A 57,671-nucleotide genomic window follows, 5' to 3' on the forward strand; every position below is an offset into this window, starting at 1 on the left:
CGGAAGATATATGTTAAGGTGTAAGGATGGTTATCTTATTTAAGATATTCCTTCAGATACCCGCTGCGGGTTAAAAAAGCTTTATAGTCTTTGATGTCAAGAATTTCCCTGACAGCCTCTTTTTTATCAGCTGCCTTCACAAAATATTGCTGTGTAATCTTATAGCCCATCCAATAACCGAGATCATTCGGGTGGTTGTCTTTCCCGGAAACTCCATATAGCCAGTCGATATAGTTGGTACTATCGATTCTTGTAACAAATTCCCTGCATAACTTTTCCTCGTTTTTATTCCCGTAGTCTATCGCAATTTTATTGGTGGTTGCCCCGGATATCAGTTCTCCTAAAAAATCGGCGCTGCCTTCGATAATACTTTGCTGCAATAAAGTGGGATTTTCCATCCAGTTCTTTTGCTGAAAATGAATCAGCTCATGCGCTACGATAAATGGAATGTTGCTGACATCAGTTTGCTTTTCAGCGCCGATGAACAAACCCTGCTCATTGAAGGTTCCTCCTGAATTATATGCACCGATCACAAAATAAACAGGTGGATACTGCGCGGGAGGATACCAGTATTTTAAAGCGTAGAACGCGCTGCGGCATTGTTTTTCTTTCTCCTTCATTTGCAAGGTGGTGGCCCTTACTTTTTCATAGTCGCTGCGGCGTTTCCTCACTACCAGGAATAAATTTTCGGCGCTTTTAATCCTGCCTGGTGTAAACCCCTTTACGCCGGCGCTGCCAATGTCGAGATAGGCGCTGCCAAACGGGTTAACGGTCGTGTCTTTTTTAAAGAGGTCAAAAGCTTTCCAGAAAACATCAATGTCTTTTGTGAGAAAAACAGCGCTGTCGGGGTTATTTGAAAAAGCTGTTTGTGAATAAGTAACCGTGCATGTAAATACAACTATTAATAATGTCAGGCAATATTTAAACATAGCAACATTGGTTGAAAATGGCTTCATAATGTTGCAAAGTAATTTTTTTGACGCAAAATTCTTTTTTTAACCCGCTTTTCGTATAATTATGCCATGTGCCGGTAACCCGGTTAACCCAAATTCGGAAACCATGTCAAAAGAACGGGCTTATGGAAATTCATGCTTTTGTACCGCCAGCGGATGGTAAAAACCACTTTCAGATAGGAGATTTTAATTTTGAGATAGATGAAGCACAATCGGGACAGGGTTTCGATTACTCAGGGGCTTTACTCATCACAGTGGTTGCCAGGACCGGTGATGTAGAAAGGGCTGTGGCGGCGGAATTACTGGACGACTACGAGCCTACGGGCGAGGTGAAAATTACGATTCCCGCATTGGGAATCTATAAAAGCGATGCACCGGAAGGCATGCTGCATTTTACGGAAGACAAACACGAGGCGCCTTATCTTTCTATTAACCGGGAAAGGTTTCATTATACGTTAAAATTTTCAGGGGATGTTATTTTTAAAGATGGTTGGGTAGCGCTGCTGGGGCAGTTGAAACCTTCGTGGAGTGATCAACCCGTGTTTGCGGTGACTGTTTACCGGAAGATAGATACCGCACAGTTAAACTGGGAAGAGTACTGTTTCACTTCCGTGGCAGAAGCAGCAGGCGCTCCCGTGGAACTGGTGAAAAAACTGGTGCTCACCAACCCTGCATTCGACCGGCTGCCGAATGAATTTTATCGCCTGAAAGCATTGCGGAATGTGGAAATCATGGCCAAATGGCCGGTGAAAAAAATCCCCCTGGAATGGCTGGATGATAAGTTGCTTCATCTCCGTGAACTGGAGCACCTGGTGATTGTTGATTCAAACCTGTGCCGTATCCCTGAGTATATGAACCAGCTTACGAAGTTGAAGCATTGTTCGTTTGCAGGTGGAAATTTATCGCGTGTACCCGCTCACCTGATGGATATGCCGCGGCTGGAATATCTTAACCTCAACGGCAACCAGCTCAGCGAAATAGCCGTATTCGAATTGCCGGAGCTGAAATACCTGCACCTGGCGAAGAACCAATTAAAAACCCTGCCCGAAAATCTATTGGCGTTGCCAAAAATTATAAAGATCAACGCTGCCAATAACCCGTTTTCATTCCTGCCGGCAGCTTTTTCAGATTTTGCCGGACTGGAACTGGATATAAAAAGTAAGCAGCAGTTGCTGGATAATACTTACAAAGATGCAGATGACAACGGACCGGTGAACTGGAACGATGAAAGTTTCTTTGCGCAGTATGATGAAGCATTAATTAAACCGGTGGATGAGATCCTGCAGAAAGAGGGGTTATTACAACAGCGCGAAGCGTTACGTGCGCTGGTAAAAAAGACCATCAGTTTTAAATATTCCGGCGAAGAAGATTACGCTGCCATTGGCAACCACCGGTTTGGCGGCATGCCTGATTTGCCCGCGGATGTTGATTACCCTGTGTACTACGATGATTACCGCAAGGAGCATTATAAGTATGAATTCATCGCCCAGGTTAATTGTGAAGCGCTGGCGCTGTTGCAGGAATATTTACCGGAAAAGGGAATGCTTTTCTTTTTCCTGGAAACCATGCACAACCTCGGCGCCCGGGACGGGCACCTGCCTTGTAAGGTATTGTATGTGGCCGATAATTCCACCCTGCAATCCGGTAAGCGGTTTTCCTTCGGGGAGCAGGATTTTTATGAATTAACAGATGGGCAATACGCCCCATATAAAGCCGATGCTACGGTTAAAAATTCGGTACCGGGTTTTTATTCCTGGCATGTTAATCAGTATCTTTTCCGGGGTGTATCGAAGTCGTTGTTGCAGGATGAGGCGCTGCTCAGCAATTTGTATGATATCTTTGAAGAGCTGGTTAATCGCCTGCTGGAAAGCGATCATGAAATGAATAACTATGGTTTTACGCAGCATCATTCCCCTGAGTTGCAGGCGGCGCTGGCCTGCAAAGGAAACCCCGAGGACTGGACCATTCTGCTTACCGTAAAATCGCGCGGGGATTTTAGTTGGGGAGATGCCGGCGACCTGTTTTTTGTTATACATAAAAGCGACCTGGCGCGGAAAGATTTCCGCAGGGTGTATGTAACTATGGAGAGCAGCTAAAGAAAGAATTGGCATGTTTGACATTCGGCATATCTAACAAAAGTATATTGTTATGAAAAGAAAACTGGTTTTGTTCTGGCAGCGTTACGGCCCTCCTATAGAAGTTGCGGGGCTTATACTTTTAATTATCGGGAGTACGTATATGAAAAACTCCGTTACCTTTAAAAGCTTCGCGATCGCTTTCTGGATTGTGTGCCTGGTGCTTTATGTAATAGGGGAACCAACGTACCGGACAACCCGGTTCTGGCTGTTTCTTATACTTGGCTTAATTTTGGCCACCAGCCAGGTATTGCAGTTGATCGGCACATTTAATTAATTATTGGGGGAGATTTATAAATTATGAATGCAGGAATGTTTATCGCCAGCACATCGCTTTTGGAGGATACCTTTTTTGAAAAGGCCGTCCTGTTCATTACGGAATATAATGAGAACGGGGCGATGGGATTTGTGGTGAACCAGGAGTATCCCCGTAAGTTTAACGAGTTGGAGGAGTTCAGGTATAGTCCCCCGTTTCCGTTGTATGATGGCGGTCCGGTAGACCGGGAGCATCTTTACTTTATACACCGTTGTCCTGAGCTGATAGAAGAAGGTATACAGGTAGTGGATAACATCTATATGGGCGGGGATTTTAAGGCAGCGGTGATGCATATGAATAATGGAACGATATCTGAGCAGGACATCCGGATATTCATCGGGTATTGCGGCTGGAATGCGCAGGAACTCGAAGGAGAGATAGCAGAAGGCAGTTGGGAGATACTGAAAGAAGGGAAGATGTTTTAGTGGTGGACAGGGGGATTTTTAAAAAAGAAGTTATTTTGCACGTTGATTTTGCAAAGTAAATTGATAAATAGTATTAATATGTCTACAGGTGAAAATGTAAATGCCAGCTTAGGCGGAGATCCGTATGAAAATTTTCGTTCATTGTTGCAGCAATCAATTGTATTCCCCAGTGAGTATACTTTTAAGTTTATCATTAAGGCGGACGAGGACAAGATAGCGGAGCTGAAGTCGATGTTTGCGGATGTAAGTGCAAAAATTACAGAGACCAATTCTTCCGGCGGGAAGTATAAATCCTTTACCGTGCAGGTGCCTGTTCAGAATGAGGAAGAAGTGATTTCGTATTATAAGGAGGTGTCAAAGATTGATTCGGTGATTATGCTGTAGGAGCTTTATCATGCAAAAAGTTATACAGGGATTGTTATAATATTGACATTTTTCGATATGTTGCATCATGATTAAGGCCGATTGCCTATATTCGGGAACTTATATATAATTCTAATTTAAATTTATGAAGCAAACAGTACCTGCCTTTGCCCTGCTGCTTACACTTGCAGCATGTGGTGGTGCTTCGACTGATCAGGCGAAGACCGAAGAAAAGAAAGAAGCAGCTGTGACCGGTGGCGCAGCTTATACCATTGACACTGCCACTACCACTGTACAGTGGCGTGCTACTCACAAAGGTGGCTTTGCGCCCCGCTTTGGTACCATCAAAGTAGCGGATGGCAGTCTTAACGTTGAAAACGGCGCTGTTACCGGCGGTAGTTTTGATGTAAACCTGACTACATTGGTTGCAGACCCGGCTTCTGTTACTGAACCGGACAAAAAAGCATCCGACCTGGAAGGGCACCTGAAAAGCCCCGACTTCTTCGATGTGGCGAAGTATCCTTCCGCCAAATTCGTTATCACGTCTGTAGCTCCTTTCGACAGCACCAAGCAGAAAAGTCTGCTTCCTGGCGCTACCAATCTTATCAGCGGTAACCTGACCCTGAAAGACAGCACCCTGAACATCACTTTCCCTGCGCAAATCGTTGTTGCTGAAAGCGGCGTTACTGCTAATGCAAAGTTCGTGATCGACAGGTCTTCATGGGGTATTAACTACAAAACAGAAGGTAGCCCGGAAAACTGGATGATCAGCAAAGATGTTGAAATTGGTTTCAGCCTGAAGGCAGCAAAGAAATAATTTCTTTACCGGCTAAGGTCCTGATAACTTAATATCAAATGAAGCAGCCTGGCACATGATCGTGCCAGGCTGTTTTATTTCAGGTAGTCGCTACCAAAAATTCTTCTCCGCTTGACGGGTGGAAATTATCTGTTCTGCCGGTAAAGTAACGTTTGTCAAGATCGTCTACCGATATTATCTCCAACGTTTTAAAACCGGCTTCACGTGCCAGCGTTCGCATTTCCTCCGGTGTAAAAAAACTGATGAAAGGAGTACCGGCCGCCTGGGCGCCTTTCTCTGCTATTTGTTGCAGGGGTTTATCTTCTTCCTTAAGAAGGTCAAATGGCAGGTAAAACGTCATGGCAATCCGGGAGCCGGGTGCAAGGGTGGCAAGCTGGCGCAGGGTAGCAACGATCGCGTCCCTGGTAAGATAAAGGCTAACACCGGTGCAAGCCACCACTGCGGGTTGGCTGGTATCAAAGCCTGCATTTATCAATTGCTCCCACCAGGAGGAGGTTTCAAAATCAACTCCAACAAAATGCAGCCACTCCGGCATACCAAAGCCAAGTTCAGTTAACCGTTGTTGTTTCCAGGATTGGGTATCAGGCTGGTCAATTTCAAATACCTGTAATTGGGATGCAATGTCCGGCCTGCGTTGTGCAAAAGTATCGAGTCCCGCACCCAGTATCACATACTGCTGAATACCCTGTTCCTGCTGTGCTATCACCAGGTCTTCAATGAAGCGGGCGCGGGCCACCATGGATGCCCGGAGGCGTTTGGTAAAATCCGGGCTCATGTCCGGCCGTTGCTGCCATCCATTATCGGGCGCTATTAGTTGAAGCCCGGTTTCATCTTCAATAATATGAGGCATCGGATCGATCTGAACGTGCAGGGCTCTCCATAAAGCTGTGCGTACCGCTGTATTGTCTGGTGCTGCCTTTCTTTTATCCTGTTCCATGTGTGATGGTTTGGGTGATTAATGTGACAAAATTAGCTGCTATGCCCCGGGTAAAATTGTAAAAAACCGACAGGCCCTTTTATGATTCCCATTCGGGAAATCCAGGCATCCGCTCAATGGATTTGCGCAGGTAAATGCCCGGACTCACGCCGGCGAAAAGTTTGAAATCGCGGATAAAATGGGATTGGTCGAAGTAGCCAAGCGAATGTGCAATGCCTGTGAGTGAACAAAGATTGCCTTTCCGCAAAAGCGCTACCGAAGCCTGGAAGCGGCAGATACGGGCATAAAAAATTGGTGTAATGCCGATGTGGGTAAGAAAGAGACGTTCCAGCGAACGTTCTGATAAACTGAGGTCATGTAATACATGCGACAGCCTTTTCCCCTGTTGCAGTGCTGTTACGGCATAATCTACTTTTTTATTGCTGTTTTCGTAAAGGTGTGCCTGTTTTTCCAGGAAGTTAAAAAGACAAGCAGCCTGTTGTTGTGCAGAACTGCAATTAAGCAGTTGTTCGCTTAAAGCTGTTTTTGTAAGGTGACTGATGCAGGTATTTTGGTCGGTCAGTTCATTAGCATTCAAACCAAACACCGATTTAAGTGCTGCGGGGTGAAAGTTTATACCAACCGTGCGAAAACTACCACCGCCATGCAATTGGCCATATTTCCTTGCCTGCCCGAAAACAAACAATTGTGGCAGCCGTTCACCTTCGAAACCGGTAAACACTGCGGGGTTCTCCTGGAAAATAAGCCCCGGAGCACCATTGCACATGGCCGTGAAAGTTTTTTGTGATACATCGTCAGTTTGGTGCTCCAGGGTCCAGAAACATTGAACATAATTTTTCAGCGACGGAGGGGGAGCAATTACCTGGTAATTCATTTTTTATTTTCTAACACGCAGATACCGAAGATAACCCATTTCCCGGTTTCGGGAAGTCGGTGGGCTATTGTTAAATTTATATTTAAATGGCTGAGCATGATATATATGCAACAACAGACCTCTGATACATATACTTAAACAACATATTTATCTGTTATGGAAAATAAGCCTAATTTATATGAGGTTCAGGTATCTAAAGCTGTCAGATGATTATCAGATCAAGTAAACCAGCTCTTTGGAAAGGAGCTTTAATTCCGTTGGCATATTTTATATTGACTTTCTTTATTGCGCAACATCATACTTTGTTCGAGGAGTGGGATGGCGCCATGCAATACCTGGCTGGTGTGGACTTATTTGAGGGAAAAGGATATCGGGGCGTGAGCTCACATTTCTGGCCTCCTCTTTTTACGCTATTAACAGGCTTGTTCACCTGGATTTTTCAGGATGGTTTTGCGGCGGCGAAATTTATATCTGTGCTTTCCTCGTCTGTGCTGCTCCTGGTTATTTACCGTTTTGTGATGAAGTTTACCGGCAGCCAGGTGCCTGCCTTTTTAGCGCAATTACTTGTTGCCGCTAATCCCACCTATTTTCTTTACAGTATCCAGGCGCAAAACGTCATGCTGGATACCATGTTTTATGTAAGCGCTATTTGCTTTTTTTTCCAAGCACTGCAGTCAGCTTCTTATAAATATCTTTTTATAACAGGAATTATGGCCGGATTAGCGGGGCTGACACGGTATACCAGTTACGCCTTGCTGCCCTCCTTTATAATACTGCTATTTTTCTATTACCGGCCACGGGCCGCCTCTTCAAATGTGTTCACCTTGTTCGTGGGGTTTGCAATAGTTTCCCTGCCCTGGTGGATCATTAATACGCTTAACAGCGGCGGTCCTTTTAATAGCTGGCATTATCTGAACGTTGGTTATGGCTTGTCGTACCAGTCAGCTCCGGTTAATCCGAAATGGTGGTGGCATGACCAGGCATCCTACAATTCTGTCTGGCAAATTATGCGGCAATCACCATTAGATTATGGGAAACATTTTTTATATAATGTAATGGAGGTTTTCTCCACGCTCACTATAAAAACACTGTTATCGTTTATTGGGTGTATTATTTTATTTTTTGTACAGTTTTTATCTACCCGGAAATGCAGGTCCTTTTTGGCGGATAATAAATTTTTCCTGGTGATTGCAACCTGCTTAATAATGTATACAGGTTTGATTTCACAGGCGTTTATCATAGACCGTTTGCTTTTAAGCTGGTTTGCCATAACCGGTATGGCTATAGCTGTGTTGTTGTATACAATAGGCATGTCTGATCCGGGGTGGATAAAATTAAAACCGCTTGTTGCCGGCGCACTGCTCTTCTTTTTATTGATAAACGTAATAGTGACTATCAGGAAAATGGATATTTACCTGGATGACAAAAACGATAGCGGACAGCTGGCGGATATGGAAAAAATAACACAGCTTTTAAAAGCGCAGGATCCTGATTTATCCCAAAAAACGATCATGGCCATACATCCGGCCAGCGCATATTACCTCGGATGCCGGTTTGTGATGATACCACTCTATTACGACAGCAATAATATCAATGATTGGATCGCATACGGCCATCTTGCTCCCAAGGTCATTAACTATGTTCCCCGCTTTCCGGGAGACCTGGATATCACAAAATCCCCTGTGAATTACCTTATTTTTAACCGGCTTAGCAGCACATATCTTCCCCAGTTTTCCTTTTTGCTGGATGAACATACAGATAAGATTCCTGCTAATTTCGAACGCCTGTTACTGACAAAGGACGTGGCGCTTTACAGGATCACGGGGATCAGGTAATCATCTTCAAATCAATGATTCGTTAAGACAGCCAACCGCCGGTGAAAAATAAATTTGTGTAGTTAAATAACTACATGTACATTTGTAGTCAAATAGCTACATAATGAATTTACGACGAGATGTATTTCAAGCCATAGCGGACCCGACGAGACGGGCTATATTGCTGTTGGTAGCTTCACAGGGCATGACAGCAGGGGCAATAGCCGCTAACTTTGACACCGCCAGACCAACAGTTTCCAAACACCTGCAAATACTTACGGAGTGCGAACTACTGGAACAGAAACAAAACGGCAGGGAAATTTATTACCACATCAACGCAAAAAAAATGAAAGCAGTAGCAGACTTTATTGAACCATTCCGCCAAATGTGGGATGACAGATTTAATAAATTAGAATCCATCATGAAAAAGTACAAACCAAAAAAATAGCAGCCTTATGGAACGAAAAACAAAAATCAATGCCGAAGACGGCAAACAGGAATTAGTGATAACGAGGGAATTTGATTTGCCGGTGGAATTACTTTTTACGGCATACACAGAACCCGAAATTGTGGAGCAATGGATGGGAACCAAAGTGCTGAAACTTGAAAACAGGAAGCACGGCGGCTGGCAGTTTGAAACCAGCGATGCTAAAGGCAACGTGGTATTTAAAGCCAATGGAACCGTTCATGAGTTTATTCCGAACCAGAAAATTACCCGGACTTTTGAAATGGAGAATGCACCTTTTGCCGCCCAGCTCGAGTTCCTGGAATTTGAACCACTTACAGCCGATACCAGCAAACTCAATATGCATATTGTATATAAATCAGTTGAACTCAGGGACCAGATGATGCAAATGGGTTTTGCTCCCGGCCTGAATATGGCACATAACCGGTTACAAAGCATCGTAGGCAAATTAAAATAACACATCATGTCAAAGAGAAATAAAATTATTTATTGGATTGCTACGCTCTGGCTTGCATTAGGAATGGTATCAACCGGATTAGTACAGTTATTCAAAGAACCGGATGAAACAGATTTTACGGCGCATCTGGGCTATCCCACTTATTTTCTGACCATACTGGGCATTTGGAAATTGTTGGGAGCCATAGCAGTACTGATTCCTAAATTTCCTTTGGTAAAGGAATGGGCGTATGCGGGCTTTTTCTTTGTCATGTCGGGAGCCGCACTTTCACATATGGCAACTGGTACCATGAACAATATTTTTCCTTCGTTGTTATTGCTGGCGTTGACAATTACATCCTGGTACTTCAGGCCTGCAGACAGGAAAACTATTTCAGTTAATCAATAAAACAAGAAAACATGAATCCCAAGGTTGATTTCTATTTTAGTAAAGCTGACAAGTGGAAGAAAGAAATAGAGAAATTGAGAACGATTGTTCTCGACTGTCACCTGAATGAAGAATTGAAATGGGGGTGTCCCTGTTACATGTTTGAAAAGAGTAACATCGTTTTAATACATGTTTTTAAAGAGTACTGTGCGCTTTTGTTTTTTAAAGGAGCCCTGTTAAAGGACCCTAAAGGAATCCTGATCCAGCAAACTGAAAATGTGCAGGCGGCGCGCCAGGTCCGCTTTACCAGTCTCCAGGAAATAGTGAAGCTGGCGCCTACCCTGAAAGCATATATTTATGAGGCGGTTGAACTGGAAGAAGCAGGTGCGAAAGTGGAGCTTAAAAAGACGAAAGAATACGCCATCCCCGAAGAATTTCAGCAGCAGTTAGATAAAAAGCCGGCCTTGAAAAAAGCTTTTTATGAATTAACACCGGGGCGGCAAAGAGGCTACCTGCTTTATTTTTCTGCTCCCAAACAATCTAAAACCCGGGAATCGAGAGTGGAGAAATATATGTCGCAGATTCTCGACGGGAAGGGATTGGATGATTAAGGGATTTCATCTGATGTTATTGCATTATTCTGAAGAAGCATGTATCTTTAGCTGGTATGAAAACACTATTTGCATCTGTTATATAATCCCAATAACATGACCAGCTTAAAACCCTTATGGTCGGGTGTTACTATCTGTATGATGGCGCTGCTGAGTCAATTTCCGGCAAATGCGCAATTCCGTCAGTTTTCGGTATCCGGTGGCGGTGCATTTAATACGAATGATTTCGACTGGTCGATTGCAGGTAATCCGCAGGGACAATCTCCCAACGTTTTATCAGAATTGCACTTTAATGGTATCACGTCCCTGGGCTTTTACCTGGATGGCGCCTATCGCCCGTTGAAATGCCTCCGGTTCAACACATACTATCAAAGAAATGGTGTAGTCAGCGGCAGTGGTGTGGATACCGACTATAAGGGTGATAACCGCACAGATCCTACCTTTCAGCAGTCTTTTTCCAGCAACAGGGGCTACCTGGAGATATTCAGGGCAGGCGCCATGGCTACATTTCTGCAACGTGCCAATTTCAGTTTGGGAGCTGGGGTATCCTATAAAAATACCCGGCAAAACTTTGTTATACTTAGTCCTGAATTAACGGACCTGCAGAGTACTTATACAGCAAAGTGGCGTGGACCCGAGTGTTCTCTGGAAGGTAATTACAAGATCAACCGCTCTTTATCAGTGGGCGCTGATATCGCTTATACCTGGATCAGTTACCGGGGAGAGGCGAACTGGAACCTGATCGATCTGTTCATGCATCCGTTAAGCTTTGCGCAAACGTCGAAGGGACATGGTATGGACTATGGTTTGAATATCAGATATGCCGTTAACAGCTTTCTCGCCTTTTCACTTAACGGCATGCTGGGGAATGCGAGGATTTCGGAAGGAACTGATATCTCTTATTTGAGTAACGGCACGCAGATTTCCACACAGTTTAATGGCTCCGCGAATAATTATTACGGCGCCAGGTTGGGCGCTATCATTCAGTTCTGATGGATTGCCTGTTTGATGAACCAGGCACAAATAAATAAGGCCAGTTTTAATAACCGGCATTTATAAATATCCTGAACAATACAGGGAACGTCCTATTTTTCCAACCGGTATTTTATTGTAATCGCTGGTGACACAGCTGTGTTGATTACGACTAATGAAGTATCCGGTGAATAGGTAACTTTTCCTTTCAGATCTGTTCTTTGCCGGCCATCTCCATCCAGGAAATAGATGCTGTCTGCAGTCAGCTTGAGTGCAAATACCGAATCTTTCTGGATAGTATATACAAAATCCGCTTTGATATTTGTCCGGAGACCATAGGCCGCGAAACTGGTGCTTTGCAATGTGTTTTCTTTTGCCAGCCAGGAAAATATGTTGCCGTTCCCGATCTTTGTCCAGCTTCCTTCCTGCTGCGTCTTGATAGAGTCTTCCCGCCAATCGAATTTAGCGCCATAGGTAAAAGGATCTATCTGTAAATCACCATCGTTATCATCCTTCCCGCAGGATTGTAATAACAGCAGCGCTACAATTGGGCACAAAAAAATGAAAAAGGATTTCATCTGTGGATATTTTATCTATTTTGAAAAGTAAATTACATTTTTATCTTTTAAAACCAGGAAGAAGCCTGTCATTTTTTAACAGGCTTCTTCCTGGTGCGCTTACATTAAGGGCAGGTAAATTTTCCTAAATCATTGTTCAGTGTACAACAATTAGGAGGGTATGGATTGCCGTTGTTCAAAGCCGCCTGCAGGTCAAGTCTTTCACTCGGCGTCATGATGGTGTTATCTGACTTATACACTGTTGGCGCCAATTCAGCATACACATCTGATCTTGCTATATACGGAATGTAGAAATAATTTATCCAGGATCTGTCGCTGTTGGAAAGAAAACTGCCCTGGTAAATATAACTGCCATCTGTTTTAGTGTACATTGGTAAACTGGTGTTATGCACAATGGATGTACTGCTTGTCAGCGAGCTGTATCCCATTACAGAAGTGTAATCGTATGTACCTGTCTGATAGTAATTGGTGGAGGGGATATTAAATTGCGCCAGCCCGGAAGAGGTAAGGTTAGACGTATTAACGGTAACAAACGAATTCCTGTCGAGGCGCGTATGCTCATGTCTTAAACCCAGCGCATGGCAGATTTCATGGATGATCACACTGTTGTCCCATGAATCAAAGGCGAAATCAGCGAGGTTGATGCGTTGTACTCCGCCTGTTCTTCCGAGATTTGATTCGCTGACATCAGCACCATCTGTGGACCAGAATTCGATGTTGGGGTAAGTAAATCCATAAGTGGGGTCAACCAGCGGCTCACAGGTAGCGTTGTAGAACCTTACATTGGTATTGGATTCCATTTCAAGCAGTGCTGAACGGACTTTCTGTTTCTCCGCCAGGGTTAAATTTGACCCGTATATAATCCTCACCATGGCCCATAAATTATAGGCAGTAGGGTATATACTGAATGCTCTGGGGATGGTGCGGCCCTGGGCGGTGTTTTGAAAGGGCACATTATACACCGGGTGCGCATTTTTTTCGGCGCCTACATAGTCTGGTTTCTTGGGCAGTAGCTGGCCATAGAGATCCAGGTTTTTGTATTGTTCCTTAGTGAGACGGATATCTCCTTCCCAAAAATAATCAGCTCCTTTTTTTTCGACCATCGCACCGGATTTTAAAGTGATCGGGCCATCTTTCTGGTTATCTGATTGATTGGATTGGTTATCCTTGCTACAGGACAGGAAAAACAATACGGCTAACAACGGGAATGCTTTCAAATAGTGGTTACGTTTCATGGGTAATGTTTATTGGTTGAAGGAATACTTTGGGTTACATATTATCAGACTATAGCAAAAATGAGAATAGGTTAAACAAATGTGATACCTGAGGGTAAGCATCACGATTATAATACTATCTAAAATAAAGAATAATTTTAATTCGCCGGGAATTTATTTTTCAAATTTTTAATTCGTAGTCCTGATAATGTGGGGGGATGCCCGGGGCATTTTTATATATTTCTGATAATCAGTTATTTTTTTTGTTATAATTTTTCAAGTGCCCGGTTTGAATAATTGTAATATTGACAGTACTAATTTATCAAGCGGGTAAATTTATACCGGTGCGGCAAATTCCCTGGGAGATGTTTACCATTTATCTGTTAGCCCGATCTATTTCTTATACCTGAACTTTTTGAGCAGCTCTTTTTTTTTCGCCGCGATACTGTTACATACAGACCATTTTCCAGTTCTATCTGCCCGCCTTCTCCCCGGATATAGCGTTTGATGTACTGCAGATTGATAATATGCGAGTGATGGGTGCGGAAGAATAAATCTGTTGGCAATAGTTCTTCAAAATCTTTCAGGGTACGGCTGGCCACCAGGGCAGGGTGATTGGAAAAACTGATAGCCGTGTAGTTGCTCTTCGCTTTAAGACATATAATATCGGCAATATTGAAACAAAGCAATCCTTCTATCGTGGGGATAGCGATTTTGCCTTGCCGGGCGCCGGTGTCCAGGTTTTGTTGCAGTACCTGGAGCTTTTCTTCTGTCGTCACTCCTTCGCTTTTGAGCTTGAAGGGGGGAGGCATTATTGATGGCATCGTACAGGGCTTTACCGGAAAGTCCGCCGGGATCGGGGGGAGCCTCTTCACCGACCTGTGTACCATTAAAATTCCGGTATAAGCGGGAATGGCAGAAGCCCCGTTTAGCAGATGGAGGAAGTGGGTGAGCCGGCGGGGAGTTAAAGGGGCTGGACTAACTCCTGCCAGATGGGTTCCTGCCTGGTTAAAAGCGGGATAACAAAACAAATTTGACCGGTTTATAGAATTAATTTAATATTAGTGTATGTATCTTACCAGTGTGCCCGATCATACGGAGCCAGGATTTGATGAGGCATTGTATTTCAGCAAATTCCAAAAGCATAACATTATTATTAATGCGGAGAGCAATGGGAGTCATTGTGACGATCATGCCGGGTGTCTTTCTATCAAAACAATACTCAGTGGCGAGGAATGGTATGGGATTGATCGTCACAAGCTGGTGGTAAGGCCCGGCCAGTTCCTGGTTTTAAACGATGATCAGCGTTATTCGTGTCGTACCAGCCGGGGCGAAAAAGTGAGAGGGTTGTCGGTGTTTTTTAAAAAGGAATTTGCGTCGGCTGTGTTTAGTGATATGCTTAACAGCGAAGGAGCGCTGTTGGATAATTCTTCTTATAATAACAGTACAATACCTGAATTTTTCCAGACCCTTAATAATATCTCCCCTGATTTACAGGCGCGGTTATCCCGGCTTGTAACCACTATTGAAAGCAGGGGATATGATGCAACTATGGTAGATGAATACCTGGTTTTTCTGTTGCGGCACCTGATTGGGGTTTACAAATCTGACGTGGTTCGCGGAGCTGGTATCCAGGCGGTTAAGGCAACTACCAGGATTGAAATTTACAAACGGCTATGCATAGCCAGGGATATCCTGCATTCTTCTTATACCGAACATCTTGATCTGTCAAAGATAAGTAGCCTGGCCTGCTTATCCATGCCTCAACTAATCAGGCAGTTCAAAGCGGCTTTTCATTGTACGCCGTATCAATACCTCATACGCATCAGGCTCAGGCATGCTGCTCAATTGTTGCAAGACACGGATAAGCCTGTGCAGGAAATTACCTGGATATGCGGTTTTGAAAATACGAGTGCTTTTTGCCGGGCTTTCAAATCTGTTTATGGCATCCAACCGGTGCTCTTCAGGAAAAAATAAAATTGAGCATTTTTGCACATCATATCTTGCAGCGTAGGCGTAATATTGAGTATCCATGCATTTTATGTTTACAAAATGAAGAGAATTATATCAGTATTTGCTTTTTTGTCATTTTTACAGTTGGCGCATGCGCAGGAAACAATGATACCGCTGTATAAAAAAAATATTCCGAATTCCAGGAGCATACCCCCGGATTATATAGAAGAAACGGATACTTCAGGTTTGATAAGAAAAGTAACACAACCTGCCCTGATACCTTTTTTTCCGAAGAAGGGAACTGCAACCGGCACGGCTATACTTATTTTTCCCGGAGGCGGTTATTTTGTTTTGGCGCCAGCCACCTGTTATGAAATGGCCAGGGCGCTCAATGAAGCAGGTATCACCGCTTTTGTAGTAAAATACCGTTTGCCGCATGATACCATCATGATTGATAAAACAATTGGTCCGTTACAGGATGCCCAGGCTGCCATTCAGCTGGTACGCAAAAGAGCTGCAGAGTGGGGCATCAATCCCCACAAAGTAGGCGCAATGGGCCTTTCAGCAGGTGGTCACCTGGTATCAACAGCGGGTACGCAGTTGAACAGGGTAGTGATTGAAAATAGAGAGCAGATCAATCTCCGGGCAGATTTTATGGCGCTATTGTATCCTGTAACGATCTATGATCCTGCTATTCCCAGAACCCGCGAAAACCTGATTGGTAAAAATCCATCTGCTGCATTGCTGGATCTTTATAGTACCGATAAACAGGTCACGGAAAATACGCCACCGACTTTTTTGGTGCATGCGGCTGATGACGATGTGATACCGGTTAAAAATACCCTCCTGTTTTTTAACGCTTTACTGAAAGCGAATGTAAAGGCGGAAATGCATATCCTGCAATCTGGTGGTCATGGTTTTGGTTTAACAGATCTTCACAGCAAGGATAACTGGTTTAATTTATTTAAAAGCTGGCTGGCAGAAAATGGATTTTAGTGGGTCAGCCGCAGTATGCCTACTGTATCAGTGCTCCAGGAAGGCATCCATCGCCTTCGTGGGTTTCCCGTCATCTCCCCAGGCACTTAATCCATAATGGCTCCAGCTTTTTGCTCCCTGCGGCTCCCAATAAATTACACCTAAACCCTTTCCATCCGGCACGGCCTTTACCTTTTTCTGTACGGCAACCAGCATATCATAGGTGTTCTGCGCTTTCGTGTCTTCTCCGCCCACTTCTACTACCATCACCTCCTTTCCGTACCTGGCGGCCATCTCTTTCAGGTTATTGCCCAGGTCATCAATAGAAAGGGTATAATCGGGTTTGCCGGTAAGCCAGTAGGGATAGTATGACAGCCCGATTACATCATATTTTGCGCCCTGGGTCCTGGCGCTGTCGAACCACGTAACAAAGCGTGTTCGGTTATTACCCTGATCCACATGAAGAATCACTTTAGACGCAGGGCTCACCGCTTTAATGGCATCATAGCCTTTGTTGATCAATTGCGCCAGTTGATGCCAGTTTGAAGTGCTTCCTTCAGGATAGATCATACCTCCGGCTGTTTCATTGCCCACCTGCACCCATTCAGGGGTGATGCCGCTGTTCTTCAAAGCAGACATTACATCGAAAGTATAATCATATACATCTTTCAGCAGCTGCGGGAAGTCGTGGCCTTCCCAGGCAGCCGGTTTTTTTTGCTTACCCGGATCTGCCCAGCTATCGCTGTAATGAAAATCTATCATTACCCGCATCTGCCATTTCTTTGCCCGTAAGGCCATTGCCACCGTTTCTTCTTTGCTGCAATGACCGCTGGCTTTATCGTTAGATGGATTTACCCATGTTCTTAACCTGATCGTATTGATACCGTGATCTTTCAGGATCTGGAAACAATCCTGCTCCACGCCATTATCATTATAAAATTTGAACCCGGAAGTTTCCATCTGCGGTAGCCAGCTGATATCAGCTCCTTTTGCAAATTCGTTGCGGGATGGGCCAACGGATGTTTTTGAGGTGGTACATCCTGTCGATAGTATAACCGCGAGCAGTATAAAGAAGATAGTGATTATTGATATTTTCATCTGGCTGAAATTTAAGTGTTATTTGATGGTCACTTTTATCGTTCCTTCTTTCAGATTTTCCGAAGAGGCAGTAACAACAACTTTTCCGGTAAGATCTCCTGCTTTCAGCAGGATAGTGGCAATGCCTGCTTCCGCCTTTACCGGGTTGCTGCCAATTAATACTGCATTACCAGTAACCGTGAATTGAATGACATTTTTTGCATCGGGCACCAGTACGCCATTTTCATCCGTAATACGCGCGTAAAGGAAAACGATATCCGATTGGCCGGATTGAAGCGGCTTCCCGGTCGTATCAACATTCATACTGATGCTGCTGGCTTTTGCCGGCGTTCTTTGTGTAGTGCTGATCACTTCTTTTCCGTTGTTGTATCCGATCGCTGTTAATGTTCCGGGTTCAAATTTGTTTACCGGGAAGGTGAACGGCGGATGGGGCAATTTTCCCGAGAAGGAGTTCTGATCGGGCTTTTGACGCGCTATCAGCTTCCCGTTCAGCAAAAGAGCCGCTTCATCGCAGTTACTGAAAACCCTGACTGTTGTTACGGAGGGATTATTCCAATAGCTGGCAATAAAGATCATCGGCTTGCCAAAATCGCTGTTCGTGTTTTCCGGTGTCCGGTACTGGCTTTGATAAAAATAATAAGAGAATTTCGGTAAACGGAAGATATCGGAGATCCCGGACGATTCTATGTCCGGCGCGTATCCGCGTTTGTAGTCGAACAAAAGCCAGTTAGCATCGCCTACGGCTGTTCCGGTAAGATTGTCGTTATGGGCTTCCTGGAAATTGAGCGCCTGTTGCAGCAATGCCTTTTCACCAGCTTCCCGCAGTTGCCGGGAAGTTCTTTCTCCTTCTTTCAGATCTTTATATTCTTTTTGATTAAACCCCGCATTTTGTGCATAGTATTCCCAATCGCCATACTCAGCAATCAGTATTGGCTTCCGGGTGTATTTTTTCCAGTAGTCCGGCGCCCTGGCATGTTGCCTTGCAGGAATAAACACATCGTACACGTCGTCCATCCATCCGCAGGTATACACGTCTGTGAAAGGCAGTTCCTTATGTACAATATCGTGGGACTGCTGCATGTACTCCATACTCATATTGGTTTCATTCAGGGACGCTTCCCATAGAATGATGGAGGCATGGTTTCTGTCGCGGTGAATGAGATCCCTGATATTCTGATAGCTGTTTTGCTGAAATTCCTCATTACCAAAAAATTGCCAGCCGGGAATTGAGTTCATCACCAGTATTCCTAATCTGTCACAGGCATCTAAAAAAGCGGGGGAAGGAGGGTAGTGGGAGCAACGCACAAAATTAAATCCGGCTGCCCTGATTTTATAGGCATCGCGGAATTGCGCATTATCCGGAAGTGCATAGCCGATATAAGGATACTCCTGGTGGCGGTTAGTGCCACGAAGGAAAAATGGCTGCCCGTTCAAGGTAAAACTACCTGCTTCAAACCGGAAGGTTTTAACACCGGTACTGATTTGCTCTTCGTCCACAACTTTGCCCTGCTGCAATACCTGCACAGTAAGCTGGTATAGCGAAGGATGTTCTGGTGACCATAGCGCGGGATTTTTGATAGCCACCTGCCCGTTAAAAGAAACATATCCTTTACTGATTACATTTTTTACACCAGATAAAACGCGACCAACTTCCACTCCTTTTTCATCTGTTAAAATTAAATTCACCTGTGCATTTTGTGGCCGGCGGTAATCGTTTCGCAATTCTGTTTTTATCATTAATGTTGCACGGCTGTTGCTAACGTTTTCATAATGCAACATCACGCCGCCGCCGGATTCCCTGTTCGCTTCCACCGCATCGGCAATGTGCAGTTTATCTTTGATGATCAGCCAGGCATTGCGGTAAATGCCGCCATAGTAATTAAAATCAAGGTCTTTAATTGATTTTCCCGGTGGAATAGCGGGATTGTTTTGATTATTTAATTTAACGACTACGATATTCTCTCCATCAAACCTGACGTTATCAGAAATATCAATATAGATAGGAAGATATCCTCCTGCATGGCGATATACATGCGTTCCATTCAGATAAATATCTGCTTCGTGCATGGCTGCATCAAATTGCAATGCGATGTGTTTTCCCCTGACGGCAGCAGCCACCCGGAAGTTTTTCCGGTAATAACAGGTGCCCTGCCATTGCTCCTCTTTCTTCTCCACAGGTTCAATCCGTGGTGTATGGGGCAGTGAAACTTTCTCCCATAAAATTTTATGACCAGTATTACCGGAAAGGGATGCAGCTATTTCCATACTATCCACATTCTTCACAAACTCCCATTTTCCGTTGAAATTAATTTTATTCGCAGGGTGTGTGTTTTGTGCTTGTAAACTGTTAATAATAATTAGTAAGATGAAAAGAAAGATGAACCGGTTTTGCATAAATGTAGTCATGGGTTAGATGGTTATTGCGGATACCCGTCGTTTTGTTTAATGATTCCCTTTGCTTCGATGATCACGGCAGATGGGATGGGAAATAACACCTGGTATGGCCTGGCGTTTGTTTTTCCTCTTGCCAGGGCGTTGGTTATCAGGGAGCCGTTTCGTACCAGGTCCTGGCGTCTCACGCCTTCGCCATAGAGTTCCCTGCCACGTTCATCCAGCAGGGCGGTACGCATACCTGCCTGTGTTAAGCCTGTAAAATTGGGAACGCCTGCCCTGGCCCGCACCTGGTTTACATATTGGTATGCTTCGCCTGGTCCTCTTTGTTCATTGATGGCTTCGGCTATGGCCAGCAGTACTTCTGCATATCTGAACACTACCACATCAATGGCATAACCAGGTCCGTCGCCCTGGATGCTGGTGTATTTCAGCGGAATGGCTCCTCTTAATCCATTACTTTTGTTGGCTTCCGTACCATCGCTTTTAGTATAGTGGTCTATGATCGTTGTTTTCCTGGTGTCGTTGGTTTCATATTTATTGTAAAAGCTCCAGGGCATATAATATCCTCCCCAGCCCGGGGCTCTCTGGATGCTTCCTGCCTGTTTAAAGTCGCCGGGAAGTACTTCCTGGATCCAGTAGTTAGGAGAGGCATCATTGGTAGGCACAGCATAAATGAGTTCCTTGCCTGCTTTCTTTTTGAATATATCTGCATAATTATCTTCCAGCGAATAATTCATGGTCATTATTTCTTTGGCGGTTGCTTCCGCCTTGTTCCATTCTTTATTGTGCATATATAATTTCAGCAGCAGCATGCGTGCAACGCCTTTGGAAACCCTTCCCCAGTTGGTGGCATCACTGTTGTATTTGTCGGCCAGGTCGGGCAGGGCGGCAGTCAGATCCGCTTCAATCTGAGCGGAATAAGTTGCGGCGTCCGGCCTGGGTGTGATGGTATTATCTGCCAGTGTTGCCGGATCAGTTTTGGCATTTACAGGGCCGTAAAAATCATATAGCACATACATCAGCCAGGCTCTCAGCACTTTTGCTTCTGCGATATATTTTCTTTTAATGCCTGCGTCAAGCGTTGATTTTTCTATATTATTAATTACGTCGGTAGCTTTGGCTACGTACCTGATCTTGGGATAGGTGGGATCGTTGGCATCCACCCAGGTGGAGGGTCCGAAGGTAAAGTTGGTTAAATTGGCATCCCAATCGGTTTGTAATTCATCTGTTGTCATCAGGCTGCGGATGAAGTAAGATTTGATATCAGCGTTATACAGCGCACCATACCAGCTGCCGGCGCCGGGATCAGCGTTGCCCCAGTTGGAGGTGAAGGGATTGTAAAGCGTAATGAGCGCAACATTCGCATCTCCTTCTGTTTGAAAGAAATTTTCCGGCGCCAGCTGGGAATAGATGTCTGATTCCAGCATTTTTTTACACCCGGAGAGCGGTAAAAGTATGATCAGGCCTATCAGTGCCAGTTGATGCAGCGAAAGTTTGCAGCAGTTTGAAATGAATATTTTCATGATGTGGATATTAAAAGGTCAGGTTTACGCCAAAAGTGGCAGATAATGCTTGCGGATAAGGATTCACTTCTGTAACCTCGGGATCATATCCCTTGTAGTTGGTGAGTACCGCAATATTCTGCATGTCGAAGAACAACCGGGCATTCCGTATAAACCGGGTGGACCGGGTAAGGTTATCAGGCAGCTTGTAACCTAATGTGATATTCCTTAACCGAAGGAAATTCACCTTCTGCAGGTAGAAATCATTTGTGGTGGTGGGATTATTGCCACTGTAGGGATTACTGGCATAACCGGGATAAACCCCGTTGGTATTGTCGGCAGACCAAACTCCTTTGATACCGGTAAGTGTATTGTGTGCGTTGCTGCCGTTTATTTGTGCGGGATCATAAAACCCCGAATAGCTGTTGAAAAGATATCCTCCGAAGTTGCCGTAAACAAATACATTCAGGTCAAAATTTTTATAGGAAAAAGTGTTACCCAGTCCGATAGAAAATTTCGGATCCCTGTTGCCGAGTTTCACCACGTCATTGATATCCAGGTTACCATCGTTGTTTATATCTGTATACCTGATATTTCCTGGCCGTGCATTGGGCATATGGACAGGAGCATCAGCGGCGCTTTTGATAATACCATCCGTTTTCCAGCCGTATATTTCGCGGATCGGATCTTTGGCGCCGATGAAAGGAGAAAGCGCAATAACAGGATTTCTTTCTATCCAGTAATTTTTATATTGGGAGATATTAAAAGAAGTATTCCATTTAAATGCACCGGTAGTATTACGGGAGTTCAACGATAGCTCGATGCCGTCGCTGCGGGTGGAGCCTACATTTGCCGCCACCTGGCTTACGGCATTGTTGGATGGCAGCGGGTTGTAATCCAGCAGATCCTTTGCTTCCTTCCGGAACACGTCGAGCGCTCCTGTAAGCCGGTCGTTGAAAAATCCAAAATCAAGACCGAGATTGATTGTTTTGTCTGTTTCCCAGGTGAGATCGGGATTGGCAATCTGTGTAATGGCAATACCTGTGTAATAAGTGGAGCCTATTAAAAATGGGGAGCCCGTTCCATACAGTGATAAGGCATTGGTGCCAAGGATGCTTTCATTACCGGAGGTACCATATCCCGCGCGAAGCTTGAGGTTGGAAATAACGCCCGAGTTTTTGAGGAAAGGCTCTTCACTGATGCGCCATGCGGCTGAAAGTCCGGGGAAGAAACCGAATTTATGATTGTCGGCAAAGTAGCTGGATCCGTCGTTACGCCCTGTTAAAGTAAGAATATACTTATTGTCGTAACTGTAATTTACCCGGAAGAACTGGGAAACTTTGATGCGGTCGGGCGCCCTGAAAGAGTTCTGGAAACTCTTTTCTTTATTGCTGGCAACGCCTACATTATTAAAACTAAAAGCATCTGTGAAAAAACCTACTGCCTGGAGACCAAAGTTATCTGACATACTTTTGTAGTATCCGGCTCCTGCCACTACCGCGAGATCGCTTTTCTTAAATGACTTGTTGAAAGTTAAATAAGATTCTGCGGTATAGTTACCAATATTATTAGTGGCCAGTTGCGCCATTCCTTCTGGCAATTGCGCGTTCTGAGCTTTTCGTGGCAGGTAAAATTTCAGATCGGAGCTTTGTTTATCGATACCTGCTACTGCAGTCAGTTTTAAATTATCCAGGATCTTTATTTCCAGGGTTGGGGCAGCCAACAGCCGTTTGAGGCTGGTCTGGTTCCGGATAATGGAAAATGCAGCGGGATTGGTAATGAGGCGGTCGTAGCTTTTGGTATAATTTCCCGATTCATCATAAATACCAATATTAGGCGCAAAAGTGTAGGCGGCTTGCAGTTGGTTGTATTTTTCGGGGCCTCCTGCATTAGATCCTGTTGCTGCATTGTCGCTGTTAACCTGGCTTAGCGTTAAATTCAGGTTGAATTTTACCCGGCTGCTGATTTGCTGTTCGAGGTTTACCCTCCCGGTGTACCGCTTGTAGCGGGAGTTTTCCAGCAGCGCTTTATTATCATACAGGTTAAAAGAGGCGTATACCTTCGTTTTTTCGGTACCGCCGGACACGGAAATATTATGTTCATTAATACTGCCCTGTCTCATTAACAGGTCCAGCCAGTCTGTGCCTGCGCCGGCTTTGCTGATGTCTGCATCCGAAAACATGGGATTGAACGCCGGAACGGAGGAGGGGTCTGTGTTGCCATAAGGGGCCAGGTTGTTATCATATAAATACTTATCCCGGGCCAAACGGACCTGTTGTTGCATAAAGTTACCCGCGTCTAAAAAATCGAGGTAGGGTTTGGGCGACTGTATCGTGTAGCTGCCCCGGTATTCCGTTATCGCCTGTCCGGCTTTTGCCTTTTTGGTGGTAATAAGTATAACGCCATTGGCAGCAGCAGAACCATAAATGGCCGTAGCGCTGGCGTCTTTCAATACGTCTACGGATTCAATATCTGAAGGGTTGATGCTGCTTAACGGGTCCTGGTCCACTCCGCCGTAAAAACCAAGATCGCCATCGGCGATGGAAGGAACGGGCGAGGCGTTATTTAATATAGGCACTCCGTCGATTACATACAACGGGGCGTTGCTACCTCTCGGAGAAATGGCGCCCCGGATGTTCACAGAAAGGCCGCCGCCCGGCTGGGCGCTCCGCACACTTAAATTAAGGCCGGCTGCTTGCCCCTGCAACAGGTTATTAATAGAAGTGTTGGCCACCTGTGGCAGGTCTTTAGTTTTTATAGATACCACTGATCCTGTAATATCCTTTTTGCTGGTGGTTCCGTAACCTACCACTACTACTTCGCCTAATGCCGTGGCGGGGTTTTCCAGGGCAATACGAAGGGTATTCCTGTTATTTACCGGCACTTCCATAGTGGTATAACCAATATAGCTGATAACCAGCGTTCCGTTTTCCGGTGCATTTAAAGAAAAGTTCCCGTTGGCATCTGTTACCGCCCCAACGCTGCTTCCCTTCACTTTTACTGAAACGCCGGGCAGGGCATCTCCGTTGGCTTTGTCTGTGATCTTTCCCTTTACCGGGATGTCGGCTTTTATCCGGTAGGTGACCCGGATGTTGTTACCGCTGTAAGCAGCCATCGCAGGCATAGATGAAACGATGGCGAAGGCTAAGGGCGCCGCGGTCTGGCAAAATAGTCTTACATAACTAACCCTCCACGCGGAACGATGCGTTTGTCGTAGTTTATTCATATGCTGGGAATTTATAAAGTGACTCTAAGCTTCAAGTCGTACATAATTAGCTGGGAAGCAATTTATTGCAATTCGCTTCCGGAGGCTTGTTCAAATCATCTAACATTTGTTTCAATCTGTCTTTTGTTAATATCAGCAGGTATTCAGGAGGGGGAGGCAGCTATATTTCCCGATTTTATCTAAATTGGTTGATGATTCGTTTAAGGATTTTTTAAAAAGCGCCTGGTGTCTCTAAAAAAATATATCTCCCATTTTTTATTATTCCACGTGGCTGCCATGACACTTTCATTGGTTCCGCTGTTTTCTTTTGCACAACAACCAAGACTCTCCTTCAAACATATTACCCAGGAGGAAGGACTTTCAAACAGCACCATTGAAACAATATTCCAGGATAGCCGGGGATTTATATGGTTTGGTACGCGCGACGGATTAAACCGGTACGACGGGTATGAAATGGTGGTATACCGGAACGACCGTAGTGATGCCAGCAGCATCAGCGACAGCTATATCCGTTATATATGTGAAGACAGTGACCACAAACTGTGGGTGGCTACGAATAATGGGTTAAATCTTTTTGATCCGGTTAAAAATACCTTCAGGAGATTTACTCATCGTGCCCAGGAGGCCGGCGGCCTCAGTAACAATATGGTGAACTGTGTATTGGAACAACGCGACGGCGTGATCCTGGTAGCCACTACCGAAGGGCTTAACCTGTATAACCGGGCTTCAAATACCTTCAGTCATATTTTACATTCCGGCCAGCCGGGTAGCATCAGCGATAACCGGGTCAATTATCTTTACCGGGATAAAAAAGATAATATATGGATTGGTACTGATAATGGGTTGAACCGGTTCAATCCGGAGAACAAAACATTTGAAATTTTCTATCCATCCGGAAGCAGGGACGGCAACGCAGGCGAAAATACTGTGAAGGTTATCCAGGAAGATACTGCCGGAAATCTTTGGCTGGGTACACAGGACAAGGGACTTTATCTTTTTGATCCCTCTCGGAAAACCTTTAAGGGATACCGGCACAGTGAAACAAACAGCCTGAGTTTGTCGAACGACCAGATAAAAATAATACTGAGCACTCCCACCGGGAATCTATGGGTAGGCAGCATTAATGGGGGACTGGATCTGTTCAACCCGGCCAATGGCTCTTTTTATCATTACCAGAATGAACCCGATAATCCGAACAGCTTGTCGCAACGAACCGTTTCTGCGCTTTTTGAAGACAACCAGGGCAATTTATGGGTGGGTACCCATCGGGGCGGTGTTAACCTGTACACCCCCGGTACGGATAAGTTCAAATTATACCGGCAGGAAAACAACGCTTCTTCTTTAAGTTATAATGATGTAAAAGCATTTTATGAAGACAAAGAAGGTTATATATGGATAGGTACCGATGGCGGTGGCTTAAACCGGTTTAACCCCCGGACAAATACGTTTACCCGTTACCGGTATAATCCGTATATGCCGGCAAGCATAGGTTCTGATGCCGTCTTACATATTACGGAAGATAGCAAAGGGAATTTATGGGTGGGCACCTGGGGCGGCGGCTTAAACCTGATGGACCGGAAAAGCGGCACCTTCAGGAGGTATGTAAATGATCCGGACAACAGGCAATCCATCAGTTCTAACTATGTGCAAAAAACATTTGAGGACAGCAATGGCAATTTATGGGTCGCCACTTATTACGGCGGATTGAATTTATTTGACCGGGCCACCGGGAAATTCCGCAGGATAACAACAGCTCCCGGAGGAAAAAATAGCTTATCCGGCAATAATATTGTATCCATCGATGAAGACATTCACCATAATATCTGGATTGGTACAGACGATGGCGGATTGAACTGCTATCATATTAAAAACCGGAAATTTACCTGTTATTTTAAAAGTGAGGAAAAGGTGCCCGACCTTCGGGTGATATTCAATGACAGCAAAGGACGGTTATGGATAGGGCAGGCGGGGTTATATCTTTTTGATGAGAAGAATGACACCTTTAAAATTTTTACCGGTAAGGCTGGTCTTTCGCGGGAGTTTATCAAAGGAATAACGGAAGATAATAAAGGTAATTTCTGGATTTCCACATCTAACGGACTGTTGAAGTTTAACCCGGAAACGGGTCAACATAAAAGATATAATATAGGAGATAACCTGCAGGGCGGCGAATTTGAGGCGAATGCTTACCTGAAAGCCAGTGACAACAGAATGTATTTCGGGGGTATTAATGGATTTAATTCATTCTATCCTGATAGTATCAAAGTAAATACATTCGTTCCCAAAGTATACATTACCGGTTTCCATATATCCAACAGAAAGGTGGCCGCCGGGCAGAAAGGCACTCCGTTGCTAAATGACATCACCGCCACCCGGGAGATTACCCTTTCTTATAAGCAGGCGGATTTTTCCTTCAGTTTTGCTGCGTTAAATTATACCGCCGCACAGAATAACCAGTACGCCTACAAGCTCGAAGGACTGGATAACGACTGGAACCTGGTAGGCACTGAAAGGAAAGCATCTTATACCAATTTGGATCCGGGTGAGTATACTTTCAGGGTGAAAGCCTCCAACAATGATGGCAAGTGGAACGAAGCAGGTACCGCGATAACGATTATTATCACTCCTCCATTCTGGAAAACATGGTGGTTTTTACTCCTGTTGGGATGCCTGATGATGTACCTCGTTTATTTTGCCCTGAAACAGCGGCGAAAGTTTGAACTCAATAAATTAGAAGAGAAAAAGAAGGAAGAAATGCACCAGGTGCAGCTGCAGCTTTTCACCAACATCTCCCATGAGCTGCGTACACCTTTATCATTGATCCTGGGGCCTGTAGAGAAATTAAGACAAAGCCATTCCCATCCCGAATTTTCCCATTACTATCGTTCCATACATAGAAATGCGCTTCGTATGATAGGCCTGATAAATGAACTGATGGACTTTAGAAAAGTGGAAGCGGGCGTGCTGAAATTAAAAGTTTCTCCGCATAACCTGAGTGGATTTGTACAAACCGTGGCAGAAGAATTTGAAGACCTGGCGCTGCAGAAGCAGATTGAATTTACTTTTCCAACTACAGATACGCATTTAACTCCCTGGTTTGATAAACAAATATTGGAAAAGATTATTTTAAACCTGCTGAACAACTCCTTTAAGTATACAGAAGAACGGGGGAAGATAACGATCGATATATTTACCTCCCTCAGCGGATTTCAACCTTCCTTCAGCAATGAGCTGATCCTCAAAAATGAGTTCCGGGCAAAAGATTACTTCTATATAAGGGTAAAGGATAACGGCATTGGTATCTCAAAAGAATCTATCAAACATCTTTTTGAAAGATATTACCGCATCACGCAATCACATCTCGGATCGGGTGTTGGATTGGCTTTTGTAAAAAGTTTAACCACTCTCCATAAAGGAGATGTGTATGTATATAGTGAACGGAACCAGGGAACAGAAATTATCATAGCGTTGCCATCAGCAGCAGAAAATTATTCCAGCGGGGAGAAGACAGAGGGGAATGTGCCGGAAGGCGTAATTGCCCTGGAAAGCGTTCAGCAAAAATTCGAACCACAGTTATTGCTGGACGACCGTCCCGAGCACTTACCTGTACCAGCCTTGCAAGACGAACATATTTTATTGGTAGAAGATAATAATGAATTAAGGAAGTTCCTGAAAGATTCACTGCACCCATTTTATAAGGTATCTGAAGCTATTGACGGCGCTTCAGGCCTTGAGCTGGCAAAGGAGATATTTCCTTCATTGATTATAAGTGATGTAATGATGCCCCGTCTGAACGGGATTGAATTTTGTAAATTGATAAAGGAAGATGTTGAAACCAGCCATATTCCGTTTATCATGCTTACTGCCAAAGATGCGATCGAATCTAGAATAGAAGGCGTTGGCTCCGGGGCGGATTTTTATTTTTCAAAGCCGGTTAGTATCGACCTGTTACTACTTACTGTCCGTAATATTTTTGTTCAGAAGCAGAAGCTGAAAGAACGCTATATACAGGATTATCATATAGAAGCAAAAGAACTGGTGCATTCTACCCAGGACAAGGAGTTTATGGATAAGCTGCTTGGTATTATTGAATCCCAGATGATCAATCCCGAGTTTGATGTAGACGTTCTATGCGCTGAAATAGGCATGAGCAGGACAAAACTTTATGAGAAAATAAAGCACATTACGAGTCAGAATATTGTGGAATTTATACGGACTACCCGCTTGAGAAGGGCCGTTTATATTATGACACACGAGGATGTACCGCTCTCGGACGTAATGTACCGCGTGGGTATTCAAACGCAGTCGTATTTTACGAAGGCATTTAAGAAGGAATTCGGGAAAACGCCCACCCAGTTTTTGCAGGAGATTAAGAAGTAGTGTTTGCACCAGACCGGTCGCATCAGTGGTGGATCCAGGAAAGCATCTGACGTAAAATTCCTTCCTCAAAAGAAATCAATACGCGGTAAATTCTCCACATCTCTTTTTCATCTTCCCTTTGCCGGCTTCATGGAAATGCAGGAGTATGACTGGTATGCCGTTCCTTTACGCAGCGTACCGGTATAACCGGCGTTATTGCAGCGGCCGGCGACAGAGATTATTGGTACAGTTGCTGTGGATGAAAAATAGCATGTGAGCAGTCATTGTTGAACTTTGTAAAAAATAATTTTATGGGAAAAGATAGAAACGGAACTTTCCATCCCGGCAAGGGAAAACCCTCCGGCGCAAACAAAGAAGAGGGACTTGGAGCACAGGCTACGCCTCCCGAAAGAATGGATGAATACGAGGAAATAACAGATAAATACACTGACGGCCCGGATGAGCTGTCAGATAATGTACATGTATTACATCCGAACAGGAATACTTCAAAAGCAAATACATCCAGGGGATATGGTACCCGGACAAGCGGTAAGCCTGACCATGAAAAGGAACAGGAAGATAACGTACGTAACCGTTTCCCTGCGGCACAGGTGGAAGCCAGTCCTCCGGAAGAGCTGCCTGGTGTATTCACGAAGGAAGCCTTCAATCATCTGGCCGCTATCTCCGGAGAATATTGTGTATCAGTTTATATTCCCACACATGAATATGGCGCTGCAGTGAATGATTTATCAGATGCGGTTCTTTTTAAAAATAAGTTGCAGGATGCACAGAAAATATTACAGGAGAAAGGTCTGAAACAGCCCGAAACTGACAAGCTGCTCGGCCCCGGGTATACACTGATGTATGATGATGACTTCTGGCGAAGCCAATCTGCCGGATTGGCCATGTTCTTCGCCCCCGGTTTTTCAGGGTATGTTAAAATGTCTGTATCACCGCCAGAACAACTAGTGGTAAATACTTCTTTCCAGTTATCTCCCCTGGTACAGGTGATGCCGGCAACAGAAGATTTTTATGCACTCGTTATCAGTAAGCATACCGCCCGGCTTTTCAAAGCAGATGCAACGGGCATGAATACGGTACCTGTAACCGGGCTCCCGGACAGCACGGCCACCAACCTTCCCGTGGAACCGGATACTACCAATGGTGATACCAATTATCAGGGTATTGGCGGCGCCAGCGATACAAATATCACAGCGTACCTGAAAGCAATAGACGACATTCTTTTCAGGGAAGTATTACATGATCAGCATATACCGCTTTTGATGGCAGGCGCAGAGGAGCTGATTACAGTATACCGTTCTGTTTCGCGATATACATATGTGTATCCTGAAGCGCTCACCGGTAATCATGAATACGATGATACCCCTGCTTTGTACAAACAGGCACGCACTGTATTGCAACCATACTTTAACCAGGAACTGCAGAAAGTAAAGGACCGGTACGCCAATCAATCCGCTACAGGCCGCACTTCTTCTATCATTGCAGATATAGTTCCTGCTGCTTATTATGGGCAGATAGATACACTATTTGTGGCGAATAACACGCAGGCATGGGGAGCATTTGATGAAATGAAAAATGAACTGCATGTTGATGACAGCATGACTGGCAACAATGAAGACCTGCTCAATATGGCGGTAATTAAAACCATCGCCAATGGCGGCCAGGTATTCCTGCTCGAAAAAGACGAGATGCCGGCTGAAAGCCCTGTTGCAGCATTAATGAGGTATTAGTAAATAAAAATCTTTTTTATGGAAAGCAAGAACACGGAAAACAAAAACACTTCAAAGGGAGTTCCGGGAAAAGATACCGGAGATAAAACCTCACTGGGAGGTAACTTCAATTCCGGTGTTACATCGGATGACCCGGAGATAAAGAAAGCCATCGAGAAAAAAGCGACGTTGCTGGAAGACCAGCCGCCATCTGAAAAAGACAGCAATAGCAAGCAAAAGAAGGTTTAACAAAAGAGGACCTGCCAGTATGAGGCTACCGTTCAGCAGGCAGGGCTTAAATCAGGTGGTAAAAAGCCTCATAGAGCTATGGCTCTATGAGGCTTTTTAGTAAGTTCGCCTGCTTTTGCTTCGCAGAGCAGGATATAATAATGAGTATCACCCGTTTTATCGCCATATTTCCCCGGCATGTCGACTCCCCATAAGTGGCTACAGGATGGCGGGCTACTTTTGTGTAACAAGCATTTTTTATGAAAGCAGCCACAGAACGAAAAATAATCCGCTGGTTACATATTATACTCAGCATTCCCATCCTGGGATATATTTATGGACCGGTAGCCGCCAACCCACCCGCCGCAAACGCGGTACGATGGGTGTTTCTGCCGGTAGTTGCATTAAGCGGTCTTTGGATGTGGAAAGGGCATCTGCTGAAAAAGAAATTAAACAGGCAGCGAAAACCGTAAGTACCTGGTTGTAATAATTGATTAAGCAAGGGAAATCCTATCCTCTTTATTTTGTTGTATTTTTACCGCGTAAAAACCCAGGCAAATTGACTGTTAAACAAACACCCCGGATATGCTATCTTTCAAAATGCAGCACCAGGAATTTGATCCTCCTGAAGAGCTGCAACACGCTATAAAGTGCTTCTGGTATACCAGGGTAGACTTCGGGGAATTGCCATCGGATTTCGAGATACTACCGGATGGTTACGCTGAAATTGTTTTTCATTTCGGAGGCGACTGTCACATTTTCCACCATGGAGGTTTGCAACCATTGCCATCGCCATCTATAATGGGGTTGCTTAACCAGCCTGTTATTTTAAACGCGAAAAACTGCCTGGAAGTCATCGGTATCAGGTGCTTTCCCTGGACCGTATTCGATTTGCTCGGACTGCCGTCCGATAAGAAAGGCGCGAACATCTTTGAGCATCCGATCGCGCGCCTTCAATCCACATTGAGTAAATGTATGGAGGGAAAGAAAATGGATGAAGCGTTGGCTCATGTAAAACAGTATTTCCTGGATGCAGGGTCGCAGGTTGCTGCAGACAGTATGCTATTCAAAGCGGGAGTAGCTATGAGAGAGGCAAATGGTGCTATACCGGTAAGCGGGATAGCGGCGGCGGCTCATGCTACGGTTCGTACATTGGAACGAAAGTTCAAGCAATCTTCTGGTCATACTGTGAAAGACGTGTCTGGTGTGATGCGCTTCGAGCAGGTACGAAACCAGTTATGGCTTTACCCGGATACCAACCTTGCCGGTCTGGCTCATGAGGTTGGCTATACAGATCAGGCTCATCTAAGCAGGGAGTTCAAGCGCTACAGCGGCACTACGCCTGCGGCATTTGCGCGGAGAACAAAGAAAAGAAAGCTGGCTGTTGCCGGCGATTTTGTCGCGTTTATACAAGCCTGACGAGCAGGCATTCCGGAATTTTGTGCTTCAATTATGCTATATGAACGCTACACTTGTAAGCCAGGAACCCGCACAAAATCATACTATTTACGATGTAATCATTTCCGGCGCAGGGCCTGTGGGCCTGTTCCTCGCCTGTGAACTGGCCCTGGCCAAATGTTCCGTCCTGGTACTGGAAAAGGCGGAGACTCCGGATTCTTTATTGAAGCAACTTCCTTTCGGGATACGCGGGCTATCGGCGCCTACTATTGAAGCGCTTTACCGTCGTGGGTTACTGAAAGAATTTGAAATACATAAACGGCTTAAAAGTCCTCATTCAAACGCGGTACAGGGGCCGCGCCGTCAGGCCGGACACTTCGCCGGCATTCCATTCCACGATGGTGATATTGACAGGTCCCAATGGAAATATCGCCTGCCAGGTTCAACGGAGACCAGTTTAATTTCTGAAATGTACGAACTTGAAACAGTGCTGATCCGCCGCGCGGTATCCCTGGGGGTAACCATCAGGCGGGGGCTAGGCGTTACTGGCTTTCATCAAACCAACGATGACGTAACGGTGCTGGCAGGTGACCGGTCGTTTCAATGCAAATGGCTGGTGGGCTGTGATGGAAGCCGCAGTGTTGTCCGCAAGGCGGGCGGTTTTGAATTCGCAGGTACGGAGCCGGAATTTACCGGCTACTCTGCCAAAGTGGATATTGCCGATCCCCAGCAACTCAATCCTGGCCGTAACATGACTGCAAAAGGCATGTACCTCCAATCACAGCCCGGCTACCTGATGATCCAGGATTTTGATAACGGGGCATTTCATGATGCAGGGAACCCAATTACGCTGGAGCACATTCAGGAGGTGTTGCGCCGCATCTCTGATACCGATGTTACCATCAGCGCGCTGCATTTCGCCACCACCTGGACTGACAGGGCGCGGCAAGCCACTGCCTACCGCAACGGACGGGTACTTTTGGCCGGCGATGCCGCGCACATTCACTCGCCATTGGGAGGCCAGGGACTAAATCTCGGGCTGGGAGATGCCATGAACCTTGGATGGAAGCTCGCCGCTACCATCCAGGATAAAGCGCCGGAAGGCTTGCTGGACAGCTACTATACGGAACGGCACCCCATTGGTGCACAGGTGCTGGACTGGTCACGCGCCCAGGTGGCCATTATGCGGCCGGATCCTCATGCCCGCGCACTGTATGCAATTTTCCGTGACCTGATAAATACACGCGATGGCGCCACCTATATTGCGGGAAGGGTATGGGGCATTTTTACCCGCTATAATCTCGGTGAAGCGCATCCGCTGACAGGCTACAGTGTTCCCAACTTTGAATTCGGAGATGGTACAGGCATAGGGGACCTGATGCACGATGGCGAGGGGATATTGCTTGATTTTGACACGAATGCTACACTTAGAGCCTGGACAGAAGCATACGGCAACCGGATCAGGTATGTTGCAGGCAAAGCAAAAGACCAGTTAGGCGTAAACGCCATACTGATACGCCCCGATGGTATTGTCGCCTGGGCTTCGGACAACGAACCGGATTATAACGAACTCCAAAAGGCTGCCGCCCACTGGTTTTTGTAATGCAGGAAAAAAGTTGACGAATGACGGAAAGTTTGCCGGATATACGCTTATTTTTACCAGATCACTTCCTGTTAAAAAAATCTATATGGCGGATGTACACATCGTCTCGTCCCTGAGCGGGGGCGGCATGCTCAAATGGGCGATCCAAAAGAAAATGCTGACCGGAGAAGTATTCGCTTTCAATGACATTCCCGGCACCGGTCCGCTGGATGATGGAAAAAAGCGAATGGCATTTCTGCGCAGCCTGAACTTTAATGCAGCAAACTGGCCCGTGAATTTGAGGATATCGCATCCCGTCCTGAATTGTTGAGGGAATGCGATGAAAATGGCGTGTTGCAGTTCCGGGAACTTTCCGCACATGATAACCTGCTATTGTCACATTGTGATAAACGCTGGAAGCCCGCCGTCCGGGTAATAGGGCAAACGATGGGGTTTAGTGATCCCCGCAATAGCCTTGGAGATGGGTTTGTCAGCTCAAGGCTGGAACACTTAATTGTGAGTGGTCAAATCGAGGCGGACGGAATACGCACCTCTATGAGAACGTTCCGGGTAAGGCTTGCCAAAAAGTGATCACAGGCGCTGCTAACGAAAATAATGCAGGATGATTTTGCTGATTGTATCCGCCTGATTAAAAACCATGAGATGTCCGCCGCCTTTGATACGATAGTCGGGATGCACAAACCTGCTGGCGATTACCCTGTCGGCTGTGCCATGTATTTGAATGGTTCTTTCAGGTGTTTCTTTATTATTCCAATAAGCAATGCCTCTCAGTGCCCAGCGAAAAAACAACACATTTGTATCCTGCAATAATTTTGTCAGTTCCTTTTTATCATTTGGGGACCGGGCGCCAAAATAACGATAGGTAAGAAAATTGGTCCGCCTGATTAATACACCTGGAATAAGCCGGTATAAACCCAGCTTCATGAAAAAGAACTGTATTTTATTCAACTCATCTTTTGTCTCGACAGAAGAGATGAGTACCATTTTTTTCACTGATATTTGTTTGGATACTTCCACCGCTACAATGCCTCCAAAAGAAAGCCCGATGATATACGGATTTTCAACCGTGATCTGGCTCTTTATCCTGCCTGCGTACTGCGTTATCGATTCTTTGGGTAACGCGGGGATCCAGTTGATGTAAACTTTATGGTATCCCGGAAGTTTCAGATTCATGAATATACTTGAATCGGCACCTATACCACTAAAAAGATAAACGGTCTTTTGTTCTTTTTTAGCTGTATCCTTCAGGGTTTGCGCGGCCCCCGGGAAGCTACAGAACAACCATAAAATAAAAAGACTCACTTTCACACTTTGCACCATAAATTTCCTTGCTTCTTGCCAGCGATAAACGTTCATTGTTAACGTTGCAGTGTGCGATATTACCAAAAAAATTTTAAACAGAGGATTGCACTTTCATTACATCGTACGCATATCAATGCCTATGCAACCTCTGCCGGTAATACCTTTGCTGTTACTGCGAAGCCGTTTTTCTCCTGATTTCCAGGTATTTTTTGATTACCGGCAAAGAAGTAATAGGCAATCCGGATTTTTCTCCTGATATTTAAATTTGGTTTAAACCCACGCTGGCTGATGATATACCGGCTGGTAACAAATCTTTTTTAATAAAAATACTATTATGAGAATTCGTGTATTGTTCTTCGGCATTTCTTATTTGGCTTTTGTGTGCGCTTGCAATAATAAGGGCAAGCAACAGGCAGGCACCGCTGATTCTATCCCAAAGACCGATGTTATTGCAACGACGGAGAATAAATCGGCCACCGCACCCGCCACCTTTAACGTTGATGCCATACCGGTATCAGAAAAAGAATTAGGTGCTTTCCCCTTTTTTACTTTGCCGGAAGGTTTAGAGACCATGAACAAACCTGTTGAGCGTAAGTTTGACCGTCTCTTCTTCGCCATAGACGGTAAAATGGTACCGCTGGAAGGTCGCATATGGAAAAGTAATGTTAGCGAAATAAAACAAGGTGAGTGGTCCCTTCCTTTTTTTGAAAAGAGTTATGATGAAGCCATCAAAGCTGCCGGCGGCGTGAAGATATTTGACGGATCAATTTCGAAAGAAGAATATGACCGCTACAGCCCGGGCGCTTCTTACTTAGGGGAGGACGGTTCTATCGGTTATACGGAGGACCAAATCAAAACTTATATCATTCGCAGGACCAATGGAAGCAATATTTATATCCAGCTGTCCGGCACCTCCGCCCAGGGCAAGCTGAATATATTGCAGCAGGAAGGGTTTAAGCAAACTATCACCATGCTGAAAGCGGATGAAATAACTAAAGACCTGAACGAAAAAGGGAAAGCAATTCTATATATCAACTTCGATACAGATAAATCCACCCTGAAGCCCGAAGGGAATGATGCGGTGGCGGAAATTACAAAGGCATTAAAAGCAACCCCCGGTTTAAAAGTGGCCATCAATGGTTATACAGACAACACCGGTAATGATGCACATAACCTGCAGTTGTCGAAAGACAGGGCCAAGGCGGTGCTGGAGGCGTTAAGTTCATCCGGTATTGACAAGTCACGCTTAAGTTCTGAAGGATTTGGTTCAGCGCAGCCAATTGCTGACAATGGTTCAGAGGAGGGTAAAGCGAAAAACAGGAGAGTGGAGCTTATAAAGAAATAGCTCCCGCAGGTGGCGTTGAATAAGGCGGCAAGGCTATATTTGCAGCCCGATAAATAAACATTAACATGAAAAGATTATTGCTTTGCCTTGCGTTCAATATGTTTTCCCTTTCCATGTACGCGCAGCAAACTGGCTGCAACTGCGCAGTGACGTTGGAAAAACTGATGAAGAAAGTGGAAGCCGAATACCCGGGTTTTGGGGTAAAGACTAAGGACGGATCATCCTACGAAGAATTAAAACAGCATCTGACCAGGGAGGCAAAAAATGCAGATAGCAGCGCCTGCGAAAAAATACTAAAAAAGTATACCGATTTCTTTAAAGATCCCCATTTATGGGTAGGTTCAAATGGTTCTCCCTTTTCCTCCGGCAGCAGTGGTTCAGCAGCATCCCTCGTGATCGACATTCCGGATTTCCGGGAAAAAATTAAGCTCACGCGGGATACGCTGGAGGGGGTGTGGTCCACAGAGGGGTATAAGATTGGGATTAAAAAGGGGAGTAGAAATGAATACACCGGGTTTATTATCGCCGCAGCATCCACGCAGTGGAAAGCCGGAGATATAAAGTTCAGGTTGTTTCCGGATGGTTCTTTTGAATACCTGATGCTTGACCGGTCCAAAAAAACAGGGCACTACCACATGCATAAGAAAAGCATCCTGTTTCTGGATGCAATAAGTATGGCGTTGGTCAGAGAAGTACCCTCACCATCGGTAAGTGCGGCCCAGCTGGAAGAAAAACTGACGGAGCTGACCGGCTTTTATTTCAAAAAATTATCTGCGAGAACATCGATTCTTAAATTACCAAGTTTTGAATACCGGCATCTCCAAAAAATTGAGGAGCTGATTTCGCAGCACCGCATGCAGATGGAGGGCAGCGAAAACCTGATCATCGACCTTCGCGGCAATCCGGGAGGCACAACAGATGCTTATCAGCAACTTCTCCCGTACATCTCCGGAAAATCAATACGGAACACCGGGACAGAATTTCTATCTACCCAAACTTATATCGGGAACCTTCAAACCTATAAAAAAAGCCTGGATAAGAATGCCCCGACAGATCAAATAGACAAACAAATAGATAAATTAAAAGAAAACCTGGGTAAATTCGTGAACTTTAGCGGTACAGATAAACCTGCCTATATAGAAAAGGTTGAGCTGGCAGCGAAAAGCCCGCGGCAGATTGTTATCCTTGCAGATAAGGGAACAGGGAGTTCGGCAGAATATTTTTTGTTTATCGCAAAGCAGAGCAAAAAGGTCAAGTTATTGGGCACGCCCAGTTCTGGCGCATTGGATTACGGCAACGCATATCAGGTAGATTTCGGATGCCCCGGTTACGAGGTATTTATTCCTACTTACCGGGCCATGCGTTTGCCAGACTATCCGATAGACAATATCGGTATCCAGCCGGATATTTATATGGACAGTTCTGTGGAAGACTGGGTGGAATTTGCGGTGCGGTATGTTGAGGAATGAGATAGGTAATCCAACGAAAATTGTAACGATATGATAAAATACGTAACCTGCTTCACTATTGCTTTTGTCTTCCTGTTGTTGTCTCTCTCCGTAAAAGTCCTGGCACAGCAACCAAAAATCGCAAAAGGTACTGTGGAGCGGATAAAAGTGCACAGCACATTGCTGGAAGGCAATCTCAGTGGCGACAGTGCAGACCGCTACGTTTCTGTTTATTTACCCGCCGGCTACAAGTCCGGTACTAAAAAACACTATCCTGTAGTGTACTTCCTGCATGGCTACACGGATAATGATGCAAAATTTTACGGCTTCCAGAAGCACTGGATGACACTGCCTCCTATATTAGATACTGCGTTTTCCCAAAAGCCGGATCAGGAAATGATCGTGGTTACTCCTGATGCTTATACCCTTTTCCAGGGAAGTATGTATTCCAATTCAGTTACAACCGGAAATTGGGAAGACTTTGTTGCCCGGGAACTGGTGAATTATATCGATAGCCACTACCGTACCCTTGCACAGAAGGAGAGCAGGGGTTTATGCGGCCACTCCATGGGCGGCTACGGAGCATTACGGATCGGGGAAAAGAATCCTGATGTATTTTCAACGGTATACCTGCTGAGTCCCTGTTGCCTGAACTCTCCGGCAACGGCCGCGGAAACGCAGTTCCTCCGGGCAGACAGCATCAAGACGATTGAACAACTGCAAAAAGCAGATTTTTTCACGAAAGCACTTTTTGCATCCGCGGCGGCCTGGTCACCCAACCCGGCAAATCCTCCATTCTATCTTGATCTTCCAATAAAAAATGGAAATATACAACCGGAAATATTGAATAAATGGGACGCGAACCGCCCGTTAAATAATTTGGATCAATATATCTATAACATCAGGAAACTGAAGTCCATTGGTTTTGATGCAGGCGATAAAGACAGATCCATCGCAGAAAGTATCAGAACACTGGATGAGGTACTCAGCAAATACAACATTGCACATTCCTTCGAAATTTATGATGGCGACCATATCAATCATGTTGCTGACAGGATTGAAGGAAAAATGCTGCAATTCTTTGAAAAAAGTTTGTCGTTTAAACAAAATCTGAAGTAGGGTTGAGGACCAATTGTTTAATTCATTAATATTGCGGGATAATCACTTATCGCTCACCCCCGACTTCATATATGCGTCAACGTATCCTTCAAAAATTAATACCTGTTATCCTGTGCTCCTGCATGAGCAACTATGTACTGGCTCAGAAAGTGGTAGAACCTACTAATCACAGTGAAGAGTGGGCCAGGGCGTACCAGCCTTTCCGTATTGCGGGTAACCTTTATTATGTAGGTACCTATGATCTTGCCAGCTACCTGATCACTACGCCTTCAGGGCATATACTGGTTAATACCGGCCTGGCTTCTTCCGCGGCTGTTATTAAAAAGAACATAGAGGCGCTCGGCTTCAGGTTTAGTGATATCAAAATTCTGCTCACCAACCAGGCTCATTTTGATCACCTGGGCGCCATGGCCGCCGTTCAGGAAGCGACTGGCGCCAGATTCATGGTAGATGCTGCGGATGAATCGGTGGTGAAGTCCGGTGGCAAAACGGATTATGCCCTGGGCGGCGAGTTCAGTGCTTTCAGGCCGGTCAAAATCTCCAGGCTGCTGCATGATAAGGATGTAGTTAGTTTGGGAGATACTAAATTGCTGGTACTCCACCACCCCGGCCACACGAAAGGCTCCTGCAGCTTTTTAATGGAGGTGAAAGATAGCAGTAAGACTTACAAAGTACTGCTGGCAAATATGCCTACTATTGTAACGGAAAAGAAATTCTCACAGGTGACTGCCTACCCGCAGATCGCCGCTGACTATAAATATACCCTGGATACCATGCCCAAAATTCAATTTGACATATGGGTAGCTGCCCATGCCAGTCAGTTTGATTTGCATGAGATACGCGAGGAAAATGCTCTTTATAACCCGGCGCTGTTTGCAAAGAGGGAGGCGTACGACAGGGCATTGGAAGAGAGTAGAAGGGAGTACCAGGAGAAGATTAAGTAACAGGAAAGATTGCTATTGTCCGGAAGTTCTCTGCTCAATTTCGCTTTGCCATGGATATAGTCCGTTAAACAGACCACCATTGAGAAATCTATTCAGAAATTCCGGTAAGGAATCGGTGAGCGTTAATGTATTGTTATCTGATAGGTGGCTGATAGTATATTTGTTTTCATCCTCCTTGTCTAAGTTTAATTCCCAGGTGTCACAGTAAATACAATACTCTGCCACGTGAAAGCCGTTTTGCACAGAAAAATATGTGCTTCTTTCCTCCCCAAGCGTGTTATCTATGATTTCATCTAAAGGAATCATTCGAAACATGTCTTCGTTTTGTTCGAATCCATTACAAAACAGGTAAAAAGTTTTTAAGTCCTGCGGAAGTTTTATACCCATTGTCTGCTCAAATAAGTCAATATCTGCTGGTGAAGCTTTATCGAAAAGTGTTATGCCGAGCATTCCGTGGATATCCTCAAGTTTTAAAATTATTTCTGTGATCGTTGGCTGCATGCCTGCAAGATATTTGAAAATTCCGCTTGCGAAGCACTTATTTATCCAGGCTGCTCATAAATTTTTCAGGATACCTCGTACCGGAAACGCTTCCCGCAGGCATGATTTCTTCAATGCTTTGCAAATCTTCAGCAGTAAGCCTTACCTTTTCAGATGCGATGTTTTCTTCCAGATTTTTGATTCGTTTGGTACCGGGAATTGTAATGATGTCTTCACCTTGTGCGAGCACCCAGGCAATCGCTAATTGCGACGGCGTACAACCTTTTGCATCAGCCAGTGATTTAATCTTCGCTACCATCTCCAGATTTTTATAAAAGTTCTCACCCTGGAAGCGAGGCATATGAACACGACTATCTTTTATATCTTCCGGTTTTTTATATTCCCCGGTAAGGAAGCCACGGCCTAAAGGTGCGTAGGCTACCAGGCCGATGCCAAGCTCCCTTAACGTTGGCAGCACTTCAGCTTCAATATCACGGCTCCAAAGCGAATATTCGATCTGCAACGCCGTGATGGGATGAACGGCTGCTGCCTTGCGTATACTTTTTACGGATGCTTCAGACAGGCCAATATACCTGATCACCCCTTTTTGCACCAGGTCTGCCATTGCGCCAATCGTCTCCTCAACAGGTACGGCTGGATCTATGCGAGCCAGTGTGTAGAGGTCAATGTAGTCGGTTTTAAGTCGCTTTAAGCTATACATCACTGCGTTTTGGATGTATTCGGGGCGGCCGGTTACAGCACCCGGGCCCATAGCGCCGTTAGGGCCGGGAGCAACCAGTTGGCCGGTCTTGACAGAGAGAAAAGCTTTGTCACGCTTATGCTGAATGGCTTGGCTGATCAGCGATTCGTTATGGCCGGCGAGGTAATAATCAGCGGTGTCTAAAAAGTTGTGCCCGAGTTCCAGGGCTCTTTCAATGGTCGATATGGATTGTTTGTCGTCAGATGGTCCGTAAGCGCCCGACATCCCCATGCAGCCTAAACCAACCGGTGATACCAGCGGTCCGTTTTTTCCAAGTTGTCTGTTCATAGTCTTGTGATTAGTTTCATGAACAATATTCGTGGAAACAGCGGGAAGAAGGCTGGACAAAATCCGTGAATATCAGGACAGATCCCTGAAGAATGCCGAAATGGTTTTACCAGTCACTTTTTTAAATAACCGGGAGAAGTAATCAGGGTCGTTAAAACCCAATCCGAAAGCCAGCTCCTTTACAGAAGCGCGCTCGCCATGGGATATCCGGCGCCTGGCTTCGAGTATAAGGCGATTAGTAATAAACTCTTTAGGCGAAAGTCCGGAATGCTGTTTCACGATCTGGTATAAGCTATCTGTACTTAATGCCAGTTTGCCGGCTATATCTTTAATCGTAGGGTGATCGGTCAGGTTGTCCTCAACAAATATTTGAAAATCTATCCACTTCGAGATATGATCGTTCACCGGCGCCTTATCCGTATCAAAATACGCCAGGTTGATTTCGGTTAACAGGCTATTGAGGTGCGCCAGGATAAGCTCCGGATCAGTATCTGGCGTGCTTAATAAACCGATGAGCATTTCGAAGATGGCTTTGAGCCTGACGGCAGTTGCTGAGGTAACGCTTATCTTTTGTTGGTTTAAAGGGTTAATCAGAAAGGGATATGGTTTTGGCAACCGGGAAAGACAATTTTCATCAAAGCCTAGTTTAAAATAATCGCTACCATGCCCAGAAGCTGGTAGGCGATGGATCTGGTGCGGACGCACCATCAGCAATTGATTGCTTTCAATATCGAATTCTTCGAGGTCAACGCCATGCCGCGTACAACCGCTTACCATAAACAGTATAAAGTAATAAGGTGAACGATGCGTCAGCTCAATCTGATCCGCGATCTCCGCGGAAAGATGCCCGAAATTCGGAGAAACGATTCTGATGGGCAGTTGATCATTTTGCTTATGATCGCTAAGCAGTGACTTAATAGTTTGCATCAGCAAAAAATTGTTCTCCAAAAGTACTGACAATATCCGGATGAACGATGCTTGCAGGGAGCCGGCAAACAATCCGAAACATAAATGTCTTCTGGAAGATTTCCTTCTTCAAAACTGCCTGGATATTATCGTGTGATTTTTTTCTATTAAAAAGCAATCTTTTTTTGCAGGTTTCAAAACTAATCGTAATATTGCGATATGCTAAAGAGGTAACATTTATGGGAGCTACCAAATCGGATTTATTTACTAAAGAACAAAATGATATAGCCAATATGGCTAAAGCGCTGGCACATCCGGCCCGGATAGCTATTTTGCAGTATCTCGTTAAAAAGAACGCTTGCGTGTGCGGCGATCTCGTAGACGAGATTGGCCTGGCACAGGCAACCACTTCGCAACATCTCAAGGAGTTGAAAACAGCAGGTCTTATTCAGGGAACTATTGAAGGAGCCAGTGTTTGCTACTGTATAAATCCAAAGGTCTGGAACCAATACCATAGCATTCTTGGAGCATTCTTCAAAGAGGCGGCGGAGATTAAATCCTGCTGTTAAAAAAATTTGCTTATATATATCGCAATATTACAATTATACGATGGGGGTTTATTGTTAAGCACCTCGTTGCGGCACGTTTCATATAATCACGAAGTCATACTTAATACTGAAAAAGCATCTTTCTATGACTATCCTTCCAATGACAGCAACACATGGTCCACAGGTATTGGCCATTTATGAAGCAGGTATTTCCACCGGCAACGCTACCTTTCAAACAGCAGCGCCCTCCTGGGAAGAATGGGACCAGTCACATTTAAAAAATTGCCGCCTGGTAGCGACGGAGGACAACAGGATTCTTGGCTGGGCGGCGTTAACACCGGTCTCCAGCAGATGCGTTTATGCAGGTGTTGCAGAAGTAAGTGTGTACGTAGCGCCGGACGCACGAGGCAAAGGAATCGGAAAAGCATTGCTGCAAACATTAATTGAGCAAAGCGAAGAAAATAAACTCTGGACTTTACAGGCAGGCATCTTTCCTGAAAACACCGGCAGCATTAAAATACATGAAGCCTGCGGCTTCCGTATAGTAGGGCGGCGGGAACGCATCGGCAAAATGGGTGATACCTGGCGGGATACGCTTTTACTGGAACGAAGAAGCAAAAAAGTTGGCGTCTAATAATATCCTGATAAAAATACTATGCAAAATTGTAATCCTGCTCAACGTAAGAAACTGGGCTTTTTAGATCGTTATCTGACATTGTGGATCTTCCTGGCGATGGCTATTGGAATAGGTATCGGATATTTTTTTCCCTCCTCTTCAGGGGTCATCAATTCCTTTTCCTCGGGAACGACTAATATTCCCCTGGCAATCGGGTTAATATTAATGATGTACCCACCGCTGGCGAAAGTAAAGTATGACAAGATGGGCGAAGTGTTCCGCAATACCAAAGTATTGTCCTTATCCTTGCTGCTTAACTGGATCATTGGCCCTATCCTGATGTTCGGCCTGGCAGTACTTTTTTTGCATGGATATCCTGAATACATGACCGGCTTAATTCTTATTGGTCTTGCCAGGTGCATCGCAATGGTAATCGTCTGGAACGAGCTGGCAGACGGAAGCCGCGAGTATGCTGCCGGACTGGTAGCACTCAACAGTATCTTCCAGGTATTGCTTTACAGCGTGTATGCTTATGTATTTATCACCTGGCTTCCAACCATTTTTGGAATGAAGGGCATTACGGTGGAGGTTTCTATCAGTGAAATCGCGAAAAGCGTGGGTATCTACCTGGGCATTCCATTCGCAGCGGGCATCATCAGCAGATATACCCTAATCGCATGGAAAGGGGAAGAGTGGTTCCAGGAAAAGTTTGTACCATTTATATCTCCCATTACATTAATAGCATTGCTGTTTACCATTATTGTTATGTTCAGCCTGAAAGGGGAACTGATCGTACAAATTCCTATGGATGTAGTAAGAATCGCTATACCACTGGTAATTTATTTCGCCATCATGTTCCTCGTTAGTTTCGCTTTAGGTAAAGCTGCAGGGGCAGATTATTCCAAAAATGCTTCCATCGCTTTTACCGCAGCCGGCAATAACTTCGAATTAGCCATAGCGGTGGCGATTGGTGTATTTGGAATCAATTCCGGTCAGGCATTTGTAGGCGTAATCGGACCGCTGGTAGAAGTACCTGCATTGATTGCACTGGTAAACGTCGCCTTCTGGCTTCGTAAACGCTGGTACAGCAAAATCGTGGAAGCGCCGGTAACCGCTGTTAAAGCATAATTAAAAACGTTTAAATTTTTAATAAGATGAGTAATTCAAAAATGAACTGGCAGAGTTTTAAAGACCAGTTGCAAAAACATCCGGAACAGATCCTCCAATTTCAATATGCTGAGGACAAACTGGTAGCACCTTCTTATCATATCACAGAAATCAAACAGGCTCCTATAACTTCCGTAGACTGCGGCGGCAAAGTAAACGCCTGGACAGAAATTATTGTGCAATTATGGGAACCGGTTGAAGTACAAACAGATCGCGCTATGGCAGTCAACAAAGCATTGAAGATAGTAGACCTGGTGGAACGCAGCATCGACTTAAATCCCAAAGCCACTGTGAAAATTGAATTTGGCAATGCTGAATTTGATACCCGGCAGATGTATCCAAAGGAATTCCTTTTGGATGGAGATAACCTGGTAGTAAACCTGCAGCCGGATGCTACCCAATGTAAAGCAACAGATCGTGGTATGACCTGTGGTACACCAAAAACGGAAACACTGGCAGTTCCGGCAGGATTGGAAGCTGCCCAATGTTGTACACCAGGAGGCGGTTGCTGCTGATCGTTAATATTTCTAAGAACATCTAATCCAATCTTCAATTATTCTATTTATGAAAATAGCTTTGTTCAGCGATATTCATGCAAATTTACCGGCTCTGGAAGCATTCTTTAAAGATGTTGATGAAAGAAAACCTGATGCCATTTACTGCCTGGGCGACTTTGTAGGATATAATATCTGGCCCAACGAGGTAATCAATGAAATCAGAAAACGTCGTATTCCTGCGATTGCCGGCAACTACGATTTTGGAATTGGCAGAACAAGCAACGACTGTGGCTGTGCTTACAAAACAGATATCGAAAAGGCCAACGGCAGTGTTTCGATTTCTTACACCAACCAGATTGTAAACGAAGACGAACGTACATACCTTCGTACACTGCCAGCCCACATCAAAGTGGAATTTCAATTAAATAATGATAAGCTGAACCTGCTCCTTGTACATGGCAGTCCCCGTAAAATCAATGAATATTTATTTGAAGACCGGGAAGAAAAAAGTATGCTGAGAATTATGGCTGATGCAGATGCCGACATTATGTGTTTTGGCCATACACATAAGCCCTATCACAGGATCTTGTCGGCTGAAGCGGAGGGGAATCCACACTACAGGCACGCCATTAACATTGGATCCGTAGGGAAGCCTAAAGACGGCGACCCCCGCGGAGGCTATGTGATGCTGCATATCAATGACCATAGTAGTATTCATGATAAAAACAGCATCCAGGTGGAATTTATTCGCTTTGAATATGATGTGGAGAAGGCCGCTAAAGCGGTAGAAGACAGCCCCCTGCCTGATGCCTATGCCGAAAGTTTGAGAACCGGTATTTAAGCTTGCTGTTTATGCAACCTACACATATTTCGATCTGGGAAGAATTTAGTACGGAATTGAAAAGATTCATCTGCCAGAAGGTGAATCAAGGCGATCATTGTAACGATATTCTACAGGATGTTTATCTTAAAATATTTATAAATATTGGAAAGATAGAAAAGGCGCAGCACATCCGGGCATATTTGTACCGGGTAGCCAATAATGCCGTAACAGACTACTATCGCCGCACTCGTGAAAATATAGCCATTGATGCCGCACCTGTAATGGCGGAGGATCATGAAGTTTTTGCTGAAGAGCATGAGTATCGCCTTGCGGATTGCCTCCGGCCAATGATTGAATCGTTGCCACAAATCTACCGGGAGGCGCTTGTATTTACAGAACTGGAAGGATTGACGCAGCAACAGTTTGCCGGGAAGATGGGCATTTCTTTATCAGGAGCGAAGTCCAGAGTACAAAGAGCCAGGGAAAAACTGAAAGAAGAAATTATACGTTGCTGTGAATATGAGTTTGATAAATATGGGAATATCCTTGCCTGTTGTAAGAACTCACCTCCGGGTAAAAATTATTGTGCCAGCGATACCGTCATTTAAGTGTTAAGCTACAGGTCCGTGAAGGCACTGTAGCTTTTTAGTAATTACTTAGTATCGTACATCCCCTTTTTCCTGGCCCATTCTATTTTGGCCATTTCCATATCTGCAACAAATGCGGGGGATTTATACCAACTGGTAAGCAGGTGCCATGCTAAATTCCGCGATGCCTCATTGTCGCTGGGGTAGTGGATTCCCATTAGTTCCCTTGACCAACGGACTTCTTCTGCCATCTTTATAAATTGCGCTCTTTTCTCCGGTATTATTTCACTGAATATTAACGCCTCTGTAAAAGACCATAGGGTATGTCCGCTGGGAAAAGACGGGGAACTAATCCGTGCCAGTGGGTATAGCCGGGGCTCCAGGTGATAGGGGCGTGGGCGTTTAAAATATCTTTTTAACCTGAATTCAGTTACTCTGATATCCTGGATACAATGTAACATCAGCTGGGTGATGGCGGGAAAATTCTGATCATTGAACCAATCACCAACCGGGCCGGCAATATAAAACAGTTGTTTGCGGTTTTCGGCATAGTCAGCGTCCAAAGGGTTTATTATGTTTGGCCACGACCCGATGTTGGCTATATATTCTGCCCTGCGGATTTCTTCCCGCGTTCTTTTTGCCTGCAACTGTAGCATATAATCCAATTCAGCCCTGGTCTGTAAGGAACTATTGGCTGGATATTTAATATAACCAGGCAGCTTTTCTTCATCTTCTTTACTAAGATAGTAGGTCCGCATGAGTGAATTGGCGAGCGCTCCTTTACTATATTCACTCCATGGGAACGTAATGGTATCCAGTCTTTCATTTGCAGGGTCCGCAGCCGGACTCATTGCCGCCAACGATTTGTAATGATTTGATATTGGTTCTAAAGGATGTACAGATTGCGCGTATAGCGGTGCATTGATCATTGTACTTGCGACTACAACAAGCGGCAAATTCTTAAGACATAGCATCAGACCTTTTTTCTTTTCCATTAACAGGTAATTTTTGTGTTGAAGAATAATATACAGCAGTAAGACGCAGGACATTGAAAAAGGACGCAGCAACAGGGAAAAAGGGACAGCCATTATTTACCGGCCAATGTATATTGGCTGTTTTTCGGAAATTTTCCTAGATTGTGCTTCATTTACGGGGTGTCAGCCAATCAAACATATAACGAAAAAGAATTATTGTCGAGAATAGCAGAAGGCGACGAGCAGGCATTTGCTGCCATATTCGACCAGTATTATCCATTGCTTTTTACATACGTCAACCGGATTATCCAATCTACCCCCGAAACCGAAAGCATTTTACAGGATATTTTCATGAAGATCTGGCAGGGGCGTGAAACCTTGCAGTTTGTAGAGCGATTCAGCCCTTATCTCTGGGTAATGAGCCGTCACCATGCCCTCAATGCGATGCGCAACCTGGCACGCCGCAGCGCATTATTAGATGATTTTGCCAGGCAGGTTCCTGTTGTGGAAACAGAGGAAACCCGGGAGTGGCATCTTTCCCTCATCGACCAGGCGATTAAACAACTGCCGGAACACTGCCGTCAGGTATGGATCATGAACCGGGTCAACAAAATGAAACAGGCGGAAATAGCCGCAGCGCTGGGTATTGCATTGCCAACCGTAAAAAAATATATGCAGCAGGCTATCGGCCTGATCACGCAATACGTAAAAGATCATTCTTCCCTGGGACTGGCCATTACACTTTTACTTTCTCTTTTTTTTGAAAAAAAATAGGATTCACCGTATACTTTTTGAAAAGCCAGGTGTCATTTATAGGTACGGGTTAATTTATTTCATATGAATGAACAGCTAACCGAATTGTTTAAGCGTTATTTTGAAGGCACGGCTACTGACGAGGAACACCAGGAATTAATGGAGCTGGTGAGGAAGTCGGACGATGTATTGCTGGAGTCAGTGATGCGCCGGCGCTTTGAAGCGATGCAGGACACTGCGGTGCAGGCGCCCGGTGGTGCTCATGTATTAGCAGCTATTCTTGAAAAACCGGTACGGATCAAACCTGTAATGCAACATTGGTACTGGGCAGCTGCAGCTGCAATCCTGCTGTTGGTAAGTGTTGGCGGCTATTTTCAGTTGACGCATCAACAGCAAAGTACTGTTGCAGATGCACAAAAGGTAACACATGGTTACGAGCGCGCTACGCTGACCCTTGACAATGGCGCCGTTGTGCAGCTGGATAGCACAGGGCACCGTACATTGCAGCAGGGCGGCGCTTTGGTACAGCAACAGGGCGGACAGCTCGTATATGCGCCTTCAGCCAACAAAGATGCGGTAACATATAATACATTGCGCACCCCCCGTGGCGGACAATTTAAAATAACCCTTCCGGATGGAACATTGGTTTGGTTAAACGCGGCGAGTTCTATCCGCTATCCCACTGTTTTCTCCGGGCAGGAACGCCGGGTGGAAATGACCGGGGAGGTTTATTTTGAAGTGGCAAAGAATGAAGAAAAGCCCTTTAAAGTAAGTATAAATGGTAAGGCAGAAATAAATGTACTGGGTACTCACTTTAATGTAAATGGTTATCCGGATGAACGCATCATAAAAACAACCCTGCTGGAGGGATCGGTATCAATGTTGATTCCTGCCAATCAGCCGGTATTGCTCAAACCAGGGCAGCAAGCCACGGCCAGCCAGGGAGCGATCACTGTTGCCAATGATGCCAATATCGACCAGGTAATGGCCTGGAGGTTCGGGCTCTTTAATTTCGACCGCGCTAATCTCCAGTCAGTGATGAATGAACTGAGCCGCTGGTACGACGTGGATGTGCGTTATGAGGGACAGGTTCCATCGCGGACCTTCAGGGGAAAAATCAAACGTGATCTTAACCTGGCACAGGTACTGGAAGTACTTCAGGATGTAAATATCAAATTCAGAATGGAAGGGAAAACAATCGTTGTATATAATTAGCCATCAAAAATCAACCATGTAAAAAGCCAAAAGCCGGAATGCGTCAACATTCCGGCTGTAATTTGGCAATAGTCAAGTCCGGATAGATCTTGTTTTTTACCAAACCAACCAAAATTATGCAAAAAAATGTGAAAAGTGTGCGGGCCCGCGGTTCCGGGTCCCTTTATCTCTATCAAACATTGCCGCTTAAGAGCATTGCGTTCATTTTAATGTTTTTTGCCACACTTCATGTCAGCGCAAACGTGATGGCGCAGGCCAAAGTATCTATGTCAGTGAAAGGGGAGGAACTCTCAAAAGTACTGGCACTCACGGAAAAACAAACAGGCTATGTTTTCTTCTTTGATGAAAAATTGTTGTCTGCTGCAAAGCCGGTGACCATTACGGCAAAAGATTTACCACTAGTGCAATTTCTCGATCAGCTTTTCCGGGGCCAACCTTTAAAATACAGTTTGCGGAACACCACTATTACCCTTTCTGCTAAAGAACCCGCGACTAACCGCGCTGATCTGCCGTTGCAGGAGAATATGATTAATAGTGGCCAGATAGTAATAAAAGGAATTATTGCAGATGGAGATGGTAAATTTCTGCCGGGCGTGTCGGTAAGGCTGAAACCCTCAAAGATAGGCACCACTACCAACGACGCCGGGATATTTATACTGCCGGAAGTACCACCGGGTACTTATATGCTGGAAATATCCAGCATCGGCTATTCCACTACCAGTAGAAAACTGGTTGTAACAGATAAGCCATTAGAACTCGCCTTCACACTTCAGCAGGAAGCGATCGAACAAAAGGAAGTGGTCATATCTACCGGCTATTCCGTCAGGAAGCCCGGAGAGCTGACCGGCGCGGTACAGAAAATATCAGGAGATGAAATCCGGAGAGGGATCACTTCCTCCGATCCCGCGTCATTACTGAAAGGAAGAGCCGCAGGATTGTATATTTCCGAACAAGATGCCGCCGACCCCACCAGCAGCGGCGGACAGATATTTGTGAGAGGCCAGAGCAGTGTGGCAGGTGTTGGCGTAGACCAGGTGAATGAGTTTGTGGTGCCTGCGCTGAACTATGGCCCGCTCATCGTAATGGATGGCGTAATTATGCCGAATCAGAACCTGAAAGAACTCGTCACCCCACAGGAAATACAGGACATCACCATACTGAAAGATGCCGCCGCTACTGCGATCTATGGATCCAGGGCTGCTGCAGGCGTCCTGGTAGTCACTACCAAAAGGGGAACCAACGCAAAACCCCGGATTAATGCCGAGGTGAAATATGGCATCAATCAACCTAACCGCGGGCGCATGAGGTTTCTGAACGGTCCTGAACTTTATGACCTGCAAAAACGCTTCTATACCGAAGATTATTCGCAGAATAATGCCAGCCTTTCTCCCATGTTCCCTACGTTGGACAAATACCTGGAGTATCGCCTGCCCACACAGGAACAGGTGGATAATTCCTACGACTGGAGTAAATATGCTTTCATCACCACCAACACTACGGAAGTAAATCTCTCCGCCAGCGGCGGAAACGACCGCACTAAATATTATATGGGCGGCTCTTATTATAATGAGCAAGCCACTGGTGTTCTTAATGGTTTAATCCGGAAAACATTCCGTCTGAATCTCGAAAGCCGTTTAACAGACAGGCTCACCGCCACTGTTGCTATTAATGGGATTATGAATGACGGTCGTCAGGATCAGGGCTACACCATCAGCAGCCTTCAAAGTCTTGTTCCCTGGGCAAATCCTTATGACGCGAACGGATCGGTTACCCAGGCACTTAATTTTAAAATGGGTGGAACGCAGCAGGTCGTTGATAATCCGCTGTTCAACAGGCAGTATAATTTTTCAAAACGGCAGTCGCAATTGTTTTTCGGGTCTGTTAAACTGGACTATAAAATTACTGATTGGCTGAGCATTTCCAGTACGAACTCTGGTAATCTTAACTACAGCAAAAATACCCGGTATACCGATGTGAGAACTTATAACGGAGGCAGTTCCTTTTTTGCCCCGCAGGGCTTTTTGGGTACTAGCACCGCCAATCTTATGTCCTATCTTACCTCCAACCAGTTAGCCTTTAATAAAAAAGTGAACGAACATATGTTCCGTGCGCTGGCCGGTATGGAATTCGGACAAACTACCGTGGAAGATATGCTGGTAAATGTAAACCATGTGCGCGCCGGTTATCCGGTTATTTCCCTGGCCAGGGAAATGGGCGGTCCGGCCGATTTATCGCTCTATGGCATCCCTACTACCAAGGCAGGTAATATTGAGGGTGGGAAAGATGTTAAGGCCATTTATTCGTTATTTGGAGAGGCAGGATATACCTATAAAAACCGTTACAGCTTAAGCGCTTCTGTACGCAGGGACGCATCCAGTAGCTTTGGCAGTGATAACCGCTATGGCACCTTCTACTCCGGCGGCGGCGCCTGGGTGGCCAGCGATGAAGCATTCCTGAAAAATGTAAAATGGATCAGTTATTTAAAACTCCGGGCCAACTATGGAACCAGTGGCTCTCAACTTGGCGATAACTTTCTCACAAGAACGTTATACGATCCAAGGTATACGTACAGCGGGGCCGGAGGCGCCACGATTTCGGTATTAGGTAACCCGGAACTCAGATGGGAAGTAACCAAATCATGGAGTGCAGGCATTGACATGGAGATCTTTAAGCGTTTAACAGCCACCGTGGACGTTTACAAACGCCGCTCTGAAGACCTGCTACAGAAGGTGTTATTGCCGGCTTTGGCAGGTTTTCCAACACAATGGCAGAATGCGGCCACCGTGGAAAACAAAGGGGTAGAACTGGTACTGAATGCTCAGAATATACACAAACCCAATTTCTCCTGGAGCACTTCCTTCAACATCAGCTTTAACAGGAACCAGATCGTTAACGTGGCCAATGACTCGTTAAGACAGGGATATTATCCGCAAAACAGTTATTATCTTTTTAAAGGAGATGATATTAACGCATTAAAAGCAGTGAAGTATGCGGGTGTAGATCCACAAACAGGAAAGCCCCGGTTTGAGAAAGCGATTTTTGATGCGAAGGGCAATAAAGTGGGCGTGGAATATGTAAATACAATCGCTGAAGTGGACGCCGCTTCAGACAGCAGGCAGTTTCAAACCATCGGTTCTTTCCAGCCACGGTTCTATGGCGGCCTTACCAACAACTTTACCTACAAGCAATTTTCGCTGAGCGTATTAATCACTTTTGCACTAAAGTATACGATCATTGATAATTATGCTGCTTCTTCACAGGTGTCGCGTGTTGGCCGGCTGAATCAACTTGCCTACACCAAAAGCCAGGTACCCTGGACAACGCCCGGGCAAACCAATGCAACCGAGCCGGCACTTTATTACCAGGCAAATACTGACTATTTTGGATCAAGCAGGTATATGCGTGATGCCAGTAACGCCTCTCTGCGTAACGTGCGGTTAAATTACGATCTGCCACAGCCGCTGACCAACCGCCTGAAGTTATCCAACTTTACCGTGTATATAAGTGCCGACAACCTGTATACCCTCTACAATAAATATATCGTAAGCTCCGGTCCCGAAGGCCCTTCCGTGGGCGAGGCACAGGACTTTGGCAATTCGGCCGGCCCGTTAAGCATCCCCAAACGATATGTATTTGGATTACAGGTTACATTTTAATTGAAAGCTAAAAGTATTAAAATGAAAAATTACGCTATCATATTTTTAATCTCCCTTTTCGCCATGGCCTGCGATAAAAGGATTGACGAAATCAGCCCGCTGATTAAAGTGGATAAGGACGGAGAGCTATCGTCAGCCGCAGGAATTGTGGAATCTACCGTAGGAAACTACTCCTTGTTACGCGAAAATTCCACTCCGTCTTATGACGAGCCATTGCTAAACCTTTCCGAAGGCCGTGGCAACAACATCACCCTGCGGACCTTCGGACCTGCAGACAAAATAAGCGACGGTTTCTTTTTTCAAAACAGTAACAGCCCCACACTGGGTTTCAGCAGCGATTTTTACCGCGGTTCTTACCAGCTGATTGTAAGCATCAATACCACACTGGAAGGAATCGATAAATTGGAAAAAACAAACCTCGCTTCCCTCCCTGAGGCCGACCGGAATAGTATATTGTATGCAAAGGGAGAAAATCATTTTCTGCGGGCGCTTGCTTATTTTAACCTCATCAGGTTATATGGAAAACCATATTACCAGAATGCGGCAGGCAATACAGGTGTTGCATTAAAAAAGACAAGTGATGTAAAGGAGATACCTGCACCATCTACTGTTAAGGAAGTGTATGATTTTATCACGGAAGAATTGAAGACAGCCGCACAATTGATGAAAACCCCCGTGGTAAAAACAAACAGCTTTGCCAGCAAAGAGGCTGCATGGGCATTGTTATCAAGGGTGTATTTGTATATGGGGGGCAGTATGGCCAGTCCGGATGCTACTTATAATCAGGCGGCCGTAACCTATGCCGACAGTACGTTAACTCAAAATGGCGGGAAATTGGCACTGCTGCAGGGAAACGATTATAAGAACCTGTTTGCCGATGACCAGGACGGATCTATTGGCCGGGCTAAGTTCGCCGCCAATAAAGAGATCATCTTTGCATTTGATAACATGACCGGCAATACACGCATTGGCATTTACTACAATTATGATCCGACTTATGGTATGGGTGCGCTTTTTATCCCGTCTTCGGATCTTAAGCAATTATTTACCGCCCAGGATATCCGCAGTAATTTTTTCAAGGTCAATACCGGAACAGGACTAACAGAAACAACCAAATTACTGGTGTTACTTTATCAATTGCTTACCCGCGCTCCCAACATCTTTTTGCGTACCGGCGAATTGTACCTGAACAGGGCCGAAGCGTATGCTAAAATGAAGAATTACACGATGGCCAGGGCCGATCTCCGCACCATTCACACCCGCGCAGGACTGCCCGAATCGGACATCAACAGCATCGCCGACCAGGACCTGCTTGCTGCTATCCTCAAAGAAAGACGTATGGAGCTTGCGTTTGAAGGACACGCCGGGTATGATTATTTCCGCAATGGCTTACCCATGATCCGGAAGGCCGCCGATAACAACGGGAAAGAGTTGATCATTCAGCCTGACGATCCAAAAGTGGTGCTGACTGTACCAAACTTTTAAGGGGACTTTATTTACGATCATCTTTTGTCATAGAAGCCTTCAGGCCTCTAAAGGATACTATTTTGCATTTCAAATTTCAAAAACTAACAAAAAATGAGTTACAATCTGAAGATTTCGAAGACTGTGTGTCTGACGCTTCTTTCTATCCTTTGTTTCACGGTTGTTTCATTGGCACAGGAAAAAGCTAAATTATTTGTGGGCGACAAAGCACCGGAGCTTCGTTACGGAAAATGGCTAAAAGGCACACCTGTTAAGGAGTATAAGAAGGGCCATCTCTATCTTTTTGAGTTCTGGGCAACCTGGTGTGGCCCCTGCATTGCATCTATGCCACATCTTTCTGAATTCGCCAGGGATCACAAAAATGAAGTGACCGTAGTAGCGGTGAATATCTGGGAAAAAACAGGTGACAAACCTTATGAATCTTCCCTGCCCAAAGTGAGCAAATTTGTTAAAGGCATAGGCGACAAAATGGACTTCAATGTTATCACTGACAGCAAAGACCAGTTCATGGGAAATGAATGGATGAAGGCTGCCGGTCAAGGTGGCATTCCCTGCACATTTATGGTGAAAGATGGCATTATCCTGTGGATAGGACATCCGATCGAATTGGATTCTGTAGTAAAGGTGGTAATGTCTGGAAATTACGACGTAGCTGCCACCAGGAAGAAGCTACAGGAAAGAAATGAACAGTCAGACGCCGCAGCAGCTCCCTTTCAGGGCCTGATGAAGGAGTATGACAAAGCCATTAAGGATAACCAATACAGCCATGCCTTGCAGCTGCTGGATTCCGGTATTGCCACCATGCCTCCCTTTGCCGGAACATTCGGTTTCTTTAAGTTCCAAACCTTACTGGAACATGTGAATGAAGATTCGGCAATGGCTTTTGTAAGACCATGGCAGGCCACCAAGCCAGGATATGTAGGCTCTGCCGCTGCGGTAATTGCAAGAAAGAAGGGATGGAAGAAGTCAACTTATGAATATGCGTTGGAGTTGCTGAATGAACAGCTGAAAGTACCGCAGATGCCCGCCTCTATGGTTTATGAAGAGATGGCCGGCGCTTATGCCAACATGGGCGATTACAAAAACGCGGTAGACTACCAGGAAAAAGCCATTGCAACCGCAAGGCAGTTCCTGAAAGATGGTAAATTCGCAGGTTTTATCATGGAAGATACCATTAAGGAATCTGAAAAGAAATTGGCCGGATATAAAAAGGAGCTGAAGTAAAATAAACCGGGCATCAACTACTTAGGTCTTCCACTGCAGACCTAAGTAGTTTTTATACATAACGGAAAATGCCTACTGATCAAAATCTATTGGCAGATAAATACCACGATAACCATTTTCTTTAAGACAGTTAATAACATCATCTGCGGTAAAGAAAAATCCTTCCACCCTCATCATCCTGTCTTCATCTTCCAGGTCAAAGGTTATCCTCAGGTATGGATATATCTGCAAGAGATCACTTATTATATTCCCGGCTGCAACGGCGGATTGAACATCTGTTTTGAAAACATTTACCATCGTCATAAGGTGATTGCTGTACATTACTTTTTCTTTCCTATCAGCGAAAAAGGGTTGAACGATACCCCTACATTAAAATAGAAACCTGGATCGGGACTGGTCTGGAATACTGGCGATCCGAATGAATCTTCCTTTCTGAATATCCTGCCGGATGGGGTTATCCTCACACCTGTTTTTGCGGCAACCACAAAATACTTTGCGATAAGATGTTCATAGGTTAGCCCTGAGTTGATATCTAATTGCCTGTATTCGTACTTTTGAGAAGTACCGTCTATATTGTACAGGTAAAAGGAGGTTCTGTTCATCTCTGCTCCCAGCGACACACGGCCATTGGTGAATACATGCTTTCGCAGGTAAGCACTTTTTGGGAGAACAACATCTGCAACCAGTCCGTTATTGAATTTATGCTCATAGGAGAAAATTGGTATAACCGGCGTTTGTGCGCTCGGATCAATACTGAGGAGGATACCAGCTGTCATTTTTGTGCGTTGATTGGCTTTCAGGACCATTGTTCCCGTCGCTATCCCTCTAACCCTTTCAAAATGCTTGTCACTGCCATCTACCAGGATACTGGACGTATAGATAGTTCGTTTATTGAACAAGGTGGAAAAATAAGTAAAGTTGACAGATGAAAAAAGATAATGGAAATCTCCCTCAACAGTGGTAACTGGTCCTCCAACAGATGTTGTTAAACCGGCATCCGTATTCGTATACACATATCCGATAGTAGCACCCAGGAACCATGTTTTTCTTTTTATAAAATTGATATTTGTACTCACTTTTACCTGCGAAAAACTATTGACCTTATTATCAGGCAACGACTTCCCGTTTCTCTCCGAAGAAAAGTTGTAAGGAGCGGAATGGGAAAACTCTATATTAAAGGGACGCGTAATGGTGAATTTATCGGCGGCATAAGCCACTACCCGTTGGCGCACATCCGCGCTATCTTTCACAGCGCCGGGAATGCTGTCAGGCGTCTGCGAAAAGCCGGTTACCGATAAAGTCAGCAAACCGGCGACTAATGACGCGGTATTTTTTGAAATATCCATCTTCTTTATTTTATACTTTTAATGATAGACCAGGAAAAAAAATTTATCGTTGATGAGACGGAACAAAGAAAGGATTTAAACCATCGCAGTTTTCCTGTTTTCTACCAAGCCGGTTACATTTTATATCAAATCCTTTCCGGCCGGAATTTGGTAGAAGAATAGCGGGGGTTTGTATAATTTCTGGTAGCCGTAGGATATATCGTTCTATATTTGTGTGGGATGTCAGACATCCTGTAATATTATGAAGAACGATCTCCGGGAGTCAAAGGATAAGAAGCTTATACAACTGATCATTGACGACCGGTACAGGATTTGGCGTCATACTATACTATTGATTGGATTCCTTCCTGTAATTTTCTGCACTGACGAGATATTGGAATACTCCGGGCCCTACAGGTATTACCGGCTGCTATGTGTGTATGGA

Annotated in this window: 56 protein-coding genes (2 of these 56 only partly in view); 39 read left to right on the plus strand and 17 right to left on the minus strand. The window is 45.1% G+C overall.

What is annotated here, in order from left to right:
• Positions 1–24: the 3' portion of an acyltransferase family protein gene (locus ACLHR0_RS18780; RefSeq protein WP_436488633.1), read on the plus strand. 1,101 nt of this gene lie to the left of the window's left edge; only the last 24 of its 1,125 coding nucleotides appear in the window; its start codon lies off the left edge, out of view; its stop codon occupies positions 22–24.
• Between the two features lie 11 nt (positions 25–35).
• On the opposite strand, the gene ACLHR0_RS18785 is transcribed toward ACLHR0_RS18780, so the two are convergent.
• Positions 36–956, minus strand: coding sequence for a DUF2268 domain-containing putative Zn-dependent protease (locus ACLHR0_RS18785; RefSeq protein ID WP_436488635.1), 921 nt, complete (start codon positions 954–956; stop codon positions 36–38).
• Positions 957–1,078: 122 nt separating this feature from the next.
• Between ACLHR0_RS18785 and ACLHR0_RS18790 the strand changes: the two genes are divergently transcribed.
• The 5 genes from ACLHR0_RS18790 to ACLHR0_RS18810 all read left to right on the plus strand — a co-directional run bounded on the left by ACLHR0_RS18790 (position 1,079) and on the right by ACLHR0_RS18810 (position 5,009).
• A complete protein-coding gene (locus ACLHR0_RS18790; RefSeq protein ID WP_436488637.1) occupies positions 1,079–3,049 on the plus strand; it encodes a DUF1963 domain-containing protein in 1,971 nt (656 codons plus the stop codon).
• A gap of 52 nt (positions 3,050–3,101) precedes the next feature.
• A complete protein-coding gene (locus ACLHR0_RS18795; protein WP_429046422.1) occupies positions 3,102–3,365 on the plus strand; it encodes a hypothetical protein in 264 nt (87 codons plus the stop codon).
• A gap of 23 nt (positions 3,366–3,388) precedes the next feature.
• Positions 3,389–3,829: a YqgE/AlgH family protein gene (locus ACLHR0_RS18800; RefSeq protein WP_436488638.1), complete on the plus strand. Its 441-nt coding sequence runs from the start codon at positions 3,389–3,391 to the stop codon at positions 3,827–3,829.
• Positions 3,830–3,907: 78 nt separating this feature from the next.
• Positions 3,908–4,213: an HP0495 family protein gene (locus ACLHR0_RS18805; RefSeq protein ID WP_429046424.1), complete on the plus strand. Its 306-nt coding sequence runs from the start codon at positions 3,908–3,910 to the stop codon at positions 4,211–4,213.
• 124 nt (positions 4,214–4,337) lie between these two features.
• A complete protein-coding gene (locus ACLHR0_RS18810; protein WP_436488640.1) occupies positions 4,338–5,009 on the plus strand; it encodes a YceI family protein in 672 nt (223 codons plus the stop codon).
• Positions 5,010–5,088: 79 nt separating this feature from the next.
• On the opposite strand, the gene ACLHR0_RS18815 is transcribed toward ACLHR0_RS18810, so the two are convergent.
• Together ACLHR0_RS18815 and ACLHR0_RS18820 are read right to left on the minus strand one after the other, a co-directional pair.
• Positions 5,089–5,946, minus strand: a complete 858-nt coding sequence (locus tag ACLHR0_RS18815) for a class I SAM-dependent methyltransferase (RefSeq protein ID WP_436488642.1) — start codon at positions 5,944–5,946, stop codon at positions 5,089–5,091.
• A gap of 79 nt (positions 5,947–6,025) precedes the next feature.
• Entirely contained in the window at positions 6,026–6,820 is a 795-nt protein-coding gene (locus ACLHR0_RS18820) for an AraC family transcriptional regulator (RefSeq protein ID WP_436488644.1), read from the minus strand.
• 206 nt (positions 6,821–7,026) lie between these two features.
• Between ACLHR0_RS18820 and ACLHR0_RS18825 the strand changes: the two genes are divergently transcribed.
• From ACLHR0_RS18825 to ACLHR0_RS18850, 6 genes are all read left to right on the plus strand, one after another.
• Positions 7,027–8,655 carry an ArnT family glycosyltransferase gene (locus tag ACLHR0_RS18825; RefSeq protein ID WP_429046431.1) on the plus strand — a complete coding sequence of 543 codons (1,629 nt, stop codon included), beginning with the start codon at positions 7,027–7,029 and terminating at the stop codon, positions 8,653–8,655.
• A gap of 103 nt (positions 8,656–8,758) precedes the next feature.
• Positions 8,759–9,082: an ArsR/SmtB family transcription factor gene (locus ACLHR0_RS18830; protein ID WP_370911757.1), complete on the plus strand. Its 324-nt coding sequence runs from the start codon at positions 8,759–8,761 to the stop codon at positions 9,080–9,082.
• A gap of 7 nt (positions 9,083–9,089) precedes the next feature.
• Positions 9,090–9,557: an SRPBCC family protein gene (locus ACLHR0_RS18835; protein WP_370911758.1), complete on the plus strand. Its 468-nt coding sequence runs from the start codon at positions 9,090–9,092 to the stop codon at positions 9,555–9,557.
• A gap of 6 nt (positions 9,558–9,563) precedes the next feature.
• Positions 9,564–9,944 carry a DoxX family protein gene (locus ACLHR0_RS18840; protein WP_436488647.1) on the plus strand — a complete coding sequence of 127 codons (381 nt, stop codon included), beginning with the start codon at positions 9,564–9,566 and terminating at the stop codon, positions 9,942–9,944.
• 11 nt (positions 9,945–9,955) lie between these two features.
• Positions 9,956–10,534: a YdeI/OmpD-associated family protein gene (locus ACLHR0_RS18845; protein WP_436488649.1), complete on the plus strand. Its 579-nt coding sequence runs from the start codon at positions 9,956–9,958 to the stop codon at positions 10,532–10,534.
• Positions 10,535–10,630: 96 nt separating this feature from the next.
• On the plus strand, positions 10,631–11,527 hold the full coding sequence (locus ACLHR0_RS18850; protein WP_436488651.1) for a hypothetical protein: 897 nt from the start codon (positions 10,631–10,633) through the stop codon (positions 11,525–11,527).
• Between the two features lie 92 nt (positions 11,528–11,619).
• Here ACLHR0_RS18850 and ACLHR0_RS18855 read toward each other — a convergent pair whose 3' ends face one another.
• From ACLHR0_RS18855 to ACLHR0_RS18865, 3 genes are all read right to left on the minus strand, one after another.
• A complete protein-coding gene (locus ACLHR0_RS18855) occupies positions 11,620–12,084 on the minus strand; it encodes a hypothetical protein (RefSeq protein ID WP_436488653.1) in 465 nt (154 codons plus the stop codon).
• A gap of 104 nt (positions 12,085–12,188) precedes the next feature.
• A complete protein-coding gene (locus tag ACLHR0_RS18860; protein WP_429046439.1) occupies positions 12,189–13,319 on the minus strand; it encodes a M12 family metallopeptidase in 1,131 nt (376 codons plus the stop codon).
• 362 nt (positions 13,320–13,681) lie between these two features.
• The gene (locus ACLHR0_RS18865) at positions 13,682–14,122 is read right to left on the minus strand and encodes a LytR/AlgR family response regulator transcription factor (protein WP_436488655.1); all 441 of its coding nucleotides are present in this window, start codon (positions 14,120–14,122) and stop codon (positions 13,682–13,684) included.
• A gap of 244 nt (positions 14,123–14,366) precedes the next feature.
• Here ACLHR0_RS18865 and ACLHR0_RS18870 point away from each other — a divergent pair, with 244 nt between their 5' ends.
• Together ACLHR0_RS18870 and ACLHR0_RS18875 are read left to right on the plus strand one after the other, a co-directional pair.
• Complete coding sequence (locus tag ACLHR0_RS18870; protein ID WP_436488657.1) at positions 14,367–15,275, plus strand: helix-turn-helix domain-containing protein; 909 nt, start codon at positions 14,367–14,369, stop codon at positions 15,273–15,275.
• A 75-nt stretch (positions 15,276–15,350) separates the two neighbouring features.
• Complete coding sequence (locus ACLHR0_RS18875; protein WP_436488659.1) at positions 15,351–16,247, plus strand: alpha/beta hydrolase; 897 nt, start codon at positions 15,351–15,353, stop codon at positions 16,245–16,247.
• Positions 16,248–16,274: 27 nt separating this feature from the next.
• Here ACLHR0_RS18875 and ACLHR0_RS18880 read toward each other — a convergent pair whose 3' ends face one another.
• From ACLHR0_RS18880 to ACLHR0_RS18895, 4 genes are read right to left on the minus strand one after another with little or no spacing between them, the layout of a single operon-like run.
• On the minus strand, positions 16,275–17,324 hold the full coding sequence (locus ACLHR0_RS18880; RefSeq protein ID WP_436488661.1) for a glycoside hydrolase family 53 protein: 1,050 nt from the start codon (positions 17,322–17,324) through the stop codon (positions 16,275–16,277).
• Between the two features lie 18 nt (positions 17,325–17,342).
• Positions 17,343–19,730 carry a glycoside hydrolase family 2 protein gene (locus tag ACLHR0_RS18885; protein ID WP_436488663.1) on the minus strand — a complete coding sequence of 796 codons (2,388 nt, stop codon included), beginning with the start codon at positions 19,728–19,730 and terminating at the stop codon, positions 17,343–17,345.
• 11 nt (positions 19,731–19,741) lie between these two features.
• Positions 19,742–21,241 (minus strand): RagB/SusD family nutrient uptake outer membrane protein, encoded by a 1,500-nt coding sequence (locus tag ACLHR0_RS18890; RefSeq protein WP_436488665.1) that lies wholly within the window; start codon positions 21,239–21,241, stop codon positions 19,742–19,744.
• 10 nt (positions 21,242–21,251) lie between these two features.
• A complete protein-coding gene (locus ACLHR0_RS18895; RefSeq protein ID WP_436488667.1) occupies positions 21,252–24,446 on the minus strand; it encodes a SusC/RagA family TonB-linked outer membrane protein in 3,195 nt (1,064 codons plus the stop codon).
• Between the two features lie 225 nt (positions 24,447–24,671).
• On the opposite strand from ACLHR0_RS18895, the gene ACLHR0_RS18900 reads away from it, so the two are divergent.
• From ACLHR0_RS18900 to ACLHR0_RS18940, 9 genes are all read left to right on the plus strand, one after another.
• A complete protein-coding gene (locus ACLHR0_RS18900) occupies positions 24,672–28,826 on the plus strand; it encodes a two-component regulator propeller domain-containing protein (protein WP_436488669.1) in 4,155 nt (1,384 codons plus the stop codon).
• A gap of 3 nt (positions 28,827–28,829) precedes the next feature.
• A complete protein-coding gene (locus ACLHR0_RS18905) occupies positions 28,830–29,012 on the plus strand; it encodes a hypothetical protein (protein ID WP_436488671.1) in 183 nt (60 codons plus the stop codon).
• A gap of 104 nt (positions 29,013–29,116) precedes the next feature.
• Positions 29,117–30,556, plus strand: coding sequence for a hypothetical protein (locus tag ACLHR0_RS18910; protein ID WP_436488673.1), 1,440 nt, complete (start codon positions 29,117–29,119; stop codon positions 30,554–30,556).
• Positions 30,557–30,574: 18 nt separating this feature from the next.
• Positions 30,575–30,784 (plus strand): hypothetical protein, encoded by a 210-nt coding sequence (locus ACLHR0_RS18915; protein ID WP_429046449.1) that lies wholly within the window; start codon positions 30,575–30,577, stop codon positions 30,782–30,784.
• A gap of 239 nt (positions 30,785–31,023) precedes the next feature.
• On the plus strand, positions 31,024–31,236 hold the full coding sequence (locus ACLHR0_RS18920) for a hypothetical protein (RefSeq protein WP_429046450.1): 213 nt from the start codon (positions 31,024–31,026) through the stop codon (positions 31,234–31,236).
• Positions 31,237–31,348: 112 nt separating this feature from the next.
• Positions 31,349–32,182, plus strand: coding sequence for an AraC family transcriptional regulator (locus ACLHR0_RS18925; RefSeq protein ID WP_436488675.1), 834 nt, complete (start codon positions 31,349–31,351; stop codon positions 32,180–32,182).
• 40 nt (positions 32,183–32,222) lie between these two features.
• Positions 32,223–33,764: an FAD-dependent monooxygenase gene (locus ACLHR0_RS18930; RefSeq protein WP_436488677.1), complete on the plus strand. Its 1,542-nt coding sequence runs from the start codon at positions 32,223–32,225 to the stop codon at positions 33,762–33,764.
• A gap of 85 nt (positions 33,765–33,849) precedes the next feature.
• The gene (locus ACLHR0_RS18935; protein ID WP_436488679.1) at positions 33,850–34,074 is read left to right on the plus strand and encodes a hypothetical protein; all 225 of its coding nucleotides are present in this window, start codon (positions 33,850–33,852) and stop codon (positions 34,072–34,074) included.
• On the plus strand, positions 34,071–34,334 hold the full coding sequence (locus tag ACLHR0_RS18940) for a DUF3658 domain-containing protein (protein WP_436488857.1): 264 nt from the start codon (positions 34,071–34,073) through the stop codon (positions 34,332–34,334). Before ACLHR0_RS18935 ends, ACLHR0_RS18940 begins: the two co-directional genes overlap by 4 nt.
• 12 nt (positions 34,335–34,346) lie before the next feature.
• Here the strand turns inward: ACLHR0_RS18940 and ACLHR0_RS18945 are convergent, their stop codons facing one another.
• Positions 34,347–34,937 (minus strand): alpha/beta hydrolase, encoded by a 591-nt coding sequence (locus ACLHR0_RS18945; RefSeq protein WP_370911784.1) that lies wholly within the window; start codon positions 34,935–34,937, stop codon positions 34,347–34,349.
• Positions 34,938–35,400: 463 nt separating this feature from the next.
• On the opposite strand from ACLHR0_RS18945, the gene ACLHR0_RS18950 reads away from it, so the two are divergent.
• From ACLHR0_RS18950 to bla, 4 genes are all read left to right on the plus strand, one after another.
• Positions 35,401–36,411: an OmpA family protein gene (locus ACLHR0_RS18950; RefSeq protein ID WP_436488681.1), complete on the plus strand. Its 1,011-nt coding sequence runs from the start codon at positions 35,401–35,403 to the stop codon at positions 36,409–36,411.
• A 65-nt stretch (positions 36,412–36,476) separates the two neighbouring features.
• On the plus strand, positions 36,477–37,880 hold the full coding sequence (locus ACLHR0_RS18955) for a S41 family peptidase (protein WP_436488683.1): 1,404 nt from the start codon (positions 36,477–36,479) through the stop codon (positions 37,878–37,880).
• Positions 37,881–37,910: 30 nt separating this feature from the next.
• On the plus strand, positions 37,911–38,978 hold the full coding sequence (locus ACLHR0_RS18960) for an alpha/beta hydrolase (protein ID WP_436488684.1): 1,068 nt from the start codon (positions 37,911–37,913) through the stop codon (positions 38,976–38,978).
• Positions 38,979–39,049: 71 nt separating this feature from the next.
• On the plus strand, positions 39,050–39,922 hold the full coding sequence (bla, locus tag ACLHR0_RS18965; RefSeq protein WP_436488686.1) for a subclass B3 metallo-beta-lactamase: 873 nt from the start codon (positions 39,050–39,052) through the stop codon (positions 39,920–39,922).
• Between the two features lie 12 nt (positions 39,923–39,934).
• Here the strand turns inward: bla and ACLHR0_RS18970 are convergent, their stop codons facing one another.
• The 3 genes from ACLHR0_RS18970 to ACLHR0_RS18980 all read right to left on the minus strand — a co-directional run bounded on the left by ACLHR0_RS18970 (position 39,935) and on the right by ACLHR0_RS18980 (position 42,377).
• A complete protein-coding gene (locus ACLHR0_RS18970; protein WP_436488688.1) occupies positions 39,935–40,423 on the minus strand; it encodes an SMI1/KNR4 family protein in 489 nt (162 codons plus the stop codon).
• Between the two features lie 37 nt (positions 40,424–40,460).
• Positions 40,461–41,450, minus strand: coding sequence for an aldo/keto reductase (locus tag ACLHR0_RS18975; protein ID WP_436488690.1), 990 nt, complete (start codon positions 41,448–41,450; stop codon positions 40,461–40,463).
• A gap of 72 nt (positions 41,451–41,522) precedes the next feature.
• Positions 41,523–42,377, minus strand: coding sequence for an AraC family transcriptional regulator (locus tag ACLHR0_RS18980; RefSeq protein WP_436488692.1), 855 nt, complete (start codon positions 42,375–42,377; stop codon positions 41,523–41,525).
• Positions 42,378–42,595: 218 nt separating this feature from the next.
• Here ACLHR0_RS18980 and ACLHR0_RS18985 point away from each other — a divergent pair, with 218 nt between their 5' ends.
• The 6 genes from ACLHR0_RS18985 (at position 42,596) to sigZ (ending at position 46,615) form a co-directional block, all read left to right on the plus strand.
• Positions 42,596–42,925 carry an ArsR/SmtB family transcription factor gene (locus ACLHR0_RS18985; RefSeq protein WP_429046468.1) on the plus strand — a complete coding sequence of 110 codons (330 nt, stop codon included), beginning with the start codon at positions 42,596–42,598 and terminating at the stop codon, positions 42,923–42,925.
• A gap of 124 nt (positions 42,926–43,049) precedes the next feature.
• Complete coding sequence (locus tag ACLHR0_RS18990) at positions 43,050–43,538, plus strand: N-acetyltransferase family protein (protein WP_436488694.1); 489 nt, start codon at positions 43,050–43,052, stop codon at positions 43,536–43,538.
• Between the two features lie 21 nt (positions 43,539–43,559).
• Positions 43,560–44,648 carry an ACR3 family arsenite efflux transporter gene (gene arsB / locus ACLHR0_RS18995; RefSeq protein ID WP_436488696.1) on the plus strand — a complete coding sequence of 363 codons (1,089 nt, stop codon included), beginning with the start codon at positions 43,560–43,562 and terminating at the stop codon, positions 44,646–44,648.
• Between the two features lie 26 nt (positions 44,649–44,674).
• On the plus strand, positions 44,675–45,202 hold the full coding sequence (locus ACLHR0_RS19000; protein WP_429046472.1) for a DUF6428 family protein: 528 nt from the start codon (positions 44,675–44,677) through the stop codon (positions 45,200–45,202).
• Positions 45,203–45,251: 49 nt separating this feature from the next.
• Positions 45,252–46,025 carry a metallophosphoesterase family protein gene (locus ACLHR0_RS19005; RefSeq protein WP_436488698.1) on the plus strand — a complete coding sequence of 258 codons (774 nt, stop codon included), beginning with the start codon at positions 45,252–45,254 and terminating at the stop codon, positions 46,023–46,025.
• Positions 46,026–46,036: 11 nt separating this feature from the next.
• Positions 46,037–46,615: an RNA polymerase sigma factor SigZ gene (gene sigZ / locus ACLHR0_RS19010; RefSeq protein WP_429046474.1), complete on the plus strand. Its 579-nt coding sequence runs from the start codon at positions 46,037–46,039 to the stop codon at positions 46,613–46,615.
• A 44-nt stretch (positions 46,616–46,659) separates the two neighbouring features.
• Here the strand turns inward: sigZ and ACLHR0_RS19015 are convergent, their stop codons facing one another.
• Complete coding sequence (locus ACLHR0_RS19015; protein ID WP_436488701.1) at positions 46,660–47,445, minus strand: phosphatase PAP2 family protein; 786 nt, start codon at positions 47,443–47,445, stop codon at positions 46,660–46,662.
• Between the two features lie 285 nt (positions 47,446–47,730).
• Here ACLHR0_RS19015 and ACLHR0_RS19020 point away from each other — a divergent pair, with 285 nt between their 5' ends.
• The 5 genes from ACLHR0_RS19020 to ACLHR0_RS19040 all read left to right on the plus strand — a co-directional run bounded on the left by ACLHR0_RS19020 (position 47,731) and on the right by ACLHR0_RS19040 (position 55,901).
• On the plus strand, positions 47,731–48,342 hold the full coding sequence (locus ACLHR0_RS19020; protein ID WP_436488703.1) for an RNA polymerase sigma factor: 612 nt from the start codon (positions 47,731–47,733) through the stop codon (positions 48,340–48,342).
• A gap of 63 nt (positions 48,343–48,405) precedes the next feature.
• Positions 48,406–49,536 carry a FecR family protein gene (locus tag ACLHR0_RS19025; RefSeq protein WP_436488705.1) on the plus strand — a complete coding sequence of 377 codons (1,131 nt, stop codon included), beginning with the start codon at positions 48,406–48,408 and terminating at the stop codon, positions 49,534–49,536.
• A gap of 116 nt (positions 49,537–49,652) precedes the next feature.
• Positions 49,653–53,192, plus strand: coding sequence for a SusC/RagA family TonB-linked outer membrane protein (locus tag ACLHR0_RS19030; RefSeq protein WP_436488707.1), 3,540 nt, complete (start codon positions 49,653–49,655; stop codon positions 53,190–53,192).
• A gap of 21 nt (positions 53,193–53,213) precedes the next feature.
• Positions 53,214–54,677, plus strand: coding sequence for a RagB/SusD family nutrient uptake outer membrane protein (locus ACLHR0_RS19035; protein ID WP_436488709.1), 1,464 nt, complete (start codon positions 53,214–53,216; stop codon positions 54,675–54,677).
• 93 nt (positions 54,678–54,770) lie between these two features.
• A complete protein-coding gene (locus ACLHR0_RS19040; protein ID WP_436488711.1) occupies positions 54,771–55,901 on the plus strand; it encodes a TlpA family protein disulfide reductase in 1,131 nt (376 codons plus the stop codon).
• A 72-nt stretch (positions 55,902–55,973) separates the two neighbouring features.
• On the opposite strand, the gene ACLHR0_RS19045 is transcribed toward ACLHR0_RS19040, so the two are convergent.
• Together ACLHR0_RS19045 and ACLHR0_RS19050 are read right to left on the minus strand one after the other, a co-directional pair.
• Entirely contained in the window at positions 55,974–56,132 is a 159-nt protein-coding gene (locus tag ACLHR0_RS19045; protein ID WP_436488713.1) for a hypothetical protein, read from the minus strand.
• 89 nt (positions 56,133–56,221) lie between these two features.
• A complete protein-coding gene (locus tag ACLHR0_RS19050) occupies positions 56,222–57,247 on the minus strand; it encodes a hypothetical protein (RefSeq protein ID WP_436488714.1) in 1,026 nt (341 codons plus the stop codon).
• A gap of 241 nt (positions 57,248–57,488) precedes the next feature.
• Between ACLHR0_RS19050 and ACLHR0_RS19055 the strand changes: the two genes are divergently transcribed.
• Positions 57,489–57,671, plus strand: the start of a protein-coding gene (locus ACLHR0_RS19055; protein WP_436488716.1) for a sensor histidine kinase. It continues 897 nt past the right edge of the window; only the first 183 of its 1,080 coding nucleotides appear in the window; the start codon lies at positions 57,489–57,491; the stop codon falls past the right edge of the window.

Source organism: Chitinophaga sp. ARDCPP14, assembly GCF_051362515.1.
Classification (GTDB): Bacteria; Bacteroidota; Bacteroidia; order Chitinophagales; family Chitinophagaceae; genus Chitinophaga.

Excerpts from the sequence above, each read along its gene's own strand:
- ACLHR0_RS18975 (WP_436488690.1), bottom strand. The coding sequence starts at position 41,450 with ATGAACAGACAACTTGGAAAAAACGGACCGCTGGTATCACCGGTTGGT.
- ACLHR0_RS18945 (WP_370911784.1), bottom strand. The coding sequence starts at position 34,937 with ATGAATCTGAAACTTCCGGGATACCATAAAGTTTACATCAACTGGATC.
- ACLHR0_RS18935 (WP_436488679.1), top strand. The coding sequence starts at position 33,850 with ATGGCGGATGTACACATCGTCTCGTCCCTGAGCGGGGGCGGCATGCTC.
- ACLHR0_RS18980 (WP_436488692.1), bottom strand. The coding sequence starts at position 42,377 with ATGCAAACTATTAAGTCACTGCTTAGCGATCATAAGCAAAATGATCAA.
- ACLHR0_RS18785 (WP_436488635.1), bottom strand. The coding sequence starts at position 956 with ATGAAGCCATTTTCAACCAATGTTGCTATGTTTAAATATTGCCTGACA.
- ACLHR0_RS18925 (WP_436488675.1), top strand. The coding sequence starts at position 31,349 with ATGCTATCTTTCAAAATGCAGCACCAGGAATTTGATCCTCCTGAAGAG.
- ACLHR0_RS18915 (WP_429046449.1), top strand. The coding sequence starts at position 30,575 with ATGGAAAGCAAGAACACGGAAAACAAAAACACTTCAAAGGGAGTTCCG.
- ACLHR0_RS18920 (WP_429046450.1), top strand. The coding sequence starts at position 31,024 with ATGAAAGCAGCCACAGAACGAAAAATAATCCGCTGGTTACATATTATA.
- ACLHR0_RS18835 (WP_370911758.1), top strand. The coding sequence starts at position 9,090 with ATGGAACGAAAAACAAAAATCAATGCCGAAGACGGCAAACAGGAATTA.
- ACLHR0_RS19015 (WP_436488701.1), bottom strand. The coding sequence starts at position 47,445 with ATGAGTCCGGCTGCGGACCCTGCAAATGAAAGACTGGATACCATTACG.
- ACLHR0_RS18790 (WP_436488637.1), top strand. The coding sequence starts at position 1,079 with ATGGAAATTCATGCTTTTGTACCGCCAGCGGATGGTAAAAACCACTTT.
- ACLHR0_RS18865 (WP_436488655.1), bottom strand. The coding sequence starts at position 14,122 with ATGCCATCAATAATGCCTCCCCCCTTCAAGCTCAAAAGCGAAGGAGTG.
- ACLHR0_RS18950 (WP_436488681.1), top strand. The coding sequence starts at position 35,401 with ATGAGAATTCGTGTATTGTTCTTCGGCATTTCTTATTTGGCTTTTGTG.
- ACLHR0_RS18840 (WP_436488647.1), top strand. The coding sequence starts at position 9,564 with ATGTCAAAGAGAAATAAAATTATTTATTGGATTGCTACGCTCTGGCTT.
- ACLHR0_RS18810 (WP_436488640.1), top strand. The coding sequence starts at position 4,338 with ATGAAGCAAACAGTACCTGCCTTTGCCCTGCTGCTTACACTTGCAGCA.
- ACLHR0_RS18895 (WP_436488667.1), bottom strand. The coding sequence starts at position 24,446 with ATGAATAAACTACGACAAACGCATCGTTCCGCGTGGAGGGTTAGTTAT.
- ACLHR0_RS18875 (WP_436488659.1), top strand. The coding sequence starts at position 15,351 with ATGAAGAGAATTATATCAGTATTTGCTTTTTTGTCATTTTTACAGTTG.
- bla (WP_436488686.1), top strand. The coding sequence starts at position 39,050 with ATGCGTCAACGTATCCTTCAAAAATTAATACCTGTTATCCTGTGCTCC.
- ACLHR0_RS18815 (WP_436488642.1), bottom strand. The coding sequence starts at position 5,946 with ATGGAACAGGATAAAAGAAAGGCAGCACCAGACAATACAGCGGTACGC.
- arsB (WP_436488696.1), top strand. The coding sequence starts at position 43,560 with ATGCAAAATTGTAATCCTGCTCAACGTAAGAAACTGGGCTTTTTAGAT.
- ACLHR0_RS19035 (WP_436488709.1), top strand. The coding sequence starts at position 53,214 with ATGAAAAATTACGCTATCATATTTTTAATCTCCCTTTTCGCCATGGCC.
- ACLHR0_RS18885 (WP_436488663.1), bottom strand. The coding sequence starts at position 19,730 with ATGACTACATTTATGCAAAACCGGTTCATCTTTCTTTTCATCTTACTA.
- ACLHR0_RS18890 (WP_436488665.1), bottom strand. The coding sequence starts at position 21,241 with ATGAAAATATTCATTTCAAACTGCTGCAAACTTTCGCTGCATCAACTG.
- ACLHR0_RS18795 (WP_429046422.1), top strand. The coding sequence starts at position 3,102 with ATGAAAAGAAAACTGGTTTTGTTCTGGCAGCGTTACGGCCCTCCTATA.
- ACLHR0_RS18820 (WP_436488644.1), bottom strand. The coding sequence starts at position 6,820 with ATGAATTACCAGGTAATTGCTCCCCCTCCGTCGCTGAAAAATTATGTT.
- ACLHR0_RS18880 (WP_436488661.1), bottom strand. The coding sequence starts at position 17,324 with ATGAAAATATCAATAATCACTATCTTCTTTATACTGCTCGCGGTTATA.
- ACLHR0_RS18960 (WP_436488684.1), top strand. The coding sequence starts at position 37,911 with ATGATAAAATACGTAACCTGCTTCACTATTGCTTTTGTCTTCCTGTTG.
- ACLHR0_RS19005 (WP_436488698.1), top strand. The coding sequence starts at position 45,252 with ATGAAAATAGCTTTGTTCAGCGATATTCATGCAAATTTACCGGCTCTG.
- ACLHR0_RS18930 (WP_436488677.1), top strand. The coding sequence starts at position 32,223 with ATGAACGCTACACTTGTAAGCCAGGAACCCGCACAAAATCATACTATT.
- ACLHR0_RS18910 (WP_436488673.1), top strand. The coding sequence starts at position 29,117 with ATGGGAAAAGATAGAAACGGAACTTTCCATCCCGGCAAGGGAAAACCC.
- ACLHR0_RS18845 (WP_436488649.1), top strand. The coding sequence starts at position 9,956 with ATGAATCCCAAGGTTGATTTCTATTTTAGTAAAGCTGACAAGTGGAAG.
- ACLHR0_RS18955 (WP_436488683.1), top strand. The coding sequence starts at position 36,477 with ATGAAAAGATTATTGCTTTGCCTTGCGTTCAATATGTTTTCCCTTTCC.
- ACLHR0_RS18970 (WP_436488688.1), bottom strand. The coding sequence starts at position 40,423 with ATGCAGCCAACGATCACAGAAATAATTTTAAAACTTGAGGATATCCAC.
- ACLHR0_RS18800 (WP_436488638.1), top strand. The coding sequence starts at position 3,389 with ATGAATGCAGGAATGTTTATCGCCAGCACATCGCTTTTGGAGGATACC.
- ACLHR0_RS19040 (WP_436488711.1), top strand. The coding sequence starts at position 54,771 with ATGAGTTACAATCTGAAGATTTCGAAGACTGTGTGTCTGACGCTTCTT.
- sigZ (WP_429046474.1), top strand. The coding sequence starts at position 46,037 with ATGCAACCTACACATATTTCGATCTGGGAAGAATTTAGTACGGAATTG.
- ACLHR0_RS18855 (WP_436488653.1), bottom strand. The coding sequence starts at position 12,084 with ATGAAATCCTTTTTCATTTTTTTGTGCCCAATTGTAGCGCTGCTGTTA.
- ACLHR0_RS18985 (WP_429046468.1), top strand. The coding sequence starts at position 42,596 with ATGGGAGCTACCAAATCGGATTTATTTACTAAAGAACAAAATGATATA.
- ACLHR0_RS18825 (WP_429046431.1), top strand. The coding sequence starts at position 7,027 with ATGATTATCAGATCAAGTAAACCAGCTCTTTGGAAAGGAGCTTTAATT.
- ACLHR0_RS19000 (WP_429046472.1), top strand. The coding sequence starts at position 44,675 with ATGAGTAATTCAAAAATGAACTGGCAGAGTTTTAAAGACCAGTTGCAA.
- ACLHR0_RS19050 (WP_436488714.1), bottom strand. The coding sequence starts at position 57,247 with ATGGATATTTCAAAAAATACCGCGTCATTAGTCGCCGGTTTGCTGACT.
- ACLHR0_RS19025 (WP_436488705.1), top strand. The coding sequence starts at position 48,406 with ATGAATGAACAGCTAACCGAATTGTTTAAGCGTTATTTTGAAGGCACG.
- ACLHR0_RS18850 (WP_436488651.1), top strand. The coding sequence starts at position 10,631 with ATGACCAGCTTAAAACCCTTATGGTCGGGTGTTACTATCTGTATGATG.
- ACLHR0_RS18870 (WP_436488657.1), top strand. The coding sequence starts at position 14,367 with ATGTATCTTACCAGTGTGCCCGATCATACGGAGCCAGGATTTGATGAG.
- ACLHR0_RS18990 (WP_436488694.1), top strand. The coding sequence starts at position 43,050 with ATGACTATCCTTCCAATGACAGCAACACATGGTCCACAGGTATTGGCC.
- ACLHR0_RS19030 (WP_436488707.1), top strand. The coding sequence starts at position 49,653 with ATGCAAAAAAATGTGAAAAGTGTGCGGGCCCGCGGTTCCGGGTCCCTT.
- ACLHR0_RS18805 (WP_429046424.1), top strand. The coding sequence starts at position 3,908 with ATGTCTACAGGTGAAAATGTAAATGCCAGCTTAGGCGGAGATCCGTAT.
- ACLHR0_RS18860 (WP_429046439.1), bottom strand. The coding sequence starts at position 13,319 with ATGAAACGTAACCACTATTTGAAAGCATTCCCGTTGTTAGCCGTATTG.
- ACLHR0_RS18830 (WP_370911757.1), top strand. The coding sequence starts at position 8,759 with ATGAATTTACGACGAGATGTATTTCAAGCCATAGCGGACCCGACGAGA.